General features: G+C 75.5%; 50 protein-coding genes (1 of these 50 running past the window's edge). 32 read left to right on the plus strand and 18 right to left on the minus strand.

Going from position 1 to position 57,338, the window contains the following annotated elements; translation table 11 throughout:
• Positions 1–120: 120 nt before the first annotated feature.
• From ABT238_RS14935 to ABT238_RS14955, 5 genes are all read right to left on the minus strand, one after another.
• Complete coding sequence (locus ABT238_RS14935) at positions 121–1,620, minus strand: hypothetical protein (RefSeq protein ID WP_350757708.1); 1,500 nt, start codon at positions 1,618–1,620, stop codon at positions 121–123.
• Positions 1,621–1,908: 288 nt separating this feature from the next.
• Complete coding sequence (locus tag ABT238_RS14940) at positions 1,909–4,251, minus strand: FdhF/YdeP family oxidoreductase (RefSeq protein ID WP_350568522.1); 2,343 nt, start codon at positions 4,249–4,251, stop codon at positions 1,909–1,911.
• 87 nt (positions 4,252–4,338) lie between these two features.
• Positions 4,339–5,256 (minus strand): LysR family transcriptional regulator, encoded by a 918-nt coding sequence (locus ABT238_RS14945; RefSeq protein WP_350568520.1) that lies wholly within the window; start codon positions 5,254–5,256, stop codon positions 4,339–4,341.
• A gap of 131 nt (positions 5,257–5,387) precedes the next feature.
• Positions 5,388–6,662 (minus strand): MFS transporter, encoded by a 1,275-nt coding sequence (locus ABT238_RS14950; protein WP_350757710.1) that lies wholly within the window; start codon positions 6,660–6,662, stop codon positions 5,388–5,390.
• Between the two features lie 15 nt (positions 6,663–6,677).
• Complete coding sequence (locus tag ABT238_RS14955; protein WP_350757713.1) at positions 6,678–6,905, minus strand: hypothetical protein; 228 nt, start codon at positions 6,903–6,905, stop codon at positions 6,678–6,680.
• Positions 6,906–7,410: 505 nt separating this feature from the next.
• On the opposite strand from ABT238_RS14955, the gene ABT238_RS14960 reads away from it, so the two are divergent.
• From ABT238_RS14960 to ABT238_RS15005, 10 genes are all read left to right on the plus strand, one after another.
• A complete protein-coding gene (locus ABT238_RS14960) occupies positions 7,411–8,628 on the plus strand; it encodes an Hsp70 family protein (RefSeq protein WP_350568517.1) in 1,218 nt (405 codons plus the stop codon).
• A 176-nt stretch (positions 8,629–8,804) separates the two neighbouring features.
• Entirely contained in the window at positions 8,805–9,701 is an 897-nt protein-coding gene (locus tag ABT238_RS14965; protein WP_350568516.1) for a TRAFAC clade GTPase domain-containing protein, read from the plus strand.
• A 116-nt stretch (positions 9,702–9,817) separates the two neighbouring features.
• Positions 9,818–10,873 carry a hypothetical protein gene (locus ABT238_RS14970; protein WP_350568515.1) on the plus strand — a complete coding sequence of 352 codons (1,056 nt, stop codon included), beginning with the start codon at positions 9,818–9,820 and terminating at the stop codon, positions 10,871–10,873.
• 67 nt (positions 10,874–10,940) lie between these two features.
• A complete protein-coding gene (locus tag ABT238_RS14975) occupies positions 10,941–12,392 on the plus strand; it encodes a hypothetical protein (protein ID WP_350757716.1) in 1,452 nt (483 codons plus the stop codon).
• On the plus strand, positions 12,389–14,449 hold the full coding sequence (locus tag ABT238_RS14980) for a dynamin family protein (protein ID WP_350757719.1): 2,061 nt from the start codon (positions 12,389–12,391) through the stop codon (positions 14,447–14,449). The genes ABT238_RS14975 and ABT238_RS14980 overlap by 4 nt, the downstream gene beginning before the upstream one ends.
• 4 nt (positions 14,450–14,453) lie before the next feature.
• Positions 14,454–15,398 carry a TRAFAC clade GTPase domain-containing protein gene (locus ABT238_RS14985; RefSeq protein ID WP_350757722.1) on the plus strand — a complete coding sequence of 315 codons (945 nt, stop codon included), beginning with the start codon at positions 14,454–14,456 and terminating at the stop codon, positions 15,396–15,398.
• The gene (locus ABT238_RS14990) at positions 15,395–16,894 is read left to right on the plus strand and encodes a dynamin family protein (RefSeq protein WP_350568509.1); all 1,500 of its coding nucleotides are present in this window, start codon (positions 15,395–15,397) and stop codon (positions 16,892–16,894) included. Before ABT238_RS14985 ends, ABT238_RS14990 begins: the two co-directional genes overlap by 4 nt.
• A 247-nt stretch (positions 16,895–17,141) precedes the next feature.
• Positions 17,142–18,281: a competence protein CoiA family protein gene (locus ABT238_RS14995; protein ID WP_350568508.1), complete on the plus strand. Its 1,140-nt coding sequence runs from the start codon at positions 17,142–17,144 to the stop codon at positions 18,279–18,281.
• Positions 18,282–18,752: 471 nt separating this feature from the next.
• Entirely contained in the window at positions 18,753–19,343 is a 591-nt protein-coding gene (locus ABT238_RS15000; RefSeq protein ID WP_350757725.1) for a hypothetical protein, read from the plus strand.
• A gap of 118 nt (positions 19,344–19,461) precedes the next feature.
• Positions 19,462–22,086, plus strand: coding sequence for an NACHT domain-containing protein (locus ABT238_RS15005; protein ID WP_350568506.1), 2,625 nt, complete (start codon positions 19,462–19,464; stop codon positions 22,084–22,086).
• 19 nt (positions 22,087–22,105) lie between these two features.
• On the opposite strand, the gene ABT238_RS15010 is transcribed toward ABT238_RS15005, so the two are convergent.
• Both ABT238_RS15010 and ABT238_RS15015 read right to left on the minus strand, forming a co-directional pair.
• Positions 22,106–23,164, minus strand: coding sequence for a hypothetical protein (locus ABT238_RS15010; RefSeq protein WP_350757727.1), 1,059 nt, complete (start codon positions 23,162–23,164; stop codon positions 22,106–22,108).
• Positions 23,161–23,850: a Crp/Fnr family transcriptional regulator gene (locus ABT238_RS15015; protein ID WP_350757729.1), complete on the minus strand. Its 690-nt coding sequence runs from the start codon at positions 23,848–23,850 to the stop codon at positions 23,161–23,163. The genes ABT238_RS15010 and ABT238_RS15015 overlap by 4 nt, the downstream gene beginning before the upstream one ends.
• Positions 23,851–24,179: 329 nt before the next feature.
• On the opposite strand from ABT238_RS15015, the gene ABT238_RS15020 reads away from it, so the two are divergent.
• Positions 24,180–25,718, plus strand: coding sequence for a S8 family peptidase (locus ABT238_RS15020; RefSeq protein ID WP_350757733.1), 1,539 nt, complete (start codon positions 24,180–24,182; stop codon positions 25,716–25,718).
• A gap of 13 nt (positions 25,719–25,731) precedes the next feature.
• On the opposite strand, the gene ABT238_RS15025 is transcribed toward ABT238_RS15020, so the two are convergent.
• Entirely contained in the window at positions 25,732–26,634 is a 903-nt protein-coding gene (locus tag ABT238_RS15025) for a LysR family transcriptional regulator (protein ID WP_350568501.1), read from the minus strand.
• Between the two features lie 114 nt (positions 26,635–26,748).
• On the opposite strand from ABT238_RS15025, the gene ABT238_RS15030 reads away from it, so the two are divergent.
• The 3 genes from ABT238_RS15030 to ABT238_RS15040 all read left to right on the plus strand — a co-directional run bounded on the left by ABT238_RS15030 (position 26,749) and on the right by ABT238_RS15040 (position 29,028).
• Positions 26,749–27,675: a pseudouridine-5'-phosphate glycosidase gene (locus ABT238_RS15030; protein WP_350568500.1), complete on the plus strand. Its 927-nt coding sequence runs from the start codon at positions 26,749–26,751 to the stop codon at positions 27,673–27,675.
• Positions 27,676–27,678: 3 nt separating this feature from the next.
• Entirely contained in the window at positions 27,679–28,584 is a 906-nt protein-coding gene (locus ABT238_RS15035) for a carbohydrate kinase family protein (RefSeq protein WP_350757737.1), read from the plus strand.
• A 210-nt stretch (positions 28,585–28,794) separates the two neighbouring features.
• Positions 28,795–29,028, plus strand: a complete 234-nt coding sequence (locus ABT238_RS15040) for a hypothetical protein (protein ID WP_350568497.1) — start codon at positions 28,795–28,797, stop codon at positions 29,026–29,028.
• Between the two features lie 186 nt (positions 29,029–29,214).
• On the opposite strand, the gene ABT238_RS15045 is transcribed toward ABT238_RS15040, so the two are convergent.
• On the minus strand, positions 29,215–29,832 hold the full coding sequence (locus ABT238_RS15045) for an HAD family hydrolase (RefSeq protein WP_350757741.1): 618 nt from the start codon (positions 29,830–29,832) through the stop codon (positions 29,215–29,217).
• A gap of 350 nt (positions 29,833–30,182) precedes the next feature.
• Here ABT238_RS15045 and ABT238_RS15050 point away from each other — a divergent pair, with 350 nt between their 5' ends.
• From ABT238_RS15050 to ABT238_RS15070, 5 genes are all read left to right on the plus strand, one after another.
• Positions 30,183–30,950: a putative protein N(5)-glutamine methyltransferase gene (locus tag ABT238_RS15050; RefSeq protein WP_350758228.1), complete on the plus strand. Its 768-nt coding sequence runs from the start codon at positions 30,183–30,185 to the stop codon at positions 30,948–30,950.
• Between the two features lie 109 nt (positions 30,951–31,059).
• Positions 31,060–31,926, plus strand: a complete 867-nt coding sequence (locus ABT238_RS15055; protein ID WP_502884316.1) for a Rossmann-fold NAD(P)-binding domain-containing protein — start codon at positions 31,060–31,062, stop codon at positions 31,924–31,926.
• Positions 31,927–32,023: 97 nt separating this feature from the next.
• Positions 32,024–32,374 (plus strand): anthrone oxygenase family protein, encoded by a 351-nt coding sequence (locus tag ABT238_RS15060; RefSeq protein ID WP_350757745.1) that lies wholly within the window; start codon positions 32,024–32,026, stop codon positions 32,372–32,374.
• Between the two features lie 66 nt (positions 32,375–32,440).
• The gene (locus ABT238_RS15065; protein ID WP_350568490.1) at positions 32,441–33,211 is read left to right on the plus strand and encodes an HAD hydrolase family protein; all 771 of its coding nucleotides are present in this window, start codon (positions 32,441–32,443) and stop codon (positions 33,209–33,211) included.
• A 223-nt stretch (positions 33,212–33,434) separates the two neighbouring features.
• Positions 33,435–34,670, plus strand: coding sequence for a hypothetical protein (locus ABT238_RS15070; RefSeq protein WP_502891433.1), 1,236 nt, complete (start codon positions 33,435–33,437; stop codon positions 34,668–34,670).
• A 194-nt stretch (positions 34,671–34,864) separates the two neighbouring features.
• Here the strand turns inward: ABT238_RS15070 and ABT238_RS15075 are convergent, their stop codons facing one another.
• Positions 34,865–35,602, minus strand: coding sequence for a VOC family protein (locus ABT238_RS15075; RefSeq protein WP_350757756.1), 738 nt, complete (start codon positions 35,600–35,602; stop codon positions 34,865–34,867).
• A 91-nt stretch (positions 35,603–35,693) separates the two neighbouring features.
• Here ABT238_RS15075 and ABT238_RS15080 point away from each other — a divergent pair, with 91 nt between their 5' ends.
• Positions 35,694–36,749: an AraC family transcriptional regulator gene (locus tag ABT238_RS15080; protein ID WP_350568485.1), complete on the plus strand. Its 1,056-nt coding sequence runs from the start codon at positions 35,694–35,696 to the stop codon at positions 36,747–36,749.
• Positions 36,750–36,775: 26 nt separating this feature from the next.
• Here ABT238_RS15080 and ABT238_RS15085 read toward each other — a convergent pair whose 3' ends face one another.
• The 5 genes from ABT238_RS15085 to ABT238_RS15105 all read right to left on the minus strand — a co-directional run bounded on the left by ABT238_RS15085 (position 36,776) and on the right by ABT238_RS15105 (position 40,215).
• Positions 36,776–37,264 carry an anthrone oxygenase family protein gene (locus ABT238_RS15085; protein WP_350568483.1) on the minus strand — a complete coding sequence of 163 codons (489 nt, stop codon included), beginning with the start codon at positions 37,262–37,264 and terminating at the stop codon, positions 36,776–36,778.
• Positions 37,265–37,432: 168 nt separating this feature from the next.
• Positions 37,433–38,131 (minus strand): histone deacetylase, encoded by a 699-nt coding sequence (locus ABT238_RS15090; RefSeq protein ID WP_350568481.1) that lies wholly within the window; start codon positions 38,129–38,131, stop codon positions 37,433–37,435.
• An 84-nt stretch (positions 38,132–38,215) separates the two neighbouring features.
• Positions 38,216–39,160 (minus strand): NUDIX domain-containing protein, encoded by a 945-nt coding sequence (locus ABT238_RS15095; RefSeq protein ID WP_350757760.1) that lies wholly within the window; start codon positions 39,158–39,160, stop codon positions 38,216–38,218.
• A gap of 55 nt (positions 39,161–39,215) precedes the next feature.
• Positions 39,216–39,728, minus strand: a complete 513-nt coding sequence (locus ABT238_RS15100) for a GNAT family N-acetyltransferase (RefSeq protein ID WP_350757764.1) — start codon at positions 39,726–39,728, stop codon at positions 39,216–39,218.
• A gap of 94 nt (positions 39,729–39,822) precedes the next feature.
• The gene (locus ABT238_RS15105) at positions 39,823–40,215 is read right to left on the minus strand and encodes an SH3 domain-containing protein (protein ID WP_350757769.1); all 393 of its coding nucleotides are present in this window, start codon (positions 40,213–40,215) and stop codon (positions 39,823–39,825) included.
• A 179-nt stretch (positions 40,216–40,394) separates the two neighbouring features.
• Between ABT238_RS15105 and ABT238_RS15110 the strand changes: the two genes are divergently transcribed.
• Positions 40,395–42,230 (plus strand): serine/threonine-protein kinase, encoded by a 1,836-nt coding sequence (locus ABT238_RS15110; protein ID WP_350757773.1) that lies wholly within the window; start codon positions 40,395–40,397, stop codon positions 42,228–42,230.
• Between the two features lie 78 nt (positions 42,231–42,308).
• On the plus strand, positions 42,309–42,800 hold the full coding sequence (locus ABT238_RS15115; RefSeq protein WP_350757777.1) for a histidine kinase: 492 nt from the start codon (positions 42,309–42,311) through the stop codon (positions 42,798–42,800).
• Between the two features lie 15 nt (positions 42,801–42,815).
• On the opposite strand, the gene ABT238_RS15120 is transcribed toward ABT238_RS15115, so the two are convergent.
• Complete coding sequence (locus ABT238_RS15120; protein WP_350757781.1) at positions 42,816–43,604, minus strand: methyltransferase domain-containing protein; 789 nt, start codon at positions 43,602–43,604, stop codon at positions 42,816–42,818.
• A 28-nt stretch (positions 43,605–43,632) separates the two neighbouring features.
• Here ABT238_RS15120 and ABT238_RS15125 point away from each other — a divergent pair, with 28 nt between their 5' ends.
• Both ABT238_RS15125 and pepN read left to right on the plus strand, forming a co-directional pair.
• The gene (locus ABT238_RS15125; RefSeq protein ID WP_350568469.1) at positions 43,633–44,124 is read left to right on the plus strand and encodes a MerR family transcriptional regulator; all 492 of its coding nucleotides are present in this window, start codon (positions 43,633–43,635) and stop codon (positions 44,122–44,124) included.
• 5 nt (positions 44,125–44,129) lie between these two features.
• Entirely contained in the window at positions 44,130–46,661 is a 2,532-nt protein-coding gene (pepN, locus tag ABT238_RS15130) for an aminopeptidase N (protein ID WP_350757784.1), read from the plus strand.
• 122 nt (positions 46,662–46,783) lie between these two features.
• On the opposite strand, the gene ABT238_RS15135 is transcribed toward pepN, so the two are convergent.
• Entirely contained in the window at positions 46,784–47,848 is a 1,065-nt protein-coding gene (locus ABT238_RS15135) for a winged helix-turn-helix domain-containing protein (RefSeq protein ID WP_350568466.1), read from the minus strand.
• Between the two features lie 102 nt (positions 47,849–47,950).
• Between ABT238_RS15135 and ABT238_RS15140 the strand changes: the two genes are divergently transcribed.
• From ABT238_RS15140 to ABT238_RS15165, 6 genes are all read left to right on the plus strand, one after another.
• Positions 47,951–49,132, plus strand: a complete 1,182-nt coding sequence (locus ABT238_RS15140; protein ID WP_350568465.1) for an MFS transporter — start codon at positions 47,951–47,953, stop codon at positions 49,130–49,132.
• 43 nt (positions 49,133–49,175) lie between these two features.
• A complete protein-coding gene (locus tag ABT238_RS15145; protein WP_350757788.1) occupies positions 49,176–49,571 on the plus strand; it encodes a hypothetical protein in 396 nt (131 codons plus the stop codon).
• A gap of 47 nt (positions 49,572–49,618) precedes the next feature.
• Entirely contained in the window at positions 49,619–49,978 is a 360-nt protein-coding gene (locus ABT238_RS15150) for a GNAT family N-acetyltransferase (RefSeq protein ID WP_350757792.1), read from the plus strand.
• Positions 49,975–50,454 carry an OsmC family protein gene (locus tag ABT238_RS15155; protein WP_350568461.1) on the plus strand — a complete coding sequence of 160 codons (480 nt, stop codon included), beginning with the start codon at positions 49,975–49,977 and terminating at the stop codon, positions 50,452–50,454. The genes ABT238_RS15150 and ABT238_RS15155 overlap by 4 nt, the downstream gene beginning before the upstream one ends.
• Positions 50,447–51,415 (plus strand): pirin family protein, encoded by a 969-nt coding sequence (locus tag ABT238_RS15160; protein ID WP_350568460.1) that lies wholly within the window; start codon positions 50,447–50,449, stop codon positions 51,413–51,415. Before ABT238_RS15155 ends, ABT238_RS15160 begins: the two co-directional genes overlap by 8 nt.
• A gap of 723 nt (positions 51,416–52,138) precedes the next feature.
• Positions 52,139–53,089: a ribosome-inactivating family protein gene (locus tag ABT238_RS15165; RefSeq protein WP_350757797.1), complete on the plus strand. Its 951-nt coding sequence runs from the start codon at positions 52,139–52,141 to the stop codon at positions 53,087–53,089.
• A 247-nt stretch (positions 53,090–53,336) separates the two neighbouring features.
• On the opposite strand, the gene ABT238_RS15170 is transcribed toward ABT238_RS15165, so the two are convergent.
• The gene (locus ABT238_RS15170) at positions 53,337–56,117 is read right to left on the minus strand and encodes a helix-turn-helix transcriptional regulator (protein WP_350757801.1); all 2,781 of its coding nucleotides are present in this window, start codon (positions 56,115–56,117) and stop codon (positions 53,337–53,339) included.
• Between the two features lie 224 nt (positions 56,118–56,341).
• On the opposite strand from ABT238_RS15170, the gene ABT238_RS15175 reads away from it, so the two are divergent.
• A complete protein-coding gene (locus ABT238_RS15175; RefSeq protein WP_350568455.1) occupies positions 56,342–57,028 on the plus strand; it encodes an alpha/beta fold hydrolase in 687 nt (228 codons plus the stop codon).
• 42 nt (positions 57,029–57,070) lie between these two features.
• A protein-coding gene (locus ABT238_RS15180; RefSeq protein WP_350568454.1) for an alpha/beta fold hydrolase crosses the window boundary here: on the plus strand, positions 57,071–57,338 show its 5' end (the start). 578 nt of this gene lie beyond the right edge of the window; 268 of the gene's 846 nt are visible here — the first part of the coding sequence; it begins with the start codon at positions 57,071–57,073; its stop codon lies off the right edge, out of view.

Raw genomic sequence — 57,338 nt, forward strand, 5'->3', positions numbered from 1 at the left:
CGTACGCCCTGGCCGGGCCGTCGCTGTCGGGAACGCTGGTCCGTGGGAGTACCGCCAGGGCGCTGCTGATCGCGCTGGGGGTGTTCAATCTCCGCGGACCAGGCACGCCGCTGGGGAGGGTCAGCCCTTCGTCGTGGCAGGCCGACGCTGCCGCCGGCGCTCCACCAGGGTGCCGACGCCGAACATCGCGGTGGTGAAGGCGACGGCGCCGACCACCTCGATCGCGAACACCGCCACCGGGTCCAGGCGGCGGAGGGCGTTCGTGGTGTTCAGCCAGATCACGAACATCGGCCACAGGACCAAGGCCCCGAGACCGGCGCGCTGGCCCAACTCGAAGACCAGTACCGGCGACGGGAGATGCAGGCGTCGATCGGCGGCGGCGGGTGCGTCGGCGAGGACGGTGGAAGTCCCGGTGGCGCGGTGCTCGGAGCCCCAGTGTGTTTCGCCGTCGTCGAGGACCAGGACGGCCAGGCTGTCGCCGCGGTCCCCGGCCTGCATGCCGAGCCAGCCGGCGGCACCGGCCAGCCGGACGGCGGTCCGCTCGGCGACGTCCGTGTCGGCGAAGCGGTCGGCGTACTCCTGGAAGGCGGCCGGGGCCGGCTCCGGGCCAGCGGGGGAGTCGGTGGCCTCGGGGTCGAGTCGGAGGCCGGACCGCCAGGTGGTTCCTGAGTCCTCGTCGCTGTTCGTCCGGAGGCTCCAGGAGAGGACGGTGCCGTGGACCCGCACCCGCCTCCAGGATGCCGACGGCGGGGCGGTGTCATCGGGGGGCTCGGTTGCGGAGGAGCGGTCCGTGGTCCGCAGCCATCTGACGGGAAGCAGGGCGCGGCGGCCGTGCACCGGGATCAGGATGCACGACCAGATCAGCAGCACGACACCGGCGACGACCAGGAAGCCGACGGTCGCGACCGGTCGGCCGGGGTGGACCAGGGGAAGGTACGGCTCGGGGAAGGTGCCGAGCTCCGGGTGCTCCAGGTCGAGCAGGACTCGGAGGGTGTCCCCGGCGGCATAGCCGCCCAGCTTCTCGCGCTCGTTGGTGAGTGCGAGGGACATCTCGGGGTGCCCGTCGGGGTGCACAGCGAGAGCGCTGCCGGACGGACGTGGCCGGCCCGCGGCTTCGTAGGTGGACAGCGCCACCGTACAGTCCGTCCAGCGGGCGCCTGCCGCGACCAACGCCGAGTGGCGGTCGATCAGTTGACGTTCGAGCGGTTGGTGCGCGGTGAGGAAGACGACCGGGGCCACCCACAGCGCGGGCATCACCATCGCCCAGCCGGTCAGCACCGACCACCTGCTGCGCCTGGCCGCCTTCGCGGTGACCTCGCGCAGATCGGCGCGCGACGGCGGGGGTTGGGGCGGGACCGGCTCGGCGCGTTCGGCCTCGGGGGCGAGCCGGGAGGCGAGCAGCCAGAGCAGCCCGAGCGCCAGGGTGACGGCGAACGGTGCGAGCACTTCCCACCGCGTCCCCGGATGCCACGCGACGACCAGCACGGTGCCCAGCGACCACGTCGCCGCCAACACGGCGGCGCAGCCGGTCCCGAAAGTCCAGGGGGTGGCCCGCCGCCCGGTCGTCGCCCCCGCCGCCGCCGGCTGCCGCTCGGCCGGCGGATCCACGTACCCGTTCACGGCACCCCCCTGTGCCCGACGACATCGCGGTGACCACGTTAGCCCGGTCGAACGCTCGGCCACGCCGGGCTGCCCCCGGATAGAGTTCTCCCGCGCCCACCATGCGAAGCACCCTGAAGGCCCGAAATGCCCGAATCCCAACAAGTTGCAGAATCCGGCCCCACCGCTGCATAAACCGGCAGCTCACGAACTCTGCTCCCCGCACGCGCGGGGACGGTCCCGGACGGGTCGAAGGCCGGCAAGGGGGACGGGGCGTGGGTCGCTCCGAGTCGAGCAGTCGGCCGCGCGTCAGGCCGCGGCCTTCGTCACCGTGACCTTCAGGTGCTTCATGATCGGCTGGTCGCTCTGGGTGCTGTAGTCGCCGATCGCGCACAGCACGTTCAGCTCCGGCATGTACCCGGCCGCGCAGCCGCGCGGGATGTCGTAGGGGACGGCCAGGAAGCCGTGCACCGAGCGGGTGCTGCCGTCCCGGGCGGTGCTGGTGATGTCGACCCGGTCGAACTCGGCCAGGCCGCGCCGGCGCATGTCGTCCCGGTTCATGAAGACCAGGGTGCGCAGGTTCCTGATGCCCCGGTAGCGGTCGTTGTCGGAGTAGATGGTGGTGTTCCACTGGTCGTGCGAGCGCATCGTACCCAGCGCCAGGGTGTCCGGCTCGGGGACGACGTCGGGCAGCGGGGCGGCGGAGAACTCGGCCTTGCCGGACGGGGTCTCGAAGACCAGCTCGCGGGCCGGCTGCTTGATCCGGAAGCCGAGCGGGAGCCGTACCCGGCGGTTGAAGTCCTCGAAGCCGTCCAGGACCCGGGCCATGGTGTCGCGGATCCGGTCGTAGTCCTCGATGTACCACTCCCACGGCGTGGGGCTGTCCGGCAGCGCGGCGCGGGCCATCCCGGCGACGATCGCGGGTTCGGAGAGCAGGTGCGGCGAGGCCGGGCGCTTCATGCCGACCGACAGGTGCACCATGCTCATCGAGTCCTCGACCGAGGTGGACTGCACCCCGGCCCGCTGGTGGTCCTTCTCGGTCCGTCCCAGGCACGGCAGGATCAGCGCGCGCCGGCCGTGCACCAGGTGGCTGCGGTTCAGCTTGGTGCTCACCTGGACGGTCAACTCGCAGGACTCCAGGGCGCGGTAGGTGTACGGGGTGTCGGGCGCGGCGAGGGCGAAGTTGCCGCCCATGCCGACGAACACCTTGATGTCGCCGCGCCGCATCGCCTCGATCGTGCCGACGGTGTCCAGCCCGTGCTCGCGCGGCGGTTCGATGCCGCAGACCTCGGCGAGCCGGTCCAGGAAGCGGGCGGCGGGCCGGTGGTCGATGCCGCAGGTGCGGTTGCCCTGGACGTTGCTGTGCCCGCGCACCGGGGAGGGGCCGGCTCCCTCGCGGCCCAGGTTGCCGCGCAGCAGCAGGAGGTTGACGATCTCGCGGACGGTGTCCACCCCGTGTTCGTGCTGGGTGACGCCCAGGCACCAGCTGAAGATCGAGCGGTCGGCCTCCCGGTAGACCCGGGCGGCCTTGAGGACGTCGGCCCGCTCCAGCCCGCTCTGGCGCTCGATCTCCTCCCAGGGTGTGGACTCGCAGAGGGCGCGGTAGGCCTCGAAGCCGGTGGTGTGGCGGTCGATGAACAGCCGGTCCAGCGCCCGCTCGTCGGTCGCGGACTGTTCCAGGATCGCCTTCGCCATGCCGCGCAGCAGGGCCATGTCGCCGCCGATCCGCGGCTGGAGGTTCAGGGTGCTGGTGCGGGTGGACCGGTTCAGCGCCATGTCGGTGAAGTCGTGCGGGATGATCGTCCGCGTCGCGGCCGCCTCGACCAGCGGGTTGACGTGCACGATCTGCGCGCCGCGCTTGTACGCCTCGGCGAGCGAGGTGAGCATCCGCGGCGCGTTGGAGGCCGCGTTGACGCCCAGGATGAACAGCGCGTCGGTGACCTCCCAGTCCTTGAGGTCGACCGTGCCCTTCCCGGTGCCGAGCGCGGCCTGCAGGGCCCGGCCGCTGGCCTCGTGGCACATGTTGGAGCAGTCGGGCAGGTTGTTGGTGCCCAGCTCGCGGGCGAGCAGCTGGTAGAGGAAGGTCGCCTCGTTGCCGAGCCGCCCGGAGGTGTAGAACGCGGCCTGGTGGGGGGTGTCCAGCCCGCGCAGGGTGTGGCCGACCAGCTCGAAGGCGTCCTTCCAGCTGATCGGGACGTAGTGGTCGGTGGCCGGGTCGTAGACCATCGGCTCGGTGAGGCGGCCCTGGTCCTCCAGTGCGAAGTCGCTCCACCCGGACAGCTCGGTCACCGTGTGGGCGGCGAAGAACTCCCGGCCGACGCGCTTGCGGGTCATCTCCCAGGTGACGTGCTTGATGCCGTTCTCGCAGATGTCCAGGTGCAGGCCCTTGGTGTCGTCGGGCCAGGCGCAGCCGGGGCAGTCGAAGCCGGTGTTCTCGTGGTTCATCCGCATGACCGCCCGCGGCCCGTCCAGGTAGGCGCCCTCGCGGAGCAGGAAGCGGGTGACGCTCTTGGCGGCGCCCCAGCCGGCGGCCGGGTGGTGGTACGGCCCGGCCTGGGGCGGGCCGGCTGGGGAGGGACCGACGTCCTCCTTCCGCTCCTGCGGCTCCCGCGGCTGCTGCGGGGGAGTGACGGCGTCGTCGGAGGTGGTCACGGTGGTCGCCTTCCGTCGCAGGGGGGGTCTGACACCCGGCGCTGGGTCGAGGCTACGTCGGCGGCCCGGGGCCCGCGCGTCGAGCGCTCACGTGTCCGGCAGGCTGCCCAGGACGGCGGCCACCTCGGTGCGCCGGGCGACCTCCAGCAGCGCGCGGGCCATCACCGAGCCGGGCTCCCTGGCGGCGGTCACCAGCCCGATGGGAGCGCTGTGCGCCGGCTCCGTCAGCGGGACGGCCCGCATCCCGCGCGGCACGCCGAACACGTGCAGCCAGGCGTACGGCACGATGCCCGCCCACTGGCCGGTGCGGACGTGGGCGAACAGCGAGGCGACCGAGTCGGTCTCGATCCGGGGCGCCGGCTCCAGCCCGAGGCGCGTGAACACCTCGTCCAGCACCCGGCGGCCCTGCATGCCCGGGTGGAGCAGGCACAGCGGCAGCCGGGCGGCCTCCTCCCAGGTCGCCCGCGGGTGCCGGGCCAGGTCCTCGGCCGGGCCGGTCAGCAGGACGTACCGCTCCTCGTAGAGCGGCAGCGCGCGCAGGCCGTCGGCGCCCGGCCCGGGCAGGTAGGTGATGCCCGCGTCGATCTCGAAGTTCCGCACCTGGCGCAGGAGGTCCTCGGCGCGCAGGTCGGTGGAGAGCTCCACGGCGGCCAGCGGGTGGGCGGCGCAGAACGGTGCGGTGAGCAGCGGGACGGCGCCCGAGGCGGTCGGCACCGAGCCGATCCGCAGCCGTCCGCCCAGGCCGGTGCGCAGCGCGTCCACCTCGTCGCGCAGGGCATCCCGGTCGGCGAGGATGCGCTGTGCCCGGAGCACGATCCGCTCGCCCTCGGGGGTCAGGCCCTCGTAGGCGCGGCCGCGCCGCACCAGCAGCACCTTGAGCTCGTCCTCCAGCTTGCGCAGGGCCTCGGAGAGGGCGGGCTGGGAGACGTGGCAGGCCTGGGCGGCGCGCGCGAAGTGGCGCTCCCGGGCGAGCGCGACGAGGTACTCAAGCTGGCGGAAGAGCATCTACTCGGCTCCGGCGGTGGCCTCGACGCGGCCGCGCGGGCCGCGGGAGGAGGGGGTGGCGGAACCGCGCTCCGGCGAGGGGCCGGGACGGCGCCGGGGCGAGTCCGGGCGAGGCGCTCTGCGGGGTGCGGTCACTCGGCCCACGGTCGTCGGCTCCTCGGTTCGGTCGGCCCGGTAGGTGCGGCCGGTGCGGAGGCTACGGATGCATCCTCGCGCGTCCGGGCGTCCGGGGGCACGCCGGCGGGCAGGTGGCGGCGGCTGTGGGCGGCGGTGACCGCCAGGCAGAGCAGGCCGACGGCCGCCATGCCCGCCAGCAGCGCCGGGTACGAGGCGTGGCCGGCGGTACCGGCGAGCAGCAGTGGGGTGAGGAAGCCGCTGGAGGTGGTGCTCTGGTAGAGGGAGGCGGAGGTCGGCCCGGAGGACCGCGGGGTCAGCCGCTCGACCTCGTGCAGCCCGGCGCCGAGCGTCAGCCCGTACCCCGTGCCGAGGACGAGGGCGGCGGCCAGCACCAGGCCCACCGAGTCGCGGGCGGCGGCGAGGGAGCCGAGCAGCAGCCCGGCGATCACGGTGGCCATCGCGGTGAGGGTGGCCCGGGCGCTTCCCGCGTCGTCCAGCCGGGCGGCGAAGGGCTGTGCGACCACGCCCGTGGCCAGGGTCAGCGCCGCGACCAGGCCGCTGAACAGCGGCGCGTAGCCGGGCACCCGGTCGGCGACCAGTGGGGGCAGCACCACGTACGCCACCGTGGCGGCGCCGAGCACGGCCGGGCTGGCGGGCAGGACGACGTAGCGGAACCGGGGGTGGCGGACGGCCGCCGTGCGGTGCGGTGGCGGGCCGTGATGGCCGCGGGTGGTCTCCGGGAGGGCGCGGGTGGCCCGCAGGACCAGCAGGCAGCCCAGCGCGTGGGCGAGCGCGGGCAGCACCGTCGGGCCGGGCAGCCACTCGGCGATCACCCCGGAGGCCAGCGCGCCCGCCGCGAAGCCGGTGCCGGTGGCGTACATCGCCCGGCGGGCGGCCTGCTCGGGCGGGACGGCGGGCCCGGAGAGCTCGCGCAGCCAGGTGGTCCCGGCCAGGAAGACCAGCCCGGCGGCGAAGCCGGTGGCCAGGCGGGCGGCGTACACGGACGGCTCGTCCGGCAGCGCCAGCAGGACGCTGGCGGCGGCGGACAGGCCCAGGGCGCCGCGCACCGTACGCCGCCGGCCGTACCGGTCGGCGGCGGGGCCTCCCAGCAGCAGGCCGGGCACCAGGCCGACCAGGTAGACCGAGAACATCGCGGCCAGCGACAGCGCCGACCAGTCGGTGCGCGCCCGGTACACGGTGGCCAGCGCGGTGAACTGGTTGGCGCCCCAGGCGGCGACGGCGACGGCGGCGGCCGCCGGGAGCCAGCGGGCGGTGCGGGACGGGGGCATCTGCTGCTCGTCCCCTCAGGCCGCGGGGGGTGTGGGGACCGGCACCGCCGTCGAATCGAGCACGTCGGCGAGGGAATTCCCGCGGAGGAATTCGACGGTGTGATCGGCGGTGTGCGCGGGGGCGTTCTCGCCGTATTCGACGAGGTGCGGATCATTCGGCACCGGCCCCGGCTGGGCGCGTGCGGTGCGGCGCGGGGAGGTCCGGGCGAGCACGTACCCCACCGGGTCGTCCATGGTGCTCATGCTCGGCGCCGCCCCTTTTCCGGGTTTTCGGGAATAGTGGATCCATTGTCGGATCGAATTCCGGATCGCGTCAAAGAGGTGTTTCCTGTGACGTGATAGGCGTGACTTGTCGAGGGGATTTCGGCGGCCGGGTGGGTGCGTCCGGGCGGGAATTCCGCTCGTCGGTCCGCTCGTCGGTCCGGTTGCGGGAGGCCGTGCCGTGGGAGGGCGGGCCGTCCGGCTGGGCGGGTCGGTGGGAAGGCGTGCGGATTCGGTCACCTGACGGTGTCTTGGCCGGGCGTCGCGCCGAGACTGGTCGAGGCACCCCGGGCCGGGGGGCGGGGTGCCGCCCGGGACGGGTCCCGGGGTGCGGCCATCCAGTAATGAACATGCCATTGTTACAAGATGTGCTGATTTTCTCCACAGTTCCCCCCGGGGCCCTACCATCCTGCGCGGGAGTGTCGGAGGCCCTTCCTCCGGCTCCGCCCGTGCGCCGTGCTCCGCCGCAACTTCCTTGCGAGGAAACGTGTCTGACTGGTCGTTGGCGATCGACTTCGGTACCTGCTTCACCACCGCGGCCGTGCGCGCAGAGCAGGCCGGCGCCGGGTCCGGCGCGGTGGCGGCGGTCGAGATCGAGAACAGCCGGTACCTGCCGTCCCTGGTCTGCCTGGACGACGACGGCCGGCTGCTCACCGGCCGGGCCGCCGTCCACCTCGCCGCCCAGTGGCCGGAACGCGCCGAGCAGCACCCCAAACGGGCGCTGCTCCGGCAGTCGGCCGTGCTGCTGGACGACCGCGAGGTGGACACGGTCGAGCTGGCCGCCGCCGTGCTCGCCCGCGTGCTGGAGGAGGTGCGGGCGCGGCACGGCGGGACCCGGCCGGGGCGTACCGTGCTCACCCACCCCGCCGACTGGTCGCCGGGTGATCTTGGCAGGCTGGTCGAGGCGGCCGGCCGGGCCGGGCTGGAGGCGCCGGAGCTGCTGCCGGAGCCGGTGGCCGCCGCCCGCTTCCACGCGGCGGACGCCGAGGCGGACGGGGGCGGGGAGGGAGAGCGGCCGATCGCCGTCTACGACCTCGGCGGCGGCACCGTGGACACCGCCGTGCTGCGCCGGGAGGGCGACGACTTCCGGGCCGTCGCGGTGGCGGGGGATCCGGACTTTGGCGGCCGCGACCTCGACCAGGCCCTGTTCGAACTGCTCCGCGAGCGGGCACTGGACCTCGACCCCGAGCCCTGGCAGCGGCTCTGGGCCGACCCGGCACCCGCCGCGGCCCACCAACGAGCTCAGCTGGCGCGCGAGTTGACCATGGCCAAGGAGTCCCTGTCCGCCACCGGCACGGTCTACCTCGCGGTGCCGGGCTACCCGGACCGGTTCGTGGTCCAGGGCGGCGAGTACCGGGCGGCCGTCACCCCCGCGCTCACCGCCTCGGTCGGTCTGCTGGAGCGGACCGTCGCCAGGGCCGGTCTGACCCCGGCCGACCTCGGGACCGTCGTGCTCTGCGGGGCGGCCAGCAGTACGCCGCCGCTGGCCGATCTGGTGGCCGCCTGGCTGGGCCGGTCGCCCGACATCGCCGCCGACCCGAAGGCCGCCGTGGCCCTCGGGGCGCTCACCGATCCGCCCGCCCGTCCGGCCCCGGCCGACACCGGGACCGCCGGTGACGGGGAGGGCGGCGGGCCGGTGGCCGGCCCCGGTCGCTGGACCGTCACCCACTACCCCGACGAGGTCGACCCCGGGCTCTGGTTCTGAGCCCGCCGGCCCGGGCCGTCCGGGCCGGAACACCGCGACACCCGCACGACACCACGAGATCTTCACCCCACCGCGCCACCGTCCCGGCGCCGACCGCGGCACCGCCGTGCCGCGCCCCGCCCTGCCCCGCGACGGACCGCCCGCCCGAGGACCCGCGAGAACCGCGAGGAAACCGCATGGACATCGTGATGCTCGGCCACAGCGCGGCCGGGAAGACCAGCTACCTCTCCCTGATGTACGCCGCCATGTGCGACGGCGTCGAGGGCATGACCCTGCGCACCGCCGACCGCGACGCCCACAGCTCGCTGCTGGCCGACGCCCGCGCCATCCTGCGCGGGCGCTACCCCCGCGCCAGCGACCGGCCCCACCGCTACGAGTTCGTGCTCTGCCACGAGGGCGAGGAGATCTTCCCGTTCCGCTGGAGCGACCACCGCGGCGGCGCGCTCACCGAACACCGCCGCTCCAGCCCGCAGGCCGCCCGGCTGCACGACGACCTGGTCGCGGCGGACGGCATCGTGCTGTTCGTCGACGCCCTGAGCCTGGACACCGACCCCGAGGCGGAGGAGGACGTGCGCCGGCTCGTCGTCCGCGTCCACCAGGCCGTCGCCGACCGGGAGGAGAGCGTGACCCCGCTGGTGATCGCCCTCACCAAGACCGACCTGGTCGACCTCGACGCCCCCGACGCGGACGAGCGCTTCGTCGGCCCGTTCCTGCCGCTGATCGAGGCCGTCCAGGAGACCCGGCACATCCAGGGGGCGTTCATCCCGCTGGTCTGCGGGCCGGAGCCGGACGGCGTCGCGCTGCCGGTGCTGTGGACGCTCCGGTTCGGCATCATCGGCCGGGCCATGGAGCTGTCCGCCTCGATCGACAGCCTGATGGCCTCCGCCCGGCTCGCCGACCAGCGCGACACGCTGTGGGACCGGATCAGCAGCTGGTGGGAGGACGAGCCGTCCTGGGCCTCCATCCGTGACCGCGACCGCGCCCGGGCGGCCGCCGAACTGGCCCGCCTGGAACCGCTGGTGGAGCCGGCCGACCGGCTCGGCGAGCTGCTGGAGGACGTCCTCTCGTTCTGACCGGCCGCCGGCCGCGTCACGTCGGCCCACCGCCCCGCCCGTACCACCGACCCCTGCCCCGCCCGTACCCCGGCCACCGTCACCGACGGCCCCGACGAGACGAAGGACAGCGCGCGATGACCGTCCCCACCCTCACCCTGACCATGCTCGGAGCCAGCGGCTCCGGCAAGACCGCCTACCTGCACGGCATGTACAACCGCCTCTCCATGGGCGTGCAGGGCTACTACCTCTACACCACCGACCCCGACCTCGACCTCGACCTCGCCGCGGACTGGGCCCGGCTGCGCCGCACCGGCGCGATGCCCAAGGCCACCTCGGACAAGCCGATCTCCTACGAGTTCGTGTTCCGCCGGGGCATGCGCGACCTGATGACGATCGACTGCGTCGACTTCCGCGGCAACGCCGCCCTGGACCGCCGTGCCGACGCCGAGGACGTCGCACTGCTGGAGGACAGGCTGATGCGGTCCGACAGCATCGTCCTGGCGCTGGACTCCGAGCACGTGGCGGAGTGGATCAACCACGGCGCGCCCGGCAACCTCGACCGGGACGACGACCCGATGGAGATCTCCCGGTTCAGCCGGGCGATCTCCCGGGTCTTCAGCCGGCGCCTGGCGGACGGCGACCCGGTCCCCGGGGTGACCGTCCTGTTCACCAAGGCGGACCTGCTGGCCGAGCGCACCGGCCTGCGGCCGGCCGAGGCGCTCCAGCTGGCGGGGCGCAACTTCCCCAAGCTGGTGCCGGTCCTGGCCGGCGACGACGCCGAGGGCGTCACGGTGGCGCTCTGCGCCGTCCAGCTCGGCTACTTCGGCGCGGCGGACCAGACCACCGTGGACGCCAGCCGGATCGCCCCGAAGAACCTCCACCTGCCGATCATCTTCAGCCTCCGCCACTACCTCAGCGAGGGCATCGTGCGGAACCGGCAGGAGATGGACCGGCTCGCCGAGAGCCTCGACTCCTCGCGCGGCGAACTGGCCGCGCTCAGCCAGGGGCTGTTCGGCGGGCTGTTCAAGGGCGCGCAGAAGAACAGCGCCCGCCAGGAGATCGACCGGCTGCTCGCCAGCAGCTCGGCGACCTCGGCCGACCTGGAGCGGGCCCAGGACCGCTGCCGGGAGCTGGACGAGGAGCTGCGCGGGGTCGTCATCTACAGCGACGGCCAGCTGCTGACGGACTGACGGGACGGACAGGACCGACAGGACTGACCGAGTGACCGGCCGAGGAACCGAGGGACGGACGAATGCCATGACGAGTACGACGAACCACGGGCCGCGGTCCGGGCCCGGGACGGACGGTGCGGCCCCCGGCGGCTGGTCGGCGGTCGTCTACGGCCGCACCCTGCAGGTCGACCAGTGGTGGCGGGCGCTGCCCGCCGGGGTCGCCCGGCAGGGGCCGGCCGGGGACGCGGTGCGCGCCGCCGTCGCCGGCGGGAACCGGCTGGAGCACGGACCGCGCTTCCTGCTGCACCGCGACGAGGGCGGCGTGCTGGTCGGGGCCGCCTGCGAACTGGGCCTGATCAGCCGGGAGATGGTGCACGACCGGTTCGGCCGCGCGCTGTACGGCTTCGTGGGCTGGTACCGGCCCGCGTCGCTGGACGGCGGCGGGCGGATCCCCGAACTCGCCGAGCTGGCCGAGCACCTGGCCGACTGGGCCGGACCGGTCTACGCCGAGTGGATCGCGCCGACCTGGGAGGCGGTGGACCGGGTGGAAGCCGAACCGCTGACCACCCGGCCGGTGGCCGCCCCATGGCCGGAGCGGACACCGGAGCAGGCCGTGGGGGCGGCGGGCCCGGAGCCGCTGCCGCCGGCCTGGCGGCCCGTCCATCCGCAGGGGAGCCACCTGCTGCCCGAGGCGGTCGCGCCCGGCCTCTGGACGGCGGCCGCGGCCGGGCGCGACCGGTGCGTCCTGGTCACCGGCTGGCGGCGGCGCTCCGACGCGGAAACGGGCCGGATCACCCATCTGACCAGTACGGACTGCCACGGCTACGAGCTGCTGCTGCCCCCTCCGCCACCACCGCCCCCGCCGCCGCCCGCGCCCCCGCGGCCCGGGACGGTGCCGGGACAGGGGCCCGAGCCGGGCCCCGGACCGAAGCCCGGTGGGACGCCCGGTGGGAAGTCCGGTGGGAAGCCCGGTGCGCGGTCCGGGGCCGCGCAGCCCGGTACGAAGCCGGGACCGAGGCCCGGGGCGAGGACCGGCCCGTCCGCGTGGGGGAGGGCCGCACGCGGACTGGGGGAGGGGCTGGGCAAGGGCCTGGGGAAGCTGCGGAGGGAGGTGGCCGACGCCTTCTGGTCGGAGGATCCCGCGCAGCAGGAAGCCGGTGGGAACGCCCCCGAACGGCAGGAGCCCGCCCCGAAGCACCCGGGCGACGGTCCCCGGTTCGGCCAGGGGCCGGGCCGCGACCCGTACGACGGCCTGGGCACGCCGCCCGCGCAGGACACGTTCCGCACCGGTGCGCCCGGCACCGGCGCGCCCGGGGCGGCTGCCCCGGGGGCCGCCCCACTCCGGCCGGGGCCCGCCGAGCGGCCGCGCTGGCGCACCCGCGCCGTCGACCCCCAACAGGCCGACTTCACCGGCATGTTCGGCGAATTCGACGACGAACCCGCCCCGCCGACGGGCGCCGCGCCCGGGCACCCGCCGAAGAGCCCCTCCACCGACCCCGGCGACCGGACCGCCTCCGACACGGGAGAACCCTCATGACCGCGCCCCGCCCCGAAACCCCCTCCCACGCCCGCGTCCTGGACTACGCGGCCCGCACCGCCGACCTCCTCGAACGCGCCGCCCGCACCGCCGCCGCCGAAGCCCCGGCGGAGGCCCCCGGCACCCCCGGCAGCCCCGAAGCGGCGGCCGGGACGGCCGAGTCGGCCGACGGCGCCACCGCCGAAGGCGCCCGGCGCCTGCGCGCGGAGGCCGCCCGGGCCGCCGACGGCGCCGCCTCCCTCGTCGTCGTCGGCGAGAAGAAACGCGGCAAGAGCTCCACCATCAACAGCCTGGTCGGCGTCTGGGACCTCCTCCCGGTCGACGCCGACGTCGCCACCGGCGTGCACGTCGTCGTCCGGCACGGCGAACGCCCGCGCGCCGACGCCTACCTGCTGCCCGCCGCTCCCGGCACCGCCAACCCCGGCACCGCCACCCCCGCCTCCGCCGGCGCCGACCCGCGCCCGGAGACGATCCCGCTGGAGCGGATCGCCGAGTACGCGGCCGTCGACCCGGCCACCGGCCGGCCGCACCGCCTCGACGTCCACCACGTGGAGGTCGAACTGCCCGTCCCGCTGCTCGCCGCCGGCCTGGAGCTCGTCGACACCCCCGGCGTCGGCGGCCTGGTCAGCGGCCACGCCCGACTCGCCCTGGCCGCCCTGGAGAACGCCGACGCGCTGGTCTTCGTGGTCGACGGTTCCAGCGAACTCACCCGCTCCGAGCTGGACTTCCTCGCCCGGGCGACCGAACGCACCGCCGAGACGGTGTTCGTGCTCACCAAGACCGACAGCCACGACGCCTGGCCCGCCGTCCTCGAACGCAACCGCGAACTGCTCGCCCGGCACGCCCCCCGGCACGCCGACGCCCCCTGGTTCCCGGTCAGCAACCGGGCCCGCCGGGACGCCGCCGACGCCGCCGGATCGGGTGAACTCCAGGACGCCGCCGAGCTCCTGGAGGAGAGCGGCTTCGAACCGCTGGACGCGCTGCTGCGCCGCCGGATCGCCGCCCGCGCCGCCGAGCTGCGGCTGGCCAACGTGGTGCACGTCGCCCTCGCCGCGCTCGCCGCCCCGCTCGCCGAGCAGGAGCTGCGCCTGCGCTCGCTCCAGCAGGACCCGACCCTGGCGGCCGAGGTCGAGCGCGCCGAGGAGGCGCTGCGCCTGCTCCAGCCGGAGAGCGCCCAGTGGCGGCGCGTGCTGACGACCGGCGCCCGTGACCTCAAGAACACCCTCCAGCTCGGCTTCCGGCGCAGCATCAACGACGTCCGCCAGCTCGCCGAGGCGAAGATCGCCACCTCCGAACCGGCCGCGCTCGCCCAGGAGTTCCCGGCCGACCTGGAGGCCCAGGTGGAGGCGCTCTGGCTCCAGCTGGACAACGCCGCCCGGCGCGGCCTGGCCGTGCTGGAGGAGCGGGTGCGGCACGAGTGCGCCGCGGTGCTGGACGCCGGGCGGCCGGACGGCGCGGGCCCCGGCGCGGAGCTCGCCGTGGTCGAGGACGGCGCCGTCATCCGCGCCGAACGCGGCGCCGCGCTGCCGGAGATGGTGCGCTCCACCCACCGGGACGGCGGCGCCCTGGGCGTGATCGAGAACATCATCCCGTCGATCGGCACCGCCGCCACCTTCGGCACCGTGGTCGCCCTGGTCACCAGCAGTGTGATGCTGCCCGCCGTCGCCAGCTACGCGATGCTCGCCGTGCTCACCCGCCGCCGTCGCCAGCGCGCCGAACTCGGCCGGGTACGCGGCGACGCCACCCGCCACCTCAACCGGGTGATCACCGAGCTGAGTACCGAGATCCCCGCCCAGATCACCAGCCACGTCGACGAGTTGACCGACCGGCTCGCTCTCGCGCTCGACCAGGCGATCGCCGACGAGCGGCTCCGGCTGGAGCGGCGGCTCGGCGAGCACCGGCGCAACCTGGCCACCGCCGCCGCCGACCTCGGCGCCGCCCGGGACCGCGCCAAGCGCCGGATCGGCTCGCTCACCGCGCTGCGCGACGAGGGCCTCGCCCTCGCCGGGGCGCTGGGTGGAACCACCAACGGCACCCCCGGCCCGGACCGGAGCTGACCTCATGGACCTGATGAACCTGCGAGTGGTCGCCCTCGGCCACAGCAGCGCCGGCAAGAGCAGCTACCTCGCCGCGATGTTCAGCCACCTCGCGCGCGGCCGCAAGGGCTTCCGGCTGGTCGCCGCCGACCGCCTGATCGCCGAGGAACTGACCGCCGCGGGCGGGAGGTTGCGCAAGGGCTTCTACCCGCCGCCGTCCTCCCGCCGCACCGACCTGAAGGCCGAACTGCGGTACGGGCGCGGCGAACTGCTCGGCTTCGACTGGACGGACTACCGGGGCGGCGCGCTCACCGGCTCGGCCGCCGACGACCCGGAGACCGCGCGGCTGCTGGAACGGCTCACCCACGCGGACGCGGTGGTCGTCTTCGCCGACGCCCACCGCCTCGCCACCGATCCCGAATCCCACGACGAGGTGCGCCGCACCGTCGTGCTGCTGCACCGCGCCGTCGACGGGCAGGGGCCGCCGCTGCCGATCGTCCTCGCCTACACCAAGGCCGACCTGGTCACCGACCCGGCCGACTGGGCGCGCGCCCGGGCCGCCATGGCCCCGCTGGAGGAGCTGGTCGCCGACGGCGGCCGGGTGCGCGGCACGGCGGTCGCGCTCTCCTGCGGGCCCTCGCCGCGCGGCGTGGCGGTGCCCGTCCTGTGGTGCCTCTCCACCCTGCTCACCCACCGGGCGCAGGAGGCGCAGGGGCGGCTGGCGACGGCCGAGGGCTTCGTCAAGGACCTCCGCAAGGAGGCCAACGGGATCGACAGCCTGGTCTCCTGGTTCAAGGGCGTGGAGAGCGCGGCCAAGCGGCTCACGTACTGGGAGGAGGAACTGCGCGAGCGCACGGAGGAGCTGGCCGGGCTGCGCCGCCCGGCCCGGCGGCTCGCCAGGCTGCTGGAGCGCGAGCAGCGCGGCACCGCCCCGCCGGCCGGCGCGCCCGCCCGTGCGGCGGCCCGGTGACCGCCGCGCCGGGCCAGGGGGCGGGCGGCCCGCCGCCGTCGGACGAACTCGCCCCGTTGGTGGCCGCGTTCTGCGCCGAGCTGGCCGGCCGGCTGCCCCCGGGACCTGCGGAGAAGGCGGTGCGGGCGGTCCACGAGCGGCTGGCCGAGCGCACCCTGCGGATCGCCGTCGGCGGCCGGATGAACGCGGGCAAGTCCACCCTGGTGAACGCCCTGCTCGGCCGCCGGCTCGCCGCCTCGGCCGCCACCGAGTGCACCACGGTGGTCGCCTGGTTCCGGCCCGGCCGGCTCAACCGGCTCCAGGTCCGGCTACGGGACGGCACCGCCCACTGGCAGCCCGGCGGCCTGCCCCGCGACCCCCGGGGCCTCGGGGCGGGCGCCGAGCAGATCGCCGAGGTCGTCGTCGAGGCCGCCGGACTGCGGCCCGCCGGCGACTGCGTGCTCGTCGACACCCCCGGCCTCGACTCGCTCAGCGGCCTCGACGAGCCCGCGCTGGACGCCCTCGCCCGGGCCGACGCGATGATCTACGTCATGCCGCACCCCGGCGCCGGCGACGCCGAGGCACTGGGCGCCCTGCGCGCCCAGGCCGACGGCCGGATGACCGCGCTCAACGCCGTCGGCGTACTCAGCCGGATCGACCTGCTCGGCGAGGGCCACGGCGACCCCTGGCCGCGCGCCCGGCAGGTCGCCGCGACCAACGCCGGCCGGCTCGCCGGACTGGTCGACGAGGTGCTCCCGGTGGTCGGCCTGCTCGCCCAGACCGCCCTCGGTGACGACTTCACCGAACCGGACGCCGCCCTGGTCCGCCGCCTCGCCGACGCCCCCGGTGCCGACCTGCGCCGCGCCCTCTACTCCGGCCGCCGCTTCCTCGACTGGGACGGCGCACCGCTCACCCGCCCCGAACGGCAGCGGCTGTTCGGCCTGCTCGGCGTCTACGGCATCGACACCGCCCTGAACGCCGCCCGCCGGGCCCGCACCGAGGGCCGCCCGATCGGGGCCGCCGCCCTGCTCGTGGAGTTCCGCGCGGCCTCCGGCATCGGCGCCGTCGTCGAACACCTGCGGCTGCGCTTCGTCGACGCCGCCGACGCGCTGCGCTCGGCCGCCGCCCTCGGCGCCGTGGAGACGGCCCTCGGCACCGGCGACGGCCTGCCCGCCGAGGTGCTGCACCGGGCCCGCACCCGGATCGGCGAGTTGCGCCGGCACCCGGAACTGCGCCGCCACGAACTCGCCCGGGCGCTGGCGGCGGTGGCCGGCCGGCGCCTCGAACTCGACGAGGACTCCGCCGCCGCCCTGATCGCCCTCGCCACCGGCCGCACCCCCGCCGCCCGGCTGCGGCTGCCCGCCGACACCGCCCCCGCCGACCTGCGCCGCGCCGCGGCGCGGGCCGCCCGCCACTGGCGCCGCCTGGAGGACGGCCCCCTGCGCGACGTAGGCCGCTACGCACGGATCGCCCGCGAACTCTGCGAGGGCCTCTACTTCGCCGTCCCGCCCGCCTGACCACCGCTCACCGCGGGTGGCCTGTTCCGAGGGGCCGCATTCCGGGTGATCGACCAGAAATACGGCATCTCCAGCGCAGGGCTGGTCGGATTGCCGCAATGGCCGGGAGATTCGGCGCGGGATCAGGACAACTGTCCGGAGAACCTGGGAATTCGGAGGCATCCGGGAGCGCGTAGGCGTTGGAATCACAGCTGCGGTCCCTTTCACCCGAGCCTACCCCGGTAGTCGAAGGCAGAGAAGAGATGCCATGGACGATTTCGACGGCGAAACCTCCACACGCAACCCGGTTTTCTGCACCCTCGTCAACGCCACCCTCGACCTCGACCGCGAGGACCTCGGGCACCCCGGCCACCCGGGCCTGTGGGAGCGTCTGCTCGGCGACCGGCGCCCGGTCGACCAGCGCGGGCTTCACTGCCCCGACTGCCTCAGCACCCGTGGCATCTCCGCCTGGATGTACGTCTTCGAGCGCCGCGGCGTCCGCGTCGCCGCGCACCACCACCCGCCTCACCACCGTCACCACCGCGAGAGCGACGAACACAAGGCCTACAAGGAGCGCTACGTCCGCGCGGCCGAGAGCGCCGGCCACCGCGCCGAGGTGGAGGCGCTCGGACCCGACGGGCGGCGGCGCACCGACGTGCTCGTCACCGGCGCCGACGGCATGCGGTACGGCTTCGCGCCGCAGCTGTCGTACATCACGGCGGCGACGGCACGGCAGCGGGACGCCGCCGACCGCGCCGACGGCATCACGCCCGTCTGGCACACCGTCCAGCCGAACTCCCCGCTGATCGACGCGGTCCACTGGACCCGCACGGACGACCTGCCCGCCGCCGCCATCCGCGACGACCGCCATCTGCTCGTCCGCGGCGGCGTCAGGGCCCTCGCGCTGGAGCAGTGCGACCGGATGCCGACCCCGTGCCCGGTGCGTCGGCATGGCAGCTGCGGCCGGCGCCACCCGCGCTGGGACCCCAGGCCCCGGCAGTTCGACGCCCTCGTCCGGGACATCGCCTCCGGCGCCTACCTGCCGCTCACCCTGAAGGCGGGCCGCGGCCTGCGCCGCTTCTGGGCCCCCGCCGGGGATCTCGACGCCTTCCTCGCATGCACCGCGGATCCGGGGGCGCCGCCGCGCGGCCGCACGACCGGCTCGCGCCCGCGCCGCCGGGGACAGTGCGTGGTCGACCGGGCCGAGCGGCACGGCCGCCGCTTCGAGGCCCCGCCCACCCTGCCACCGGCCGCCGAGCCCCCGCGCCCGATCGCCCGGCCGCCCCTGGCGCCGGTCGTGCCACACGTCTGCTCGGCAGGCCACGGCGCCCGCTGCGGAGCACCCGCCCGCCCGTACGCGGGAGGCTGGTTCTGCGACGACCACCGGCCGGGCACGAAGCCGGCATGAGCGTCCACCCGCGGCGAACCGGCCGGCCTCCGGACGCCCCGTCGGCACCGGGTGGACACGGTGCCGGCGAGGCCGACGCCGCGTCCACCCGGTGGCGCGCGGTCAGGCTTGGCGGAACAGGACCGCGTGGTACGGGGCGTCCTGGAGCTCGATGGTGGACTTCTGGTCCAGGATGGCGTCGGGCTCGCCTCCGCACGTGTCGTTCTTGTACAGGTACGCCTTCTGGTCGGTGCCGTTGTACCACTCGGTCCAGTTGGTGAGGCCCGGGTCCTTGGGGGCGTCGGGGAGGGCATGGCACCCTTCGGGGTTCTCCAGGCTGAAGTAGGGCCGTCCGGCATGATGGCTCCCGTACGAAGCGCCCCGGGAGGGGGCGTGCGTCGGAACGGGGAGGGCGGACCGATGAGGCGTCTGGCGGCAACGGCGGCGGCGGGTGTGCTGGCGGGGTTGGTGGCGGTGACCGGCTGCGGAAGCGTGAGCGTCACCGGAGCCGGAGCCGGAGCCGGTGGCGGTGGAGGCGGGACCAGCACACCCACCGCGTCCGGCTCCGCCGCCGCGCCCGACTACGCCGAGCAGCTGCGGCAGGGTGTCGCCGAACACGACCGGCTCTTCCCCCAGGTGGCGGCGCTGGGCTGCGCGTCCGCGCGGCCGACCCCCTCCACCGCGGGTACGGGAGCCGCCCCGGCCGCCCCGGCCGCCCCGGCCGAGCCGGCCGATCCCTGGGCGGCCAAGCACGCCGAGAACTCGATGTACAAGCAGATGGCGCCCCTCACCGCGGTGGACCGCTGCCGGGGCGAGGCGCACGGCCAGCGGATCTCCGAGGCGCTCAAGGCGCGCGCCGCGAAGGCGCCGCTCACCCAGGACGACGTCCGCGGCATCCTGGAGTCGCTCGGCTACCCGCGTGACTCCGCCCAACTCGCGGCCGTGGGCGGCGAGATCTCGTTCGAGCTCACCGTCCCGGGCACCGGCCCCTGCGTCGGCGGCCGGCTCGGCAGCACCGTCACCGTTCAGGCCCACGGTTTCTACCTGGACGGCGGCTGCACCGAGCCGAAGGGCGGCCACTGACCCCGGGCACCGCTTCGGGCCCCGCTTGGGCGAGGAGCCCGGTCGGGTGAACGAACGGTCGCGGCCCTGATACAAAGGAGTGGCGCGCGGCAGCGGGCGACAGAGGCGGGGCGGGGGAGTGACAGCATCCGAACAAGGCCACGGGCCAACGGACATCCGCAACATCGTCACCGACAGCACGGTGCACTACCTGGTCCAGATCGGCGTGCTCAACGGTGAGCTGCACCTCACCGTGCCGCCGCCACCCGTACCGCCGGCGACACCCCTCGCCCTCGCCGAGGAGCGGCTGGCCCGCAGCCTGCTGTACCAGTGGCGGGCCGAGGCCGACGCCTGGGACATGGCCGACCCCGAACCGCTGGCCGTCCGCTGGGTGCACAGCCGCACCGCGCTCGGGGCGGGGACCGGACTCGGCGGGCGCGGCGACCGGGTGGGCACGATGGCGCAGGCCCTGCTCGGGCTCGACCACCGCCGCCTGCTGATCCTCGGCGGGGCCGGCGCGGGCAAGACGACCCTCGCCGTGCTGCTCACCCTGGAACTGCTCGCCCGCCGGCTCACCCGCGGCGAGGACGTCCCGGTGCCCGTGGTGCTCTCGCTGGAGTCCTGGGACGCCGAGCGGGTCAACTTCCACGACTGGCTGATCGGCCGGATCACCGAGGAGCACCCCGGTCTGCCGCGGGTGGACGGACGTCACCCCGCCGGGCAACTGGTCAGCGAGCGGCGCCTGCTGCCCGTCCTGGACAGCCTCGACGAGCTGCCCGAGCACCGGCGGATCGCCGTGCTCGGCGCCCTCGGGCGCCAACTGGGCCAGGACGGCGGGGTGGTGCTGATCTGCCGGACCGAGGCCTACCGCGACCTGGTGGCCGCGCAGCAGGACGTGCTCCGGGTGGACTCGGCGATCGAGGCGCTGCCGCTGGACCCCGCCGACGTGGTGGCCTACCTGCGCGAGGCCTGCCCTCCGTCGCGCGTCGAGGAGTGGGCGCCCCTGGTGGCGGAGCTCCGACGGCGGCCCGACGGCCCGGTGGGCCGGGCGCTGTCGACGCCGCTGATGGTGTGGCTGCTGCGGCGCGGGTACGAGCGGGCGCCGGCGGATCCGGGCGAGCTGGTGGACCGCCGGCGCTTCGCGACCGCCGGGCAGGTGGAACGGCACCTGCTCGACCGGATCGTTCCCGCGTCCTTCCCGCAACTGCCGCCGGGGCCCGACCGCCTGCACCCGCCCCGGCAGTGGGAGCCGGAGCGGGCGCGGGTCTGGCTGTCCCACCTCGCCAGACTGATGAGCCGTCAGGGGACCGCCGAGCTGGCCTGGTGGCGGCTGTTCGGCGCGCCGGTGCCGCGGGCGCTGGCGGTGCCCGTGCTGATCGCGACGGGGATCGCCCTGTCCGCGCTGTTCGAGCTGGTGCTGGGGTCCGTCGGGGACACCGCGGGCCGGATCTTCGGCTTCGGGACCGTGCTGGGCCTGAGCGTGACGCTGGCGGGAGCGGTCCGGCTGACCGGACAGGCGTGGTTCGGGGACCACCCCGCGACGCCCCGGCGGCGGGCCAACCCGCTGCGCTTCGCCGGCGCCCTGCGCTCGGCCGGCCGCAACGGCAGGCTGGGCCGGGCCTGGCGGCTCACGGTGGTGATCGGCGGTCCGCCGGTGATCCTGGGCCTGGGCGTGTTCCAGGTCCTGGAACCGTCGACGGCGGGGCTCACCATGGTGCTGGGCGTGCTGCTGCCCGGCTATCTGATGATCGTGATGGCGGCACCCTCGGACACCGTGGACGCCGCGACCCCCGATGCGCTGCTGCGCTCGGAGCGGACCTCGGTCCTGCTGACGATGGGCGTCCTCGCGCCGCTGATCGCCGCCGGGGTGGCGCTGATGGGCTGGTCGCGGACGTACTACCGGGTGGACTGGGCCGACGCCCTGGCGGCCTGGTGCGGCTCGTGCGCGATGTTCCTGCTGCTCAGCCCGTGGAGCCGGTGGCTGCTGGCGCGGTGCTCGCTGGCGCTGGTGGGCCAGGTGCCCTGGGCGCTGATGACGTTCCTGCGCGACGCCCACCGGGCCGGCCTGCTGCAGCGCACCGCCGGGACGTACCGCTTCCGGAACCTGCGGCTCCAGCAGCACCTGGCCGCCACGGCCGGCCCGGCGGCGGCGCCGGTTCCCGGTCCCCGTACGACGTCCGGCGGCGCGGCGGCCGTGCTGACCGACCCCCTCTCCGGGGCGGCCGTGCGTCCGGCCTCGACCTGGCGGGGCTTCACGGTGCGGCGCGACCCGGGCTCGTACCTGCTCAGCGGCCGGACCCGCGCGGTGGTCCTGGCGCACTGGGGCCCGCTCGGTGCCCTGATGGGCCTCCAGCTGGTCCGGACCACGGTGAGCGGCACATGGGACCGGCCGGAGTCCTGGGCGCCGCTGGTCTTTCTGCCCGCCGTCGGCCTGCTGCTGATGCTGATCCGCTTCCTGCCCCGGCGGCGGTTCGAACTGCACATCACCGACACCTTCATCGCCGCCCGGTGGGGACGGCGCCGCTGCCGTCACGCGTGGCAGGACGTGATGGAGGTGGCGGTCCACCGGGTCCACAGCCGTGGCCGCGACGCCCGCGTGCACGGCATCCACGTCCGGCTGCGGCCGGGAGCGCCCGTTCCCCCGGCGCGCTACCGGGGGCAGGACGGGTGGTACCTGGTGCAGCCGCTGGGCATCGGGCGCTCCCTGCCGCCGGACATCGCGCAGGCGCTGGCCGAACTCTCCGGCGGCCGCTGGCGGCCGTAGCCCCCGCCCCGCGGACGGCTCAGTGGTGCGGCCCGTGCCACCAGTGGTCCGGGGAGCCGTCCTGCGGGTCGTGGCCTCCGTGGCCGTCGTGGGTGTGGTAACCGTGGTGGTCGTCGTACGGGATGCCGGTGTCCTCGTGGTGCGGGTCGTGGTGGTGCGGGTCGGCGTCCCAGGCGTCGTCGGCGAAGGCGTCGCTGCCGTAGCCGTCGTGGTGCGGCCCGTGGCCGTCGTGGTGGTCCGCGGAGCCGTCCTGCGGCCCGTGGCCGTCGTGGCCGTGCTGGGCCTCGTGACCGTGGTGAGCGTGGTGATCGTGCCCGGGGCGGCCGTCGTCGTGGTGGTGCGGCGGCTCGTCGTCGTGGGGGCGGTGCGGCGGGGTGGCGCCCAGGGCGGCGCCGGCCAGCCCGTCGCCGAGGCCGCGCAGCAGCGCGGAGCCCGCCGACCGGCGCCGGGAGCCGGGCGGGGCGGGCGAGGGCAGCACCACCAGCGCGCCGGAGCGGGGTGTGCCCACCCAGGCGCGCGCCTCGAAGCGCTTGGCCGGGATCTCCACGGTGATCCTGGTGAACTCCTCGACCGGCACGCCGTCCCCGCCCGCCGCGAAGGTGTCGGCGAACAGGTCGTCGGCGACCACCAGAGCCAGATCGGTGTCCGGCGTGTCCTTGAGCGCGGCCCGGGTCTCCTGGCAGTCCAGCAGTCGGCAGGCGGTCTCCACCGAGCGGGCCACGAAGCCCAGCGCCGCCCGCTGCACCCCGCCCTGGGCGAGGGCCGCCCGCACCCGCAGCCGTCCGGCCGTCCCGGGCGCCCGGTTCAGCGTGTGCAGCGCGTCGCGCAGGCCGAGCACCAGGCCCGGCAGTGCCTTCGCCTCGTCGGCGTCGGGCGGCAGCAGGAGCAGTTGGCCGTCACCGCGGTCCTGGGTCTCGCAGCGGGCCCGGTCGACGCCGGCCCGGCCGCAGGCGTGGTCCAGCGCGCGGTCCAGCCGCTCCTGCACCTTCTGCTGCACCCGGTACGGCCGGCCGCTGTAGGCCTCGATGTCGACGACCAGGCAGATCCGGCGCAGCCGGGGGGTCACCGCGCCGCTCACGCCCGGCCACCGCCGCCCGGCGGGAGCGGCACGCCGGCCGCCCGGGCGAGCGCGGCCTGGTCGCGGACGACGAGTTCGCGGTAGCTGGTGCGCACGGCGCCCTGGTCCCGCAGGGTGCGCAGCGAGCGTTCGACGCTGGCGGGGGAGAGCCGGGCGAGCGCGGCCAGGTCGGCGTGGCTGAGCGGGATGTCGATCCGCAGGCCGTCCTCGCCGGGGGTGCCGTAGGAGCCGAGCAGGGTGTGCAGGGTGCGGGCGAGCCGGGCGAGGCCGGTGCCGTGGCCGGCGTCGACCCGGTGGCGGGTGGCCGAGCGGAGCTTGCGGGTGACCGAGCGCTGGACGGCGAGGGCCGCGGCGGGCCGGTCGGCGAGGAAGTCGAGGAAGGCCCGGCCGCCGATCTCCCGGGTGGTGCTGGTGCGGACGGCGAGGACGCTGGCCGAGCGCGGTTCGCCGTCCAGCACGGCCAGTTCGCCGAGGAGTTCACCTGGCAGTCGGACGGCGAGCAGCGCCTCGCCGCCGTCCTCGGTGGCGGCGACCACCTTGACGCAGCCGGTCAGCAGGATGGCGGCCCGGTCGCCCGGTTCGCCCTCGATCATCAGGGCCTCGCCCGGTGCGTAGACCCGCCGGGTGCCGAGCCGCCCGAGTTCCCGCAGGTCCGTGGCGTCGAGGCCGGTGAACGGCCCGCGCACGAAGGGAGTGATCCGGGAGGCGCCGGGTCTGCCCGGTTCCCCGTCCGGCCGCGTGACATCGCGTGCGCTGTGCATGGTGCCTGCCCCCACCGGTCGGCAACCCCGCCCCAACGGGGCGATTCCGTACGGAAGATAGCGCACCGACCGGCGCGGTGTCAGTCTCGGAACGCCGTGCGCCGCCGGACCGCGCCGGTCCCGGACCGGTCGTCGGCGAAGCACAACGACCTTCGGTTGCCAGCGATTTGACGATCCGTCAGTCTTGTGGGCGAGTCCATACCGGAGGGGGTTCGATGATGGGTTCGGGGCGACGTTCACGAAGGGTCTGCGCGGTGCTGGGCACGGCCGCGGTCCTGACGATCGGGGCCGGCGGGGTGTTCCCCGCCTCGGCGGCGGTTCCGGAGGGGGTCGTGCAGGGTGAGGGCTCGCCCGGGGCCGTTCCCGGCAGCTACCTGGTCGTGCTCAAACCCGCCGCGGCGAAGGCGGGTTCGGTCGCGGACGGCACGGCGGCGCTGGCGCGTTCCTACGGCGGCACGGTGCGTCGCAGCTTCGACGCCGCGCTGCGCGGGTTCTCCGCCGATCTCACGGCGAAGCAGGCGCGCCGGCTGGCCGCCGACCCGTCGGTGGCGCTGGTGTCGCGGAACCGCCGGGTGCGGGCCGAGGGTGTGCAGACGGCGCCGGAGTCCTGGGGGCTGGACCGGATCGACCAGCGCCGCTTCCCCTACGACGACCGCTACACCTCTCCGGACGCGGGGGGAGCCGGGGTGACGGCGTACATCGTGGACACCGGGGTGCGGGTCACCTCGGAGGAGTTCGAGGGGCGCGCCTCCTACGGCTACGACGCGATCGACAACGACGACGTCGCCCAGGACGGGCACGGTCACGGCACCCACGTCGCGGGAACGGTGGCCAGCCACACCTACGGGGTCGCCAAGGCCGCGAAGATCGTCGCCGTGCGGGTGCTCGACGACGACGGAGAGGGCACCACCGAGCAGGTGGTCGCGGGCATCGACTGGGTCACCAGGCACGCCGTCCGCCCGGCCGTGGTCAACATGAGCCTGGGCAGCGACCCGGACCCGGTGATGGACGCGGCGGTCGCGGGGTCCATCGCGGCGGGCCTGACCTACACGGTCGCGGCGGGCAACCAGAGCGTGGACGCGAGCCAGCACTCCCCGGCCCGGGTGCCGGGCGCCATCACCGTCGGCGCGTCCGACCGGGACGACGTCCCGGCCTCGTTCTCCAACTACGGCCCCGTGGTGGACCTCTACGCGCCGGGCGTGGACATCACCTCGGTCTGGTCCGTCGTCGACATGGGCGGCCTGGGCATCGACATGTCGGGAACCTCGATGGCCTCCCCGCACGCGGCGGGCGCCGCGGCCCTCTACCTGGCGTCGCACCCGACCGCCACCCCCGCCCAGGTGTCCGCGGCGCTGACCGCGGCGGCGACCGCCGGCTCGCTGCACGGGCTCGGAGCCGGCTCCCCGGACCGCCTGCTGTACACCGGCACGGTGCCGAACCGCCCGCGCGGCCCGCTGTTCGCCGCTCCGGGGCCGGTGCCCTTCGACGGGGTCGGCACGGTCGATTCGCCCGTCACCGTCACCGGGGTCCCCGGCAGGGCGCCCCGTGACCTCGACGTCTCCGTGGACATCGGCTACTGGTGGCGCGGCGACCTCAAGGTCGAGCTGATCGCCCCGGACGGCGCGGCGTTCCTGCTGCACGACACCGACATCGGGGAGGCCTACTCGAACCTGGTCGGCGTGTACGGCGTCGACGCCTCCGCGCACACCGCGGCCGGGGTGTGGCGGCTGCGGGTGACCGACGTCGGCGGCTACTTCCCCGGCACCGTCAACGGCTGGTCGCTGCGGTTCTGAGCGGCCCCGCGGCTCAGAACGCCTCCAGGGCGGCCGCCTCCTCGCGGACCAGCTCGCGCAGCGCCGCGAGCGCGGGGCGGCGGTCGTCCAGGCGCCACTGCAGCTCCAGCGGCAGCGTGGCGCGCCCGGCCAGCCGCACGGTGACCACGTCCCCGGTGAGGTGGCCGGTCATCGAGGCGGGGACGAGCGAGAACGCCCGGCTCTGCGCCAGCAGGTAGAGCCGGGAGCCGACGATCCGGGCCGGGCCGACCAGCACCGGCGGCTCGACCCCGCGCTCGGCGCACAGCGCCAGCACATGGTCGTAGTAGCGCGGGCTCTGCTCGCGCGGCCACAACAGCAGCGGCAGGTCGCCCAGTTCGTCCAGCCGGACGGCGTCGCGCCCGGCCAGCGGATGGTCCCGGCTGAGCGCGATCCGCACCGGCTCGTCGGCGATCCGCTCCCGCCGGTAGCCGGGCACGTCGTCCAGGAAGCGGCCGAGGCCGATGTCGGCGAGCTCGGCGGCCAGCGTCGGCGAGACCCGGCCGGTGTCCACCGACAGCTCGGCCAGCACCAGCTCCGGCAGCTCCCGTTCGGCGCGGCTGACCACGGCGGGCAGCAGCCGGTTGACCACGGTGGGGGAGGCGACGATCCGCGCGGTGCCCAGCCGGGCCTCCTCGTGCAGCCGCACCCGGGCGAGCAGCGCGTCGGCCCGGGCCAGCAGGCCGGCCGACTCGGCGGCCATCACCTCCCCGGCGGAGGTCAGCCGCACCGCCCGCCGGCTGCGGTCGAACAGCTCCACCCCGACGGTCCGCTCCAGCCGGGCGACCTCCTGGCTGACCGTCGGCTGGGAGATGTGCAGCCGTTCGGCCGCCCGGCCGAAGTGCAGGGTGTCGGCCACCACGAGGAAGACCTCCAGCTGGCGCAGGGTGAGACTCATAGCCGGAAGTCTATGAGAAGGGCTGGTATTCATTCTGGATCCCGATGTGATCGCTCCCTACGCTGAAGCCACCCCTGCCACACCGTGGTGGCAGCCTCACAGGGAGCACCCACCATGACCGGACTGCCCATCCGCATCTCCGAGGAAGTCGCCGAGGCCGTCGCCGCCGGCGCCCCCGTCGTCGCCCTGGAGTCGACGATCTTCACCCACGGGCTGCCCCGGCCGCGCAACCTGGAGGTCGCGCTGGAGGCGGAGGAGCGGCTGCGGTCCACCGGCGTCGTCCCGGCCACCATCGGCGTCTACGCGGGTGTGCCCACGGTGGGCCTGTCCGCCGGGCAGATCGAGGAACTGTCCGCGGCCGACGACCTCGACAAGGCCAGCCTGCGCGACCTCCCGGTGGTCGCCGCGCTCGGCCGCCACGGCGGCACCACCGTCGCCGCCACCGCCTTCCTCGCGCACCGCGCCGGTATCCGGGTGTTCTCCACCGGCGGCCTCGGCGGCGTGCACTTCGGCGCCTCCGAGAGCTTCGACGAGTCCGCGGACCTGACCACCCTGGCGGCCACCCCGGTCACCGTGATCAGCGCCGGCGTGAAGTCGATCCTCGACATCCGGGCCACCCTGGAGCGCTTCGAGACCCTCAACATCCCGGTCATCGGCTACCGCACCCGCCGCTACCCCGGCTTCTACGTCACCGACTCCGGCCACACCATCGGCTACCAGGTCGACACCCCCGAGCAGGCCGCCCGGGTGATCGAGGCCCGCGACGGCCTGGAGCTGCCGCAGGCCGTCCTGATCGCCAACCCGGTCGACCCGGCCAAGCAGCTCCCGCCGCAGGAACTGGACGCGCTGCTCACCCGCGCCTGGGCCGAGGCGGAGCGCCGGGGCATCACCGGCAACGCCTCCACGCCGTTCCTGCTCGACTACATCCAGCGCGACACCCAGGGCCGCAGCCTGGAGGTGAACGTCGAGGTCTACCGGGGCAACGTCCGGCTGGGCGGCGAGATCGCCACCGCGCTGGCCGCCGCCCGAAGCGAGGGCTGACCGGTGCTCGGCGTGCTCGGCGACCTCGTCGAGGACATCGTCGTCTGGGTGGCCGGCCCGCTGCGGCACGGCACCGACTCCACCGCCCGGGTCTTCCGGCAGCGCGGCGGCAGCGCCGCCAACGTCGCCGCCTTCGCCGCCGGACAGATCCCCACCCGCTTCCTCGGCTGCGTCGGCGACGACCCGGCCGGGCACGGCCTGACCGCCGAACTGGCCGGCCACGGCGTGGACGTACGGGTCGCGCGGCGGGGGAGCACCGGCAGCATCGTCGTCCTGATCGACGACGCCGGCGAGCGCACCATGCTCCCCGACCGGGGCGCGGCCACCCTGCTGGAGGCCGTCCCGGACGCCTGGCTGGACGGCCTCGCCCACCTGCACGTCCCCGCCTACTCCTTCGACGGGGAACCGGTCGGCACGGCGGCCGTCGACGCGCTGCGCCGGGTCCGCGCGGCCGGCGGCAGCACCTCGCTGGACGCCTCCTCGACCGGCATGCTGGAGGGCTTCGGCCGCGAGCGCTTCCTCGGCCTCGCCGCCGAACTCGCGCCCACCCTGCTGTTCGCCAACCGCGAGGAGTCCGCCTACCTGGGGCTGCTCGTCGACGGGCGCCCCGGGCCGGAGCGGGCCCGGCTGGCGGCCACCACGGTGATCACCAAGTCGGGCGCCGAGGCGACCACGATCGACGTGCCAGGACAGGCGCCGCTCACCGTGCCGGTGCCGCCGGTCGGCGAGGTCCGCGACCTCACCGGCGCGGGCGACGCCTTCGCGGCCGGCTTCCTCGCGGCCTTCCTGGACGGCCGCCTGACGGGCACCGGCCCGGGCACGGCCGGGCTGCGCGCGGCCGCCGCGCGCGGCCACCGCTGCGCGGCCCGGGTGCTGGCCTCGCCCGGCGCCTCCTGCCCGCAGGACTGAGCGGGCCTTCCCCCCCCGGACCGCCGGGCCGTGCCACCCATCCCCCGGGCGGCGCGGCCCGGTGCCTTGTTGTCGGGGACACGCTCACCAACGGCGCAGGGTCCGACCCGCGGGGCGGCGGCTGGGATAGGAGATGGCTCGTCCCATCACCCAGCCCACTCGCCCACCCGACTCGCCCACCCGAGTCATCCGCCCGACAAGGGGTCCGCCATGACACTCGCCAGATCCGCCGCCCGCGCGATCGGGTCCGCCCTGCTGCTCGCCGCCGCCCTGCTGGCCATCCCGCTCACCACCGCCCAGCCGGCCGCCGCCCAGGGACCGCGCAACGAGAAGGAGGCGGCGGTGTGCCGCCAGGTCCTCGGCACCTTCCTCGGCTTCGCCGGCCACCACGTGACCGAGGCCTGCGCCGTCCGGCCGCAGGAAGCCGCCCCCGCCACCCGCTGAGGCCCGCCGCCCGCCCCGTCCTCCGGGGTGGGACGGGCGGCACCGCCGTCACCCCCGTGAGCCTCGCCGCCACCGGGTGGTGCTCACAGGGAGGTGCTCACTGGGAGCTCACCGGGCGCCGCGGGCAGGGTCCAGGTGGCGGTGGCCGGTGAGCGGAGCGGGGGCGCGCGCTCCGGGTGCCGGGCGTCAGTCCAGCAGCGGGGCGAGCGCCCGTGCCAGGTCCAGCGGCGTCCGGAAGTGCACCGTCGTCATGCCCAGCCCCGCGGCGGCGGCCACGTTGCGGGCGCTGTCGTCGACGAACAGGCAGCCCTCCGGTGCCACGCCCGCCCGCTCGGCCGCCACCCGGAAGATCGCCGGGTCCGGCTTGGCCGCCCCGACCCGGGCGCTGTTGACCACCCCCTCGGCCAGGTCGGCCAGCCCGAGCGCCGCCAGGTCCTCCTCCAGCCACAGCGTGGCGTTGGTCACCAGCAGCACCGGAGCCCGGCGCCGCGCCCGGCGCAGCAGCGCGACGACCTCCCCGTCCGCGCGGACCGGCGAGCCGGTGAACGCGGCCGCCAGCGCCGCCGCCCGCCCGGCCGGCACCCCGGAGCCCAGGCCGCCCGCGATCTCCGCCGTCCACTGCGCCCGGGTCAGCCCGCCGAGCACCAGCCGCCGGCCCAGTTCCTCCGCGAACGCCACCTCGAACGTCGTCCCCGGCGCGAGCCCGGCCGCCGCCTCCAGTCGGGCCACCTCGCGGTGGTCGAAGTGCCGGATCACACCGTCGATGTCGCACAGCACCGCGCCGGGCGGCTGAGGGCTCGTCACCGCTCCTGTCTACCACCCGCCGCCCGGGGCCGGTGCGGCGTCGGTGAAGAGCGTTCGTGGGCGGGCGGCGGGTGCGGTATGGTGACCGTCGCCGCAGCAGTACGCCTAGGAACGGGGAGGTGAGAACCCATGACCGCTGTGCCGGAACGGGTGCTCCCCGGCCGCGACAGCGACGCCCTCGCGCAGGACCACGCCCGGCCGTAGTACCGGCCGCCGTCGGAGCGCGCGGGACCGTCCGCCGTCCGGCGCCGTATGTGCGCGGGAGCCCCGGGTCGGACGACATCCTCCCACCTGTGCTCCGAGGGGTTCCCTTGCCTGTCCACCCGTCCACTTCCCTCCGCTCCGCCGTCATTGCCCGGTTGCGCGCCGCCGGCTGCGTCTTCGCCGAGGACGAGGCGCGCATCCTGCTCGCCGCCGCCGCGACGCCCGCCGAACTCGCCGTCATGGTCCGCGACCGTGCCGCCGGCCGGCCGCTCGAACACGTCGCCGGCTGGGCCGAGTTCGCCGGCCTGCGGATCGCCGTCGACCCCGGGGTCTTCGTGCCCCGCCGGCGCAGCGAGTTCCTGGCCCGCTCCGCCGCCGCGCTCGTTCGCGAGGACGCGCTGGTGGTCGACCTGTGCTGCGGCACCGGCGCCCTCGGCGCGGCGCTCGCCGCCACCGCGGAGCACCGCGTCCGGCTGTACGCCGCCGACGTGGACCCCGCCGCCGTGCGCTGCGCCCGCCGCAACCTCGCCGCGACCGGCGCCGGGGTGTTCGAGGGCGACCTCTTCGACGCCCTGCCGCCCGGCCTGCGCGGCCGGGTGGACGTGCTGCTCGCCAACGTGCCGTACGTGCCGACCGACGACATCGCGCTGCTGCCGGCCGAGGCCCGGCTGCACGAGGCCCGCCCGGCGCTGGACGGCGGCGCCGACGGCCTCGACGTGCTGCGCCGGGTGGCCGCCGACGCCCCGCACTGGCTGGCGCCGGGCGGCGCGCTGCTCTTCGAGACCAGCGACCAGCAGGCCGGCACCGCCCTCGGCGTGGTCACCGCCGCCGGGCTCAGCGCCACCCTCGGCTACGACGACGACCTCGACGCCACCGTGGTCACCGCCGTCCGGCCGGCGCCCGGGGTGTGGTAGCCGCGCCGGCGGCGTGCGGCCGTCGCGCGGTGGCCGTCCGGTCGTAGACGCGCACACATGCGGCTGAGCGCGACGGCCATGTCCGGGCGGCGGCGCGCGGAGTTGACTGATGCCCATGAACGAGAAGCCGAACAGCACTCAGCAGCCCAGCACCTCCGCCACCGCCGCCGCCCGGACCGTCCTGGTCACCGGCGGGACCGGCAAGACCGGCAGCCGGGTGGCCGAGCGCCTCACCGCGCTCGGCCACACCGCCCGGATCGGCTCGCGCACCGCACCGGTCCCCTTCGACTGGGCCGACGACACCACCTGGGACGCCGCCCTCGACGGCGTCGACGCCGCCTACCTCGCCTACTACCCCGACCTCGCCCTCCCCGGCGCCGTCGGGACCGTCGAGGCCTTCGCCCACCGCGCCGCCAAGGCCGGGGTCGGGCACCTGGTGCTGCTCTCCGGGCGCGGTGAGGAGGCCGCGCAGGCCGCCGAGGCGGCGGTCGCCGGGGCCGGCACCGGCTGGACGGTGGTCCGCTGCTCCTGGTTCGCGCAGAACTTCTCCGAGAGCTTCTTCCTGGAGCCGGTGCTCGGGGGCGAGCTGGCGCTGCCGACCGGCACCGCGGCCGAGCCGTTCGTCGACGTCGAGGACATCGCGGACGTTGCCGTCGCGGCGCTCACCGCGGACGGGCACGACGGCGAGGTCTACGAGCTGACCGGCCCGCGCCTGCTCACCTTCGCGGAGGTCGCCGCCGAGCTGTCCGCGGCCACCGGGCGGGAGATCCGGTTCACGCCGGTCACCGTCGAGGAGTACCGCGCGGTGCTGGCGGGCGTCGGCCTGCCCGGCGAGTTCGCGGACCTGTTCACGATGGTCCTGGACGGCCGCAACGCCCACCTGGCGGACGGCGTGCGGCGGGCGCTCGGCCGGGAGCCGCGCGACTTCGCCGACTACGCCAGGGACGCCGCCGCGTCCGGCGTCTGGAACGTCTGACCCGCCCCGAAGTCCGCTGCCCCGCCCCGGTCCGGGGATCCGCGCGAACGCCGCGATCCCCGGACCGCCCGCCGCCGCCCCCTCCTGGAGCCCGCTCGTGCCCGCCACCGAGACCCTCGCCGCCGCTGCCGCCGTCCCCGCCCGGGGCTCCGCCGCCACCGGCCCGGTGCTCGCCACCGCCACCACCGCGATGGGCCTGATGTCCGGCCTCTTCTTCGCCTTCGACGTCTCCGTCATGCCCGGCCTCGCCGCCGGCGACGACCGCACCTACGTGACCGCGATGCAGCACATCAACGCCGCCATCACCAACCCGGTCTTCGCCGCCGTCCGGGCCGCCTTCGCGCCGACCTGGACCACCGCCAACATCGCCCGCACCGTGCTGTGCACCGCCGCGCTGGCCGCCCTCACCCGCACCCTGCTGGTCCACCGCCGCCCCGCGGCCCGCTGAGCCCCCGCCGGCCCGCTGAGCCCCCCGCCGCCCGCCGGCGCGGTACCGGATCGATACGATCTCCTCATGATCATCTCCAGCGCCCGCACCACGGTCTTCGACATCGACGGCACGCTCTGCTTCGACGGAAGGACGATCGACCGCCGGATCCTCGCCGCCGTCGAGGCCTGCGAACGCGCCGGGCACCAGCTGGTCTTCGCCTCCGCCCGGCCGGTCCGCGACCTCCTGCCGGTCCTGGACGGCGCCTTCCCCGCCGCCACGCTGATCGGCGGCAACGGCAGCCTGGTCTCGGTCGGCGGCCGGGTCCGGGCGCGGGCCGCCTTCGAACCCGACGGCCTCGGCAAGCTGCTGGTCGAGGCCGAGCGGTTCCGGGCCGGCTACCTCGCCGACGGCCCGTGGGACTACGCCTACACCGGGCCGGCCGGCCACCCGATCCTCGGCCGCGTCGACCAGGCCAGGCTCGCCCGTCGCGTCGACCTCGCCGACCTCCCCGCCGTGGTGAAGTTCCTCGTGGTCGACGCCACCGACCCGGCCGCCCTCGCCGAGGCCGGCCGGGTCCTGGGGATGACCGTCAACCACCATGCCGACGAGTCGATCGTCGACTTCGCCCCGGGCGCCACCAACAAGTGGGAGGCCCTGACCTCCCTGGGCATCGAGGAGTACAACGCCTTCGGCAACGACGTCAACGACCTCGACCTGCTGCGCCACGCATGCCACGCGGTCCGGGTCGGCGCCCACCCGGCCCTGGACGCCGTGGCCGGGACCACCGTCGCCCCCGACCCGGCCGCCGTCGCCGACGAGATCACCAGGCTGGCCGCGGCGGCGCCCGCCGCCTGAGGCCGGTCCGGGCCGGCGAGGTCGATGCGGGGCCCGGTCAGGTGGACGGTCGCGGTCCGGTCGCAGCGGGCGGCCTGTCTTCGCGTCCATTTGGCCAGTTCAGGCCTCATGCCACTGCCTCCCTGGCCGCTACATTCGATCCCGATTGGCCATGTACACGACCAATGGGAAGTAGGCAGCGATGCGCCCCACAGGACCCGTCAGCCGCATCGGCACATCACTCATGGCGGTGACCGCCACGGCGACCGCCGTAGCGGTCACCGCCATGGGCCTTGCCGCCTCACCGGCTGCCGCGGCACCCACCGCCACGACGGCGCCCCGGCCCGGTGACACCTGTACGGCGGCCGACCTCGGCACGCGACATCCGTACCTCAGGACCACCGAAGTGTCCCCGGCGATCACCCACTTCAAGGGCTGGTACGTCACCGAGGGCACGACCGGCTCCCAGACCGTCAGCACCAGCACCGAGACCACCATCTCGGTCTCCGTCGGCCTCGACAGCAAGATCGAGAGCAGTTTCGCCGTCGAGACCCTCGGTACCGTCGGCGCGAGCCTGGGCCTGAGCGTCAAGGCCGAGTACTCCTCCACCGGCAGCGTGTCGAATTCGGTCACGTGGAACTTCGGCCAGCCCGGCTACTACGGCGTCTACAAGGGCACCAGGAAGGTCACCGGCACGTACGGGAGCCTCAACTGCAACCGCGTCCAACAGGGCGGCGACAGTTGGGCGTTGAAGTGGATCGAGGGGCCCGGCGGCGGCAGCTTCACCACCTTCACCACCCTTGAGGAAGGCGCGGTGCGCTGCCAGGACGATGTGCCCGCGGGCAGCGTCGTGGCCAAGGCGCAAGACCTCCTCGACTGCGGCTCGGCCGCCGCGAAGGCCGAGTACCCGGCGGGTGAGGTGGCGCCGACGGCGAAGCAGGGGCGGGACGGCCTCGCCCAGCGCCCGGCTCTCACCGGCGGCACGCCCGCCGAACGGCCCGAGGCCACCGGGCCCAGCGCGCAGGCCGCTCTCACCTGCGAGCCCGGCGCCTACAAGATCGCCGTACCCGGCACGCCGCTGTCCTGGGGCGCGCCGCTCCTGGCGGCCGACGGCGTCCGCCTGCGGCCCTCGACGATCTTCAGCGCCCACCTGGACAACTGGCGCCTGTGCAACGTGACGGAGAACAACGGGGTCCTTGAGGCGTCCCTGTGGAACTGGGGCAACGGCGGGTGCGCGACCATCGCCGCGCCGGACGCGGCCACCGAACGGGCGGTCCTGATGACCGTGACCTGCGCGGAGGACGACCTCCAGCGGTTCCACGTCTACCGCGACGTCCCCGGCAGCTCGAAGATCGGTGTGCAGAGCAAGTACACCGGCTCCATGATGGGCCACGACCGTTACGCGGACGGGGAGTTCATCCGCCAGTACTCCAGCGGCAGGCAGGACGGTACGGGTACCTACACCCTGATCGGGGTCTGACGGCCCACGCCCCGTGAGCGGCCCCGCAGCCGCGGAGGCGGGCCGCCCGTGACGAGAAGACCGCGAGCACCTGCCTGGCCGCACTCCACGGTGATCGACGGAACCGTGACGATCGGTCGGAACGGTCATCGGAAGGGGGTCCCGCCGACCGGCGGGACCCCCTTCCGCGCGGAGGTGAGCTCCGGGCGCGCAGGTCAGCGCGGGCTGAGGAGGCAGAACTCGTTGCCCTCCGGGTCGGTCAGGATCCGCCAGGAGATGGTGGACTGGTCGATGCCGGGGTCGGAGGCGCCCAGGGCGCGCAGGCGGGCCTCCTCCGCGGCCGGGTCGTCACCGCGGTACGGGGCGACGTCCAGGTGGACGCGGTTCCACCCGTGCTTGGTGTCGGGGGTGCGGACGAACTCCAGGTAGGGGCCGACGCCGTGGGCGGAGCGCAGGGTCGCGTGGTCGTCGGCGACCTCGTGCACCGTCCAGTCCGTCGCCCCGCCCCAGAACCGGGCCATCGCCCGCGGGTCGGCGCAGTCGACCACCACCGCGGCGATCGGCCCGGTGTCCCGGTAGATCTCCCGGGGTTCCAGGACGCAGAACTCGTTGCCCTCCGGGTCGGCCATGACCGTCCAGGGGACGTCGCCCTGACCCACGTCGGCGAGCGTCGCGCCGAGATCCTTCAGGCGCGCGACCAGTTCCGCCTGATGGGCCGTCGAGGTGGTGGCCAGATCGACGTGCACCCGGTTCTTCGCCGTCTTGGGCTCCGGGCGGGCGATGAGGTCGATGCAGACGGCCGAGGGGTCGGGGTAGGCGAAGCCGACCGGTTCGAGGTTGGTCACGCCGGGGCCCTCGCTGTCGACACCCCATCCGAGTGCCTCCGCCCAGAACCCGCCGAGCGCGGAGTCGTCCTGGGCCTTCATGTTGATCTGTACGAGTCGTGTTGCCATGCCGAAGATCATAGAAGCTGTTGCCGCCGGCCCGGGCCGCCGTGACCAGGCATGTTCTCGCGGCTCCGGCATGCCCGTAGGCTGGCCCACCATGGACACCCTGACCGGGCTGCTCGACGGTCCCAAGGCCCGTGGCGCGTTCGTGCTGCGCTCCGTCCTCAGCACGCCGTGGGCGCTGCGGGTCGAGGACCGCGCGCCGCTGTCCCTGCTCACCATGCTGGACGGCGAGGCGTGGATCCTGCCCGACGGCGGACAGCCGGTCCGCGTGCGGCCGGGGGACCTCGCGCTGCTGCGCGGACCGGACGCGTACACCGTCGCGGACGACCCGCGCACCGAGCCGGAGATCCTCATCGGCCCCGGCCAGGTCTGCTCCCGGGACGGCGCCAGCGTCGCCACCTCGATGGCCCTCGGGGTCCGGACCTGGGGCGAGACCCGGCCCGGTGACGAGCGCCCCTCGGTGATGCTCACCGGCACCTACCTGGCCGAGCACGAGATCGGGCGCCGGCTGCTCGCCCACCTGCCGACCCTGCTGGTGCGGCCCGCCGGGGCCGACACCACCGAGGACACCCTGGTCCGGCTGCTCGCCACCGAGGTCACCCGCGCGGATCCCGGCCAGGAGGTGGTGCTGGACCGGCTGTTGGACCTGCTGGTGGTCGGGGTGCTGCGGGGCTGGCTCGCCGCTCCGGACGCCGATGCGCCCGGCTGGCTGCGGGCCCAGGCCGACACCGTGGTCGGTCCGGCGCTGCGGCTGCTGCACGACGATCCGGCCCGGCCGTGGACGGTGGCCGGGCTCGCGGCCGAGGTCGGGGTCTCCCGGGCCGGGCTGGCCCGGCGGTTCACCGCCCTGGTCGGCGAGCCGCCGATGGCCTACCTGGCGAACTGGCGGCTGGCGGTGGCGGCCGACCTGCTGCGCGACCCGGAGTTCACCGTCGCGGCGGTGGCCCGCCGGGTCGGCTACGGCGACGCGTTCGCGCTCAGCACCGCGTTCAAGCGAGTGCGCGGGCTCACCCCGCAGGAGCACCGCCGGCTGGCCGCGTCCGGCGGTCCGCCGGCCGATCCGTCGGTGGCGGCCCCGGAGCCGGCGACGGGTGCGGAGGCGCAGCCCTCCCGCCCAGGGTCGACCACGGTGGTGCTGGAGGCCGGCTGATCGGGCCAACGGCCGTGCAGCCGACCTCAGTTCGGGATGGTCTGGCAGTGCAGCACCAGCGCCCAGCAGAGGAACCCGAGCGCCCCCGTGGACAGCAGTGCCCGCACCGCGTTCCACCGCACCCGCTGCGCCCCGGACGGCGCGCACCGCTCCGCGTACCCCGCCAGGCCCGGCTCGCCGGCCTCCGCCAGCGCCTGGCTCAGCGGAAGGTTGAGCACCCTGGTCACCACCAGCGCGCCGGTGTAGCAGACCAGCGCACCGACCGCCGCCGGCAGCACCCGGTGCCCCTCGCTCGGCAGGTGCAGCACGACGGCCACGCCCGTGAACACCAGCGTGCCGACGAAGCCCAGCAGGTACCACCCGTTGAGGACGGCCACGTTGAGCCGCTGCATCACCTGGGCGACCGCGAGGCTGTCGGCGGAGCGCAGCCCCGGCGTCGCCGAGGCGTAGGTGTAGAAGAGTCCCGAGGTCAGTCCGGTCGTGATGGTCGCCGCCACCAGTGCGAAGACCCGCATCGCCTCCATGTCGCCCTGCCCCCGTCCTGTCGGCCGGAACCGCCCGGTCGAAGCGGCCCGCGTGCCGATCATCCGTCATCGAACGGGTGCTTGCCCACCGAATTGGCCGATAGGGCAATGATGATGACGCATGGTCATGGCTCGGCGGCCGGAACCCGCCGCGGAGGCTCAGCCTCCGGTGCGCCCGGCGAGCACGGCGAGCAGCGCGTCGACGGTCCAGTGCCCGGCGGCGCCCGGGCGGGTGCTCAGATAGGCGGCCGCGCGGCGTGGCGACCAGCCGTGCGCGTCGGCCAGTCCGGCGGCGATGGTGCGCAGGTAGCGGGCGCGCGGGGCGTTCAGCCGGGCCTCGGCCAGCGCCCACGGGGCGGTCAAGGTCAGCACGGGGGCGCCCTCCAGGGTGCCGGGGCACACCAGGGTCTGGTACCAGCCCGGCCCCTGCGGGTCGCGCCCGGTCCGCAGCACGGTGGTCAGGTCCAGGTCCCCGACCGGTGCGCCGCCCATCTCCTGGGCGGCGATGTCGCTGAACTGGCCGACGGTCAGCAGGTATGCCCGGGCGGGCACGGTGCCGGGCCGGCGGGGGTCGTAGAAGGCCACGCCGCCGCCCCAGTTCCGGGACTCCAGGGCGAAGTAGAGCAGCCCGGCCAGGCGCACCGGCACCGACCGCTGCGGCGGCCGGGTGTCGCGGCAGCCGGGGTGGTCGAGGGCGCCCCCGGGGAGCCGTCCGCCGCGCAGGTAACAGGCGAGCCGCTCGGCGTGCATGTTCGAACCGTACGCGGCGTACCAGATCAGGGGCGGTGCGGCGGGCGCGGGCGGCGGGGCCGGCTGGAGGCCGGGCAGCGGCCTGACGAGTGGTCGGATCTCCTCCACGGCCGGTGACGCTACCCGACCGGCCCGCCCGCGCGGCCCCGCCCGCGCGGGCGGAGCGGTTCTCCCGGGCGCGCCGGTGGCCGGTCAGCCCGAGGCCTCGAACGGCCCCGGCGGGTAGGCGGTGGTGACGGTGCGGCCGGACGCGCGGGCCGCCAGCGCCCGCCGCGCCGCGTACCCCCGGGCCGGGCCGGCCGCGGCGTCCAGCTCCTCGCCGGGGCGCAGCCAGGCCCAGTCGGTGATCTCCCCGTCCGGGCAGCCGAGCCGGACCACGGCGGGGTCGGCGGTGCCGAAGTCGTGGAAGAACTGCACGATGGGGTGGTCCGCGCCCGGCGCCGGATGCTGCCAGAGCACCGCGAGCAGCGGCCCGGCGGGCCGGTCCAGGCCGGTCTCCTCGCGCAGTTCGCGGGCCGCCCCGGCCGGCGAGTCCTCGTGGGTGTCGAGCACACCGCCCGGGAAGTTCCACCGCCCGGCGTCCGGCCGCCGGTCCGGCTCCCGCACCCGCGGCTTCACCATCAGCAGCCGCCCGTCCGGGGCGGTCACCACGGCGGCCGTGCACAGCCACGCGCGCGGTGTGGTGGCCAGCCACTGGGGGCGCGGCAGGTGCGGGCGCGCCGGGGCGTGCGCCCGCAGGAAGCGCACGGCGGCGGGGGAGACGCCGGGCAGGTTGTCGGTGAAGAACCAGGCCTGCGTGGCGTGCCGGGGGAGCACGATCCGGTCCAGCGCGCCGGGCGCGTGCGCCGACAGCGCGAACACGTGGCGCCGCGCCGGGCGTTCCGCGTGGTCGGCCGCATCGGCCCCGTCCTCGAACACCCCGACCGGGCACACCGCTTCGGCGGCCACCCCGCAGAGCTCGGCCAGCGCGCGAACGGCCGCCGCCGCAGGGGCCTCCGCCGGGCGGACGGGCGCGGACGGCAGTTCCCACCGGCCGTCCGGCCGGCGCAGCAGCAGGACCCGGCCGAGCAGGTCGGTGACGAGCATCTCGGCGACGAGCGCGGCGGCGATCGCCGCCGGACGGGACGGACGGTCCACCTGGGGGCCTCCTTCGGCGAGGGGAACGACGGGGTCCACGGGGCCGGACAACACGTCAGCGGGAGCGGCGCACCGGCCGTCCGGCATCCAGGCTCAGCCGCATGTACCCGTCCACCGGACCGAAGCCGAGCGTCCGGTACAGCGGCGCGCCGGACTCGGTGGCCCGCAGCTCGACCGACCCGCAGCCGCGCGCCCGGAGCGCCGCGACCAGCGTCTGCGTGACGGCCCGGGCGTGCCCGCGCCGCCGGTGCGCCGGGTCGGTGACCACCGTGTGGATCCGCCCCCACCGGCCCGTCGGGCGGCTCGGGCCCCGGTAGCCGCGGTACACGATGCCGATCGCGCAGGCCGCCGGCCCGCCGTCACCGGCCGGTACGACGAAGGCGAGCAGGTCCGGGTCGCGGCCCAGCCGGGCCCGCATGTCGTCGCGGAAGGTGGTGCGCCACGCCTCGTCCAGCGGTTCGCCGTCCAGCACCGCGACCCGCAGCCGCAGCAACTCGTCCGCGTCCGCCGGCCCGGCCGGCCGCACCGCGCCGTCCGCCGCGTCCTCACCCGCCGCGTCCTCACCCACCCGGGCCACCTCCGTCCGTCCCGCGCCGGCTCGCCGCTGCTGCGGGCCCCTACCCGCCCGCGCCCGGCCCGGAACCCCCGCCGGGCGCCGCGTCCTACGCGTCGGGCGGGGGCGTGAGGCAGGGGCCGACGGGCCGGCCGGGCGGTGCGGGATGGCTGAGCAGGGACCAGAGCATCCACCCCGTCAGCCCGTCGGGCGCGACCACGACCCGGCTCCAGCGCGTGCCCAGCGGCGAGATCCAGGTGTCGACGATCTCGGCCGGATCGCCGCACCGGGCCAGGCCCAGCACCGCGCCGTCGACCGAGTGCTCGCGCCGTACGTTGGCCGCGCTCGCGGCGACCACCCAGCCGCGCGGCGCGTCCGGCGGCGGCGGGACGCGGCGGGGCTCCGGCGGCGGCCTGTCGTGGGTCGCCACCGCCACCGCCGGGACGGTGAGGACCAGGAGGGACAGCGCGGCCCAGGCGGCCCTTCCTACGTGTGCAGACATACCGGGCCCAACGAGTGGGCCCGGCGGTCGCGGACCGTGCTGCGGCCACGGCCACCCGGAAGGCCCTCCCGCCTCGCCCAGGAGGGTGCACCGGTCAGGGGGCCCACGACCCCGGTCAACGGGCCCACGAACCCGGGCGGCCGGCCGCTCCGTGGGTGGCGGCCCCTACCATGTGCGGCATGAACACTGGGGGGCCGGAGACGCGGCTCATCGACAACCGCTTCGAACTGCTGGAACGCCTCGGCGGCGGAGGCATGGGCCTGGTCTGGCGCGCCCGCGACACCATGCTGCACCGCGAGGTGGCGCTCAAGGAGGTCCGCCCGCAGGACCCGGCGATGGCCGCGGCCGACCCGACCGCCGCCGACGAACTGCGCGAGCGCGTGCTGCGCGAGGCCCGCGCGCTCGCCCGACTCCAGCACCCGAACGTCGCGGTGATCCACCACATCGTCGACACCCCCGGCCACCCCCACCCGTGGCTGGTCATGGAGCTGGTCTCCGGCGGAAGCCTCGCCGACCGCATCGCCCGCGGTCCGCTCACCGTCCCCGAGGCCGCCCGGATCGGCCGCGGCGTGCTCGCCGCGCTGCGCGCCGCGCACGCGGCCGGTATCCAGCACCGCGACGTCAAGCCCGGCAACGTGCTGCTGCGCGCCGACGGCACCCCCGTGCTCACCGACTTCGGCATCGCCGCGATGCAGGACGCCACCGCGCTCACCGCCACCGGCGCGCTGATCGGCTCGCCCGAGTACATAGCCCCGGAACGGATCCGCGGCGAGGAGGGCAACCCGTCCTCCGACCTGTGGTCGCTCGGCATGCTGCTGTACGTCGCCGTCGAGGGCCACCACCCGCTGCGCCGCGGCACCACGCTGGCCACGCTCGCGGCCGTCCTCGACGAGCCGCTGCCGCCGCCGACCCGCTGCGGGCCGCTGGGGCCGGTGCTGGCCGCGCTGCTGGCCCGTGACCCGGCGGTGCGGCCGGACGCCGCGCAGCTCGACCAGGCGTTCGCCGCCGCCGAGCCGGGCGCGCTCGGCGGTCCGGCGGCGATGGCGCCGCAGCCGTACTGGCCGCCGGCGCCCCCGCCGGTCGCCGATCCGTACGGGTCGCCGCACGCGGCTCCGTCCACCGGCACGCACCCCGTCCCGAACCCCGTCCAGGATGCCGTCCCGCCGGGCGCGGCGTATCTCCCCGGGCCCGGCGGCGCACCCCTCCCGGGCGGCGGGCCCGCCGACGTCACCGGGACCCAGTACCTGGGCACGGCCGCCCCCGCCGAGCCCCCGCCGCCCGCCCGCCGCCGGACCGGCGCCACGATCACCCTCGCCGTCGCCGGCGTCGCCCTGGCGGGCGTGCTCGCCTGGACGCTGCGCCCGGACGGCACCGGCGGCGCGACCGACCAGGGCGGCGCCCCCAACGGGCCGGCCGCCGCACCGTCCGCCACCCCGCCCGCCGCGCCGCCCGCGACCGGTACCGCCTCCAAGCCCACCTCCACCTCCACCTCCACCTCGCCCCCCACCCCGACCCCGACCCCGACCGCCCCCTCCGCCCCCTCCGCCGCCCCGACCGCCAAGCCGCCGGCGAACGCCCCCAAGGACCTGGTGACCCCGGACGGCGTGCGCACCGTCGTCGCGGCCATCACCGCGCAGAGCGGCGGCACCAAGGTCAAACAGCTCGCCGTCCACCCCGAGCACGCCAGCGCCCAGGTGCCCACCGCCGACGGCCGCGGCTACGACTGGTACGACTACCGGGACGGCAAGGTCACCAAGCGCCCCGGCTCCTCGATGGGCAAGGACAAGCCGGTGGACCTCGCGCAGTACGACTGGGACGCCGTCCCCGCCCTGCTGAAGAAGGCCGGTGAGACCCTCAACGTGCCGAACCCGACCAGCCGCTACCTGCTCATCGACACCTGGTCGGCCGACGGTGTGGCGAGCATCCGGGTCTACCTCTCCAACGACTACCACATCAGCGGCTACCTGCTGGCGGACAGCAAGGGGAACGTGCGCCGCACCTTCGCCGCCGACTGAGCCGGCCGGCGGCGGGCCCGGCCACGGACGGTGCACCAGCGCAGGGCGCGCGGCCCGCTCCGGGCCCAAGCTGGACGGGTGAGCGAGAACCACCATGTCCTGCTGCTCGACTTCACCGACCGCGCCGCCTGCCGCGCCGCCTTCGACGAGGCCGCGCACCTGCCGGGCCTGCGGCAGTCCGCGATCGTGGAGCGCCGGACCGACGGCACCATCGACTTCCCGGCCAGCCAGGTGCGCGGGGCGGGCGCGCCGACCGTGGGCGCGGGCGTGGTCGGCGGCCTCGCCGGGGTGCTCGGCGGCCCGATCGGCGTCCTACTGGGCTGGGCGGCCGGCACGGCGCTCGGCAACGCCGCCGAGACCTGGCGCGACCACGAGGGCGGCGCCGGGCTGATCGTGCTCAGCGAGGAGGTGGACGAGGGCCACAGCCTGCTGGTGCTCGACCTCGTCGAGACCTCACCGCGGCCCGCCGACGACCTGGCCGCCCGCCACGGCACCACGCTCCGCCGCCTGCCCGCCGCCGAACTCGCCGAACGGGTCAAGGCGGCCCGCCGCGCCGCCGAGGAGTCGTAGAACCCGGCCCCCGGCTCAGCGGGGTGCGGTCGCCGAGGCCAGGAACATCGGCAGCGCGAGGAAGAGACGGTCGGCCGCGGCCCGTTCGCGCTGCTCGGCGGTCCAGCCCTGCGCCTGCTCACGGGTGAGCGCGCCGGCCGCGCGGGCGGCCTCGGCCAGGCCGGTGAGCAGCGGCAGCGCCGCCGGGCCGGTCCGGACGAGGGTGTGCACCTCGACCGCGACGTCCGCGAACCCCGCGTCCAGCAGCAGGGCGCGGTAGCGGCGGGCGGCCCGCGGACGGACGGTCAGCCCGGCGCGGGCGTGCACGACGGCGCGGGTGAGCACCGGATCGTCGGAGTCGACGACCACGGTGTCCCAGTCCTGGCCGACCAGTACGATCCGCCCGCCGGTCACCAGGACCCGGCGGGCCTGCGCGAGCGCGCGCCGCGGATCGTCCAGGTCGTGGAACACCTTGTCGGCGCGGTAGCCGTCCACCGAGGCGTCCGGCAGCGGCAGGTCACCGGCGTCGCCGACCCGCAGGTCCGCCGCGGGCCACCGGCGGCGGGCGACGGCGATCGTGCGCGCGTTCGCGTCCACCCCGACGGCCCGGGCACCGAGCCCGTTCAGCTCCGCCACCGCCCGCCCGGCGCCGCAGCCGACGTCCAGCACCGTGCCGCCGGGCCCGGCACCGAGCAGCTCGTACGAGCGGAAGCGCAGCCGCTCGGCGTCGGGGAGGCGGTCGGCCGCGTCGAGGCGCGCGAGGAGACCGCCGGCGTCCCGTACTTCGTCGTCCGGCGTGGTGGAAGGACTCTGCTCACTGGTCATGCACGCCATGCTGGGACTTAATGTCGACATGAAGTCAACCGAGCCCCCGACACCGCACACCGACGAGGACGCGCCGATGGCCATCGGCGCGCTGGCCGGGCGCTTCGGCCTCGCCACGCACGTCCTGCGCCACTGGGAGTCGGTGGGGCTGCTCGCCCCGGCCCGCGACGGCGCCGGCCGCCGCCGTTACGGCCCCGCCGACCTCACCCGGGTGGCCGTGATCCTGCGGGCCAAGCAGGCGGGGCTGTCCCTCGACGCCGTCCGCGCCCTGGTCGCCGCCGACGGCGACGCGGGCGCGCGCCGGGCCCTGCTGAGTGCCGAGGCGCAGGCGCTGCGCGCCCGCATCGCGGCGGCGCGGGCCTCCCTCGACCTCCTGGAGTGCGCGCTCGCCTGCGACCACGAGGACGTCACCCGGTGCGCCCGGTACCGGCAGGCCGTGGCCGGGGGCACGGGCGTCTGCCCGCCGTCGCGCCCGGAGCCGAAAAGCGCGTGCCGCCCGCCGTCGGATGGAGCAGCATGACCCGTATGTCCGAAACCTCAGTGCTCACCCGTGCCGAGGCCGTCGAGCGCCACCGGCTGCTCGACGTCCGCACCGTCCACGTCGACCTCGACCTGACCCTCGGCCGGGAGGTGTTCGGCTCCACCACGGTGATCCGCTTCGGCTGCACCACCCCGGGAGCGGGGACGTACCTGGACGTCAAACCGTCCGGGCTCCGCCGGGTGGTGCTGAACGGCCGCGAACTGGACGCCGCCGCGCTGCGGGCCGGGCGCTTCCCGCTGACCGGTCTGGCGGCCGACAACGAGCTCACCGTCGAGGCCGACATGGCCTATTCGCACACCGGCGAGGGCATGCACCGCTTCACCGACCCCGCCGACGGCGAGGACTACGTCTACACCCAGGCCTTCCTCGACGACGGCCCGCGGGTGTTCGCCTCCTTCGACCAGCCCGACCTCAAGGCGCGGTACACGGTCTGCGTCACCGCGCCGCAGCAGTGGACCGTGGTCGGCAACGGCGTGGGCCGCCAGGTCTCGCCGGGCCGCTGGGAGTTCGCGCCCACCCCGCCGATCAGCAGCTACCTGGTCGCCGTGGTGGCCGGCCCGCTGCACTCCGTGCGCGCCGAGCACGACGGGATCCCGCTCGGTCTGCACTGCCGCCGCTCGCTCGCCGCGCATCTGGACGCCGACGCCGCCGAGCTGCTGGAGATCACCCGGCAGGGCTTCGACCACTACCACCGGGCCTTCCGGCACCGCTTCCCCTTCGACAGCTACGACCAGTGCTTCGTACCGGAGTTCAACGCCGGCGCCATGGAGAATCCGGGCTGCGTCACCCTGCGCGACGACTACGTCTTCCGCTCCGCCGTGACCGACACCGAACGCGAGCACCGGGCCATGGTCGTGGTGCACGAGATGGCGCACATGTGGTTCGGCGACCTGGTCACCATGACGTGGTGGGACGACCTGTGGCTCAACGAGTCCTTCGCCGAGTACATGGCCTACCGCGTCACCGCCGCCTCCACCCGCTTCACCGGTGCCTGGACCGGCTTCGCCGCCAACCGCAAGACCTGGGGCTACGACGCCGACCAGCGCCCCTCCACCCACCCGGTGGCACCCACCACGGTGGAGGACACCGCCCAGGCGCTGCAGAACTTCGACGGCATCTCCTACGCCAAGGGCGCCGCCGCCCTGCGCCAACTGGTCGCCTGGCTCGGTGAGGAGGCCTTCCTGGCCGGCGTCAACGACCACGTCGACGCGCACGCCTTCGGCAACGCCACCCTCGACGACCTGCTCCGGGCGCTGGCGGCGGCGAGCGGCCGCGACGTCCACGGCTGGGCCGACCGCTGGCTGCGCACCACCGGCGTGGACACCCTGCGGGTGACCGACGGCCGGATCGCGCACACCTCGGCCGACGGCGTCCTGCGCCCGCACCGGCTGACCGTGGGCCACTACCGGCGCACCGCCGGGGGCGGCCTGGAACTCGCCGACCGGGTGCCGCTCGACCTGCCGGCCGATGGCTCCGGGGCGCGGCCGGGCACCGCCGAGCTGACGCTGCCCAACGACACGGACCTCGGATTCGTCAAGGTCCGGCTCGACCCCGGCTCCTGGCGGACCGTGCGTTCCTCGCTCGGCGCCGTGCCCGAGGACCTGGCCCGGGCGGTGCTCTGGGGCTCGGCCCGGGACCAGGTGCTCGACGGGGAGCTGGCGCCGGGGGAGTACCTGGAGCTGGTCGCCGCCCACCTGCCCGGCGAGAGCTCGGTGCACCTGGTGGACGCGGTGCTCTCCTTCGCCCGCGGGTTCGTCGTGGACTGCGCGGTGCCGCCGGCCGGGCGGCCGGCGGCGCTGGCCGGACTGGCCGGGGTCTGCCGGAGCCTGCTGCGGCGCACCGACGGCGAGCCGGAGCGCGGTGAGCCGGACCGTGGTGAGCAGGACCGTAGTGAGCCGGACCGCACCGGTCTGCGCCTGGTGGCCGTGCGCGGCCTGATCGGCACCGCCGACGACACGCGGACCGCCGAACTGCGCGACTGGCTGGCGGCCGGCACGGTACCCGGCGGCCCGGAGCTCGACCCGGACCTGCGCTGGCTGTTGCTGCTGCGGCTGTGCGTGCACGGCGCCGCGGGTGAGCCGGAGATCGCCGCCGCGCTCGCCGCCGACCCCAGCAGCACCGGCGAGGAGGGCGCCGCCCGCTGCCGCGCCGCACTGCCCGACCCGGGGGCCAAGGAGGCCGCCTGGCAGGCGCTGTTCCACGGCGAGCTCTCCAACTACCTGGCGAGTGCCACCGCCGAAGGCCTGTGGCAGCCCGAGCAGGCCGACCTGCTGGACGAGCTGACCGTGCGCTACTTCACGGAGCTGGGGCCGGCCGCGGCCCGCCGCGGACCCGCGCTGGCGCGGGTGCTCACCGCGGTCGGCTTCCCCGTCTTCGCCGCCACCGAACGGACAGTGCGGGCGGCCGAGGCCTGCCTGGCCGACCCGGACCTCACCGCGGCGGCCCGGCGCGGGCTGGTGGACCGGCTGGACACGCTGCGCCGCGCGGTCCGGGCGCGGGCGCTGGCGGAGGGGTAGCAACCGGCGGGCGGCGGGGCGACGTGGTTCGTCGTTCCGCCGTCCCGTCGTTCCGCCGTCCCGTCGTTCCGCCGTCCCGTCGTCCTGTCGTTCCGCCGCCGTCGGCCCCCGGGCCGACCGGTTCAGCGCCGCCCGCCCCCGTCCGGTGCCGCGTCCAGCAGGACCTGGCCCGCCGGCGTGCGGTGGTACAGCACCGAGCGGCCCGCCCGGCGGCGCAGCGCCAGCCCGGACTCGCGCAGGATCCGCAGATGGCGGCCCACCGAACCGAGCGGCAGCCCGGTCAGCGCGACCAGCTGACTGGTGGTCTTCGGCGCGTCGAGCAGGGTGAGCAGCTCGGCCCGGCCCGGCCCCAGCAGGGCGGCCAGCGCCCCCGGCACCGGGGGACGGCCCTCCTCGGCCAGCACGCCCGAGCACGGGTAGACCACCGCGTACCGGCTGCCTCGCGCCGCGCGCCGCCGTCCGTCGACCGGCGGCACGTCCCAGCACAGCCAGCTCTGCTGCGGGGTGACCGGGACGAACAGCAACCGCACCCCGGTGAGGTCCAGCGGCTCCGGTCCGTCGTCCCGGTGGCCGATCCCCAGGCGGTCTCCGCCGAGCCAGCGCATCCCCGGCCGCAGGTCGCTCAGCGCGTCCGCCCAGCCGCCCGCGCCGAGCCGGGCGGTGCGCGCCAGCACGTCCGCCTCGATGATCCGCCGGCGCCGCGCCCAGCCCGGCTCGACGGTCTCCGTCCACACCCAGGCCAGCAGGCCGGCGGCGCGCTCCGCGAGGTCGTCACGGTGCAGCGGGGACGGCAGCGGGCCGCCCAGGGTCTCGGCCAGATCGGCCCGGGCGACGGCCGGCGGCGTCGCCCGGACCTCCGCCAGCTCCCGGGCGAACAGCGCCCCATCCGTGCGGGGGCCGCCCGTGCGGGGGCCGTCCGCGCGGTGCTGCTCGGCTCCCGGCGTCGGGGTGAGGAAGGTCGCGTTCCAGCGCGGGCCCAGCGCGGCCCGGACCACCGCGGCGGTGACCGGGTCGGCGGCCAGGCGCTCCCGGTAGCGGGGGAGTGCGGCGTCCAGCCAGCGCCGCTCGCCCGGGTGGGCGCCGCCGCCCCGGTGCAGCGTCTTCAGCGCGGCGACCGTCTCGGCCAGCGGGGAGAGCACGAACCGGCTCCCCGCCAGGGTGTCCGCGTCCAGCCGCCACCAGCCCATCGCCCCTGCCCCTCGCCGCCGTTCACCTGCGCGGTTCGCCCACGTTTCGCCGCCCGGCGAAAACCTAACGCCGCGCCGGCCGCGCCGGAAAGACTCCGCCGCATGCGCACCTACCGAGAGCTGTTCCGCCGGCGCGAGTTCACCGCCCTGTTCCTGTACTCCGCCGCCCAGACGGCCGCCCAGACGGTGGCCGGGCTGGCGCTGGGCGTGCTGGTGTTCCGGCGGACCGGATCGCCGCTGCTCGCCTCGCTCGCCATGTTCGGCCCGGCCCTCGCCCACCTGCTCGGGGCGGTCACCGTGCTGTCGGCCGCCGACCGGCTCCCGCCGCGCGCCGCGCTGACCGGGCTGGGCCTGCTGCTCGCCGCCGGCACCGGCGTCCAGGCGCTGCCCGGGCTCCCGGTGGCGGCGCTGTTCCCGGTCCTGCTCGCCTTCGGCGTGGCGGGCGCGGCGGGCGGCGGGGTGCGCTACGGGCTGCTGCACGAACTCCTCAGCCAGGACGGCTACCTGGTGGGGCGCTCCGCCCTCAACCTGGCGGCGGGCCTGGTCCAGATCGGCGCCTTCGCCGTCGGCGGGGCGCTGGTGGCCGCGCTCGCGCCGTCCGGCGCGCTGCTCACGGCCGCCGCCCTGCACCTGCTGGCCGCGGGCACCGCCCGCGCCGGACTGCGCCCGCGCCCGCCCAGGGCCGCCGGCCGGCCGTCCGTCGGCGGCACCTGGCGGGTCAACGCGAGGCTCTGGTCCTCCGCGCCGCGCCGGTACGTCTACCTGGCGCTGTGGGTGCCCAACGGCCTGATCGTGGGCGTCGAGGCGCTCTACGTCCCCTATCGCCCGGAGGCGGCCGGTCTGCTGTTCGCGGTGGGGGCGCTCGGCATGCTGGTCGGGGACGTGCTCGCCGGACGGTTTCTGCCGGCCCGGTGGCGGGAGCGGCTGGCCGTACCGCTCTGCGCGCTGCTCGCCGCGCCGTACCTGGGCTTCGCGCTGGAGCCCGCGCTGCCCCAGGCGGCCGCGCTGGTCGCGGTGGCGACCGTCGGGTACGCGGCGGGGCTGCTGCTCCAGGAGCGGCTGGTGGCGCTGACGCCGCCCGAGCTGAGCGGGCAGGCGCTCGGCCTGCACGGGTCCGGCATGGTCGCCCTGCAGGGCGCCGGCGCGGCGGCGGCGGGCGCGCTCGCCGAGGCGACCTCGGCCACCACCGCCATGGCCGGGACCGCCGCCGCCTCGCTGGCCGTGACCGCGCTGCTCGCGCCGGGCCTGCGGCGCTCGCGGGGGAGTGACGGTGCCCGCTGCTAGCATCCGCGCACATCCGAACGAAGATCGAACAGGGCGGGGCGCGGTGCGGGAAGACCAGCTGCGGAAGCAGGCGCAGTCACAGGATCCGGATCCGGACGGGAGAACGCCCCGGCGCCGCCGCATCGCGATCGGCGTCGCGGCGGGCGTGTGCACGGCGGCCCTGGTGGGCGCGGACGGCTGGGCGATGAGCGGCTCGGACGCCGTGGAGCCGGTGCCCGAGATCCCCTCCGCCCCGGCGGCCCCGCCCGTCCAGCCGCCGGCCCCGCCGGTGCCCCCGCCCGCCGACCCGAAGCCGGCCCCCAAGCCGACCGCCGACCCGCCCGAGAGCCCCGGCCCGGACCAGGGGACCGTCCCGCCGCGCCCCACCTCCTGCCCGCCCGGCCAGATCGCGTCCTGGGACGGCTGCCACCCCCTGCCCCCGCCGATCACGCTCTCCTGACCGCCCCACCGCCCGGTTCGCGCCGGGCGGTCTTGATCGCTCATTAGTTGAATGCTAAATTACTTCCGACGCCAGGGCCCGACCCCCAGGAGGACGAAATGAGCACGATCGCCGTCGCCGACAACCCCGAGAAGTCCCGTTACGAGATCACCTCGGACGGGGAGCTCGCCGGCTTCGCTGAGTATCACCGCTACGAGGACGAGATCGCCTTCATCCACACCGAGATCGACCCGCGATTCGGCGGCCAGGGCCTCGGCGGAATCCTCGCCCGCGCCGCGCTCGACGACGCCCGCGCCAACGAGCTGGCCGTGCTCCCGTACTGCCCGTTCATCCGGGGCTGGCTCACCAAGCACCCCGAGTACCACGACCTCGTCCCGGCCGCCAAGCGCGAGCGGTTCGGCCTGTGACCGCCGAAGCGACCGGCGCGGTCCCGGCCGCCGGGCCGGAGTTCGTCCGCGCGGCGGGCGCCGTCGCCACCAGCACCGCCGACGACTACCGCGTCGACATCCGCTCCGGCCGCCACCAGCTGGCCGCCGACGAGCCCGAGTCGGCCGGCGGCGCCGACACCGCCACCACCCCGGTCGGCCTGCTGCTCTCCGCGCTCGGCTCCTGCACCGCGATCACCCTGCGGATGTACGCCCAGCGCAAGCAGTGGCCGCTGACCACCGTGCGCGTCCACCTCGGCTACGAGAAGGGCCCGGAGAAGGCCGTCCGCATCACCCGGCGGATCGACCTGATCGGCGACCTCGACGACGCCCAGCGCGCCCGCCTGCTCGACATCGCCGACCGGACCCCGGTCACCCGGGCCGTCTCCGCCGGCACCCCCATCGTCCCGGCCGCCCCGCGCGCCTCGACCTCCGGAAACGGGGCCCACCATGGCTGAATCCGACCTCGTCACCGCCGCTCCGACCGTGCGCGGCGGCCGCGCCGACACCCCGGGCGGCGCCGTCCACGAACTCCTCGCCCCGCGCGAGACCGCCCTCGGCGGCAGCACCGTCGTCCGCCGTCTCCTCCCGAACCTCGGCCGGCGGATGGTGGGCGCGTGGTGCTTCGTGGACCATTACGGTCCGGACGACATCGCGGACGAGCCGGGCATGCAGGTGCCCCCGCACCCGCACATGGGTCTCCAGACGGTCAGCTGGCTGCACGCCGGTGAGGTGCTGCACCGCGACAGCCTGGGCAGCCTGCGGACGGTGCGCCCGCGCGAGCTGGGCCTGATGACCTCCGGCCGGGCGATCTCCCACAGCGAGGAGTCCCCCCGCCCGCACGCCCGCTTCCTGCACGGCGCCCAGCTCTGGGTCGCCCTCCCGGACGCCCACCGCCACCGCGAGCCCGCCTTCGAGCACCACGCCGAGCTACCCACCGTCACCGCCCCGGGCCTGCACGCCACCGTCATCCTCGGCACCCTCGACGGCGCCACCTCCCCGGGCACCACCCACACCCCCCTCGTCGGCGCCGACCTCACCCTCACCGCCGGCACCGGCCTGCGCCTGCCCCTCGACCCCGACTTCGAGTACGCCGTCCTCACCATGTCCGGCACCACCGACGTCGACGGCGTCCGCCTCGGCCCCGGCTCCATGCTCTACCTCGGCACCGGCCGCCGCGAACTCCCCCTCCACGCCCCCACCGACGCCGCCTTCCTCCTCCTCGGCGGCGAACCCTTCGCCGAGAAACTCGTCATGTGGTGGAACTTCATCGGCCGATCCGGTGACGAGATCGTACAGGCACGAAACGACTGGGAGAAGGGAATTCGCTTCGGTGAAGTGCACGGCTACGACGGGGCCCGGCTGCGGGCGCCGGAGCTCCCCGACATCCCACTGAAGGCGCGTGGACGAGTGCGCTGACCTGCGGAGACGCGGCGCATATGACGTTCGCTGCTCTACTGCTGGTCGGCTACTTCAGGCGGCTGGGGCCGTTGGCGCAAGGTACCGGTCCGCCGATTCCCGATTCGAGGAGCGCGCGGAAATCGGGGCTGCCCTGATTCTCAGGTGTCACTGTGTGCCGCAGGGTTTGATCAGCTTAATGCTGACTCTTTGCTGACTTTTCTGATGGTGAGTCAGTCCCCTCGGTGGGGCGCCGCCGCGTTCCCGGCTCGCGCATGTCGCGGTCCCTGAGGCTGGCAGAGGCGCGGTGCCGCTGGCCGTGCCCGGCCTCGCTGGCGGGGAGATCGGAGAACGGCCGTTCCTCTCACCGCGTATGGACTCCACACGCCTCCTTCAGTGCTTCCCGAAGCTCGGGGTGACTCTCCGCGCCGCCCTGCGTGACGCGCACGACTGGACAAAGGCGCCCGGAGCCAGCCGAACTACGTCAAATGACGGAAGCGACTGCCTGCGGAGCGTTCCTATGGTGTGGCTGGCGCACCGTCATGTTCTTGGCGTAGGCGGGAGGACCTGAAATCGGCGGCCGCATCGGACCCGGAACCGGAACCGTCCACGACGCCTCCGTCGGCGAGGACGATGCTGCCGCAGTGTTCCCGCTCACTCATCGGAACCACGCAGCGCCCAGGGGACGGGAACCGGCCGCTGGCCGGTTCCCGTCCCCTCGCCCATCCTCGAAAGGGAACCGAGATGCTCACGGAAGTCTCCGATTCGTCCACCACCCGCCCGCTGCACCGCCGCGTCCTCGTGTTCGCGGCGCTTCTCATCGCACTCGCGACCTCTCTCCTGGCACCGGGTCCAGCCCGGGCCGACGTGAACGACCACGACATCGGTCACGTCTGGCTGAACCTGGGCTCGCCGGGCTCCTCCGCCCAGAACAACTACGCCGCCTTCGTCAACAGCCTGCGGCAGGCCGCCGGGCACGAGTACCGCAACGGCGTCTGGCAGACCCAGTCGCAGCCGACCAGTCGGCTGATCCGCATCGACCTCACCTCGCCGGACGGCCGCACGGTGTGGCTCTGGGTCACGCCGCACGACCTGTACCTGCGGGGCTTCACCAGCCAGGCCAACGGGACGACCTATTTCTTCAACGACTTCACGGACTTCCCCAACCTCTTCCAGGCCCTGAGCGGCCACCCGCTGCTGCCCCCGAACCACAGCCTCAGCCAGCTGTCCTTCGGCTCCAACTACAACGCCATGCGGCAGGCCGCGGGCCGCGGCCGTGAGTCGATGCCGATCGGGTGGAACGACCTCACGGCCTCGATCGACAACCTCGCGAGCACGGGCTACCCGTACGGCGCCGCCCAGCAGAACGTCGCCAGGTCGCTGATGTTCATGATCCAGTTCACTTCCGAGGCCGCGCGGTTCTGGGACGTCTACGGCGTCACCCGGGACATCCAGGGCGGCAACCGGCCGGTGTACCAGGGCCTCCCCGAGCGGCAGCAGTACCTGGAGAACTCCTGGGACCAGATCTCCCGGTACGCCTACGACGTCAGCAACAACCCCAACACGCCGCCGGTCAACGTCACCGGGGTCGGCATGTTCTACTCCTTCGGCGACGTGCAGCGCTGGATGGCGATGCTGATCGGTGTCACCAGCCAGGTCAGCTCCACCGGCGACTGGAACCACGCCGAGCTCTGACCCGCTGGTCCGGGCTTGGGCGCGTGGGTCCCGCCGGCAGCCGGGTTCGAAGGTGGAAACCGCCGGATGCCCTGACCGTCCCCGCGAGCCCGGTGGCCCGGCCTCGTGGGGACGGCCGCTCCTTGAGTCCGAACGGCCGACGCACTCCGTCCTCCGACGACCCTCCGACGGTGGTGGCCCGGCTCCAGCACCAGCTGGCGCTCCTGCGTCGAAGAGCGGTTGATCGGGAGCATCCGTCCGTCGGCGGTCAGCGAGGCGGGCGTTCCACTCCCTCCAGCGCGTCGCGGAGGGAGGCCCGGCTGGTGATGCCGAGTTTGGGGAAGGCCTGGTAGAGGTGGGTGGAAACGGTGCGGGGGGAGAGGTAGAGCCTGGCGCCGATCTGTTTGTTGGACAGTCCGAGGGCGGCGAGGCTGGCGATCTCCCACTGCTGCGGCGTTAGCGGGCCGCGGTCGCCGGCGCCGCGGGCCGGGGCGCCGCAGGCGCGCAGTTCCGCGCCGGCGCGCTCGGCCCAGGGGGCGGCGCCGAGCCAGCCGAAGGCCTCCCTCGCGGCAGCCAGGTGGTGCCGGGCCTGCGCGGGGGCCTTGGCCCGGCGCAGGCGTTCGCCGTAGTAGAGGCGGATCCGGGCCTGCTCGAACGGCCAGCGCTCGGATCCGCCGACCGCCAGCGCTTCCCGGTACCGCGCCACGGCCTCGTCGTCGTCCGGGGCGGCGAGACCGGCTGCGGCGAGCACGACCATCCTCAGCCGCGGCGAGACCGTGTCCAGGCCTGCGGCCTGTGCGGCGGCCACGTGGTTCAGCGCCCGGTCGCGTCGTCCGGTGCGCACCGCGGCCTCGGCGGCGTCGAGGAAGACCCACAGGGCCTGTCCGACGAAGGGCGCCAGTGTTCCCGGTGCGGAGATGACGCTCAGGTGCCGGTTCGCCTGCTCGAACTCGCCCTGCGCCAGGGCGATCGTCGCCCGGACCTGCGCGGCGTACCGGCGTACTGCTTCGGCCCGCCGGGAGCCGGCCCACTGGTCCATCCGGTCGGCGCAGGCGCGGGCGGCGTCGAAGTCGCCGCAGGCCGCGGACACGCAGCCAAGGGTGAACGTCGCCGTCCAGGATCGCAGCGGACAGTCGAACTCCTCGCAGAGGTCCAGCGCCTCACGGCAGAGGCGCCGCGCCTCTGACCACCGTCCGGAGAACCAGGCGTGGCTGCTCAGCAGGGACAGGGCCTGGATCGCCGGGAGGATGTTCTCGCCCCGGCCGCCCCCGGCTGCCATGCGCCGCAGCGACTCCTCGACCAGGCCCAGGCGGTCGCCGTAGGCGCAGGCGGTGCCCACCTTCAGGATCCGGACCGGGTCCCGCTCGGTGGTCAGTGCCGCGGCCGCGGCGTCGAGCCGCGCCCAGTCCGACGGCCGGGCCCTTGCCGGGTCCCCGAAGACGGTCCGCATGAGGTGGAGGGTGTCCGGCACGGGGTCGAGTCCGTCCGCCAGAACGTCGAAGTCCGCCCACAACTCGGCACGCCCGCCGTAGACGCAGACCATGAGCAGCGCTGCCAGCGCCTCCGGCAGGGCCGCGTCCGGGCTGCGGGCCGACCGTCGCTGCTCGATGGCCCCGCCGAGCAGCCGGAAGGCCGTGTCGACATCACCGTAGCTGTTGAGCAGGAACACCGAGGCCGCCATCGCCTGGGGGAGGGAGTCGGCGTCGGGGTCCGCCTCACGGGCGTCCTCCAGCAGACGGGGGACCTCGCGCAGGCCTCCCGTCAGGCTGGCGCCCACGTACGCCGCGCCGGCCAGCAGACGGGCGCGCTCCGCCCCGGTCGGGCTCAGCCCGGCGGCGCGGACCAGGGCCTCCACCGCGTTCGGCCCGTCGCCGCGGCGGGCGCTGACCTCGGCGACCTCCTCCAGGAGGGCCGCGATCTCCGCATCGGGGCCGATCGAGGCCTGCGCCAGGTGCCAGACCCGTTGCTCGGGCACACCGGTCCACGCCTCGGCCAGCGCGCGGTGCACGCCGCGCCGCTGGTCACTGGAGGCCAGGTCGACCACGGCCGAGCGGATCAGCGAGTGTCGGAAGCTCAACCGGCCGGTGGCGTCGTCGATGTGGACCAGCCGCACGCGCTCGGCCGGCGCCAGGTGCTTCAGACCGCACCGGCCGGCCACGGCGCGTCGCACCACCTGGAGGTTGCCGCTGCCCTCCAGCGCCGCGACGAGCAACAGGTGCCGGGTCGGGGCCGGCAGGGTCCTGACCCGGGCGGCGAAGGCCGCCTGCAGCCTCTGGGTCAGCGGGATGCTCCGCGGGAGCGGCGCGGCCGCGGTGCGCTGAGGGTCGGTCAGGGCCGCGGGGAGTTCCAGCAGGGCCAGGGGATTGCCCTCGGCGTCGGCGATCAGCCGACGGCGGACGCGGGCGGCCAGCGCCGGGAACCGGCGGGTCAGCAGCGCCTCGGAGTCGGCCGGGCTCAGCGGGCCCAGTTCGTGGACCGGTAGTCCGCCGTGGTCGAAGAAGCCCTCCTCCCCGGCTCTGGCGGCGCACACCAACCCCGCGCCGCTCCCCGGGAGTCGGCGTGCGACCCGCTCCAGGACCGCGGCGCTGGAACGGTCCAGCCACTGCACGTCGTCGAGGACCAGCAGGACCGGCCGGTGGTCGGACATGCTCTTGAGGAGCAGGACCACGGCCTCGGCGACCGCGTCAGGGCCGGGGACGATCCCCGGCTCGATGCCCAGAACCGTGGCCAGGGCAGGAGCCCCGGTCGCGGCGCGACGCAGCTCGTGCGTGGCCGTCAGCAGCTGTGACAGGGCCGAGTAGCTCGTTCGGGCGCGGTACTGGACGCCGGTGGCGCGCAGGACCTGGATCCCCTGGGCCGTCGCCCTGCCGGCGACGGCGCCCAGCAGCGCCGTCTTGCCCACCCCGGGCTCGCCCAACAGCACCACGGACCCGCCCGATTCCGGGACGGCGGCGATGAACTCGTCGAACCGGGCCAGGTCCGGTGACCGGCCGACCAGCGACCCGGGCGGGTCGTCCGGTGTCGTGTCCGGGGCCGATTCGTCCCTCATGCCGTGCCTCCACCTCGGGCGTTCCGGATGCCTCCATTGAAGCCGCGGGGAATGTCCGCGAGCCAGGGCGGAAGCAGGTGCGGACGGGCGGTGTCGGTCCTCCGGTCCGCCTCGGCCGGCCCGCCGGCGCCCCTACGTCATTTGACGGGAGCGGCCGCTCCGCCGGCGCCCCTACCGTCGCCTGCGGGGCCGGGCACCCGGTTCCACAGGCGGCTGGAGGAACGATGGATCAGGCACGCGGCAGTGTCGTACTCGTCCACGGAGGCTTCGTGGACGGCTCCGGGTGGCAGGGCGTCTACGACGTGCTGAAGGACGACGGCTACGACGTGGCCGTCGTCCAGAACCCCACCTTCTCCCTGGAGGGCGACGCGGACGTCACCCGCCACGTGATCGAGGGGATGCCCGGTCCGGTCACCCTGGTCGGACACTCCTACGGTGGCGCGGTGATCACCGAGGCGGGCACCCACGAGAAGGTCAGGGCGCTGGCCTACATCGCCGCGTTCGCCCCTGACCAGGGAGAGTCGGTCGCCACCCTGATCGCCGACCCGCCGCCGGGGGCACCGGTGCCGCCCATCCTGCCGCCGGTCGAGGGTTTCCTCCTCCTGGACCGGGACGCGTTCCCCGAAGCCTTCGCCGGTGACCTGCCGCAGGCCCGGGCCCGGTTCATGGCCGACTCCCAGGTCCCCTGGGGCCTGGAGGCCCTCAACGGCGCGGTGTCCCGGCCCGCCTGGCGCTTCAAGCCGTCCTGGTACCTCGTCGCCGCCGACGACCGGATGATCCCGCCGCCCGCCCAGCGCGCGATGGCCGAGCGGATCGGTGCCACCACCGTCGAGGTACCCGGCAGCCACTCGGTGTACCTCTCGCAGGCCGCCGCCACCGCAGATCTGATCAAGCGGGCCGCGCGCGGCTGACGCCGGCCCGGTGGTCCCCCGCCCCCACCCAGGAGGAGTCCCATGAGTACGGAAATCACCCGCCGGACGGTACTGGCCGCGGGAGCGGCGCTGGCAGGGTCGGCCGCCCTGTCGACGGGCGCCGGAGAGGCAGCCGCCGCCGAGACCGACAGCGCCGGAGAGCGGAGGCCGGGAGCGCGGCCCACCATCGTCCTGGTCCACGGCGGCTACGCCGACTCGTCGTGCTGGAACGCCACCATCGGCGAGTTGCAACGCAGGGGCTACCCCACGGTCTGCGGATCCAACCCGCTTCGCGGCATTCCGACCGACG

Origin of the sequence: Kitasatospora sp. NPDC001527 (genome assembly GCF_040298605.1) — a bacterium.
Taxonomy (GTDB): domain Bacteria; phylum Actinomycetota; class Actinomycetes; order Streptomycetales; family Streptomycetaceae; genus Kitasatospora.

Excerpts from the sequence above, each read along its gene's own strand:
- ABT238_RS14945 (WP_350568520.1), bottom strand. The coding sequence starts at position 5,256 with ATGCTCTTCCGCCAGCTTGAGTACCTCGTCGCGCTCGCCCGGGAGCGC.
- ABT238_RS15135 (WP_350568466.1), bottom strand. The coding sequence starts at position 47,848 with ATGGGCTGGTGGCGGCTGGACGCGGACACCCTGGCGGGGAGCCGGTTC.
- ABT238_RS15165 (WP_350757797.1), top strand. The coding sequence starts at position 52,139 with ATGCTCACGGAAGTCTCCGATTCGTCCACCACCCGCCCGCTGCACCGC.
- ABT238_RS15105 (WP_350757769.1), bottom strand. The coding sequence starts at position 40,215 with ATGTCTGCACACGTAGGAAGGGCCGCCTGGGCCGCGCTGTCCCTCCTG.
- ABT238_RS14975 (WP_350757716.1), top strand. The coding sequence starts at position 10,941 with ATGACGAGTACGACGAACCACGGGCCGCGGTCCGGGCCCGGGACGGAC.
- ABT238_RS14955 (WP_350757713.1), bottom strand. The coding sequence starts at position 6,905 with ATGAGCACCATGGACGACCCGGTGGGGTACGTGCTCGCCCGGACCTCC.
- ABT238_RS15085 (WP_350568483.1), bottom strand. The coding sequence starts at position 37,264 with ATGCGGGTCTTCGCACTGGTGGCGGCGACCATCACGACCGGACTGACC.
- ABT238_RS14970 (WP_350568515.1), top strand. The coding sequence starts at position 9,818 with ATGACCGTCCCCACCCTCACCCTGACCATGCTCGGAGCCAGCGGCTCC.
- ABT238_RS15125 (WP_350568469.1), top strand. The coding sequence starts at position 43,633 with ATGAAGTCAACCGAGCCCCCGACACCGCACACCGACGAGGACGCGCCG.
- ABT238_RS15055 (WP_502884316.1), top strand. The coding sequence starts at position 31,060 with ATGCCCATGAACGAGAAGCCGAACAGCACTCAGCAGCCCAGCACCTCC.
- ABT238_RS15175 (WP_350568455.1), top strand. The coding sequence starts at position 56,342 with ATGGATCAGGCACGCGGCAGTGTCGTACTCGTCCACGGAGGCTTCGTG.
- ABT238_RS14985 (WP_350757722.1), top strand. The coding sequence starts at position 14,454 with ATGGACCTGATGAACCTGCGAGTGGTCGCCCTCGGCCACAGCAGCGCC.
- ABT238_RS15120 (WP_350757781.1), bottom strand. The coding sequence starts at position 43,604 with ATGACCAGTGAGCAGAGTCCTTCCACCACGCCGGACGACGAAGTACGG.
- ABT238_RS15075 (WP_350757756.1), bottom strand. The coding sequence starts at position 35,602 with ATGGCAACACGACTCGTACAGATCAACATGAAGGCCCAGGACGACTCC.
- ABT238_RS15030 (WP_350568500.1), top strand. The coding sequence starts at position 26,749 with ATGACCGGACTGCCCATCCGCATCTCCGAGGAAGTCGCCGAGGCCGTC.
- ABT238_RS15140 (WP_350568465.1), top strand. The coding sequence starts at position 47,951 with ATGCGCACCTACCGAGAGCTGTTCCGCCGGCGCGAGTTCACCGCCCTG.
- ABT238_RS15065 (WP_350568490.1), top strand. The coding sequence starts at position 32,441 with ATGATCATCTCCAGCGCCCGCACCACGGTCTTCGACATCGACGGCACG.
- ABT238_RS14980 (WP_350757719.1), top strand. The coding sequence starts at position 12,389 with ATGACCGCGCCCCGCCCCGAAACCCCCTCCCACGCCCGCGTCCTGGAC.
- ABT238_RS15070 (WP_502891433.1), top strand. The coding sequence starts at position 33,435 with ATGGCGGTGACCGCCACGGCGACCGCCGTAGCGGTCACCGCCATGGGC.
- ABT238_RS15080 (WP_350568485.1), top strand. The coding sequence starts at position 35,694 with ATGGACACCCTGACCGGGCTGCTCGACGGTCCCAAGGCCCGTGGCGCG.
- ABT238_RS15160 (WP_350568460.1), top strand. The coding sequence starts at position 50,447 with ATGGCTGAATCCGACCTCGTCACCGCCGCTCCGACCGTGCGCGGCGGC.
- ABT238_RS14950 (WP_350757710.1), bottom strand. The coding sequence starts at position 6,662 with ATGCCCCCGTCCCGCACCGCCCGCTGGCTCCCGGCGGCCGCCGCCGTC.
- ABT238_RS15040 (WP_350568497.1), top strand. The coding sequence starts at position 28,795 with ATGACACTCGCCAGATCCGCCGCCCGCGCGATCGGGTCCGCCCTGCTG.
- ABT238_RS15170 (WP_350757801.1), bottom strand. The coding sequence starts at position 56,117 with ATGAGGGACGAATCGGCCCCGGACACGACACCGGACGACCCGCCCGGG.
- pepN (WP_350757784.1), top strand. The coding sequence starts at position 44,130 with ATGTCCGAAACCTCAGTGCTCACCCGTGCCGAGGCCGTCGAGCGCCAC.
- ABT238_RS15110 (WP_350757773.1), top strand. The coding sequence starts at position 40,395 with ATGAACACTGGGGGGCCGGAGACGCGGCTCATCGACAACCGCTTCGAA.
- ABT238_RS14995 (WP_350568508.1), top strand. The coding sequence starts at position 17,142 with ATGGACGATTTCGACGGCGAAACCTCCACACGCAACCCGGTTTTCTGC.
- ABT238_RS14965 (WP_350568516.1), top strand. The coding sequence starts at position 8,805 with ATGGACATCGTGATGCTCGGCCACAGCGCGGCCGGGAAGACCAGCTAC.
- ABT238_RS15025 (WP_350568501.1), bottom strand. The coding sequence starts at position 26,634 with ATGAGTCTCACCCTGCGCCAGCTGGAGGTCTTCCTCGTGGTGGCCGAC.